At 49.1% G+C, this 57671-nt stretch carries 45 protein-coding genes (1 of these 45 running past the window's edge); 6 read left to right on the top strand and 39 right to left on the bottom strand.

The features are described from left to right. Window positions 1–451: 451 nt before the first annotated feature. The 5 genes from ACTNEN_RS06975 to ACTNEN_RS06955 all read right to left on the bottom strand — a co-directional run bounded on the left by ACTNEN_RS06975 (window position 452) and on the right by ACTNEN_RS06955 (window position 7036). The gene (locus ACTNEN_RS06975) at window positions 452–2398 is read right to left on the bottom strand and encodes an ABC transporter ATP-binding protein (protein ID WP_441205384.1); all 1947 of its coding nucleotides are present in this window, start codon (window positions 2396–2398) and stop codon (window positions 452–454) included. Continuing rightward, entirely contained in the window at window positions 2391–4139 is a 1749-nt protein-coding gene (locus ACTNEN_RS06970) for an ABC transporter ATP-binding protein (RefSeq protein WP_441205383.1), read from the bottom strand. The genes ACTNEN_RS06975 and ACTNEN_RS06970 overlap by 8 nt, the downstream gene beginning before the upstream one ends. Before the next feature lie 196 nt (window positions 4140–4335). Further along, on the bottom strand, window positions 4336–4938 hold the full coding sequence (locus ACTNEN_RS06965) for an AAA family ATPase (protein ID WP_441205382.1): 603 nt from the start codon (window positions 4936–4938) through the stop codon (window positions 4336–4338). Window positions 4939–5177: 239 nt separating this feature from the next. Beyond that, complete coding sequence (locus ACTNEN_RS06960) at window positions 5178–6422, bottom strand: cation:proton antiporter (RefSeq protein WP_441205381.1); 1245 nt, start codon at window positions 6420–6422, stop codon at window positions 5178–5180. A gap of 5 nt (window positions 6423–6427) precedes the next feature. Continuing rightward, window positions 6428–7036: a TetR/AcrR family transcriptional regulator gene (locus ACTNEN_RS06955; RefSeq protein WP_441205380.1), complete on the bottom strand. Its 609-nt coding sequence runs from the start codon at window positions 7034–7036 to the stop codon at window positions 6428–6430. A 210-nt stretch (window positions 7037–7246) separates the two neighbouring features. Between ACTNEN_RS06955 and ACTNEN_RS06950 the strand changes: the two genes are divergently transcribed. Beyond that, complete coding sequence (locus ACTNEN_RS06950; protein WP_441205379.1) at window positions 7247–8392, top strand: prolyl oligopeptidase family serine peptidase; 1146 nt, start codon at window positions 7247–7249, stop codon at window positions 8390–8392. A gap of 275 nt (window positions 8393–8667) precedes the next feature. Then, the gene (locus tag ACTNEN_RS06945; protein WP_441205377.1) at window positions 8668–8919 is read left to right on the top strand and encodes a type II toxin-antitoxin system Phd/YefM family antitoxin; all 252 of its coding nucleotides are present in this window, start codon (window positions 8668–8670) and stop codon (window positions 8917–8919) included. On the opposite strand, the gene ACTNEN_RS06940 is transcribed toward ACTNEN_RS06945, so the two are convergent. The 8 genes from ACTNEN_RS06940 to ruvA form a co-directional block, all read right to left on the bottom strand. Continuing rightward, window positions 8900–9487 (bottom strand): phosphatase PAP2 family protein, encoded by a 588-nt coding sequence (locus ACTNEN_RS06940; RefSeq protein ID WP_441205375.1) that lies wholly within the window; start codon window positions 9485–9487, stop codon window positions 8900–8902. The two genes, ACTNEN_RS06945 and ACTNEN_RS06940, sit on opposite strands and share 20 nt — an antisense overlap. Window positions 9488–9714: 227 nt before the next feature. Next, window positions 9715–11211, bottom strand: a complete 1497-nt coding sequence (locus ACTNEN_RS06935; RefSeq protein WP_441205373.1) for a peptidoglycan D,D-transpeptidase FtsI family protein — start codon at window positions 11209–11211, stop codon at window positions 9715–9717. Between the two features lie 95 nt (window positions 11212–11306). Further along, window positions 11307–12803, bottom strand: coding sequence for an FtsW/RodA/SpoVE family cell cycle protein (locus tag ACTNEN_RS06930; protein ID WP_441205371.1), 1497 nt, complete (start codon window positions 12801–12803; stop codon window positions 11307–11309). Then, the gene (locus ACTNEN_RS06925) at window positions 12804–13676 is read right to left on the bottom strand and encodes a U32 family peptidase (protein ID WP_441205370.1); all 873 of its coding nucleotides are present in this window, start codon (window positions 13674–13676) and stop codon (window positions 12804–12806) included. Window positions 13677–13692: 16 nt separating this feature from the next. Further along, on the bottom strand, window positions 13693–15057 hold the full coding sequence (locus ACTNEN_RS06920; RefSeq protein WP_441205368.1) for a peptidase U32 family protein: 1365 nt from the start codon (window positions 15055–15057) through the stop codon (window positions 13693–13695). Next, the gene (locus tag ACTNEN_RS06915) at window positions 15002–15487 is read right to left on the bottom strand and encodes a cell division protein ZapA (protein ID WP_441205366.1); all 486 of its coding nucleotides are present in this window, start codon (window positions 15485–15487) and stop codon (window positions 15002–15004) included. Before ACTNEN_RS06915 ends, ACTNEN_RS06920 begins: the two co-directional genes overlap by 56 nt. A gap of 200 nt (window positions 15488–15687) precedes the next feature. Continuing rightward, window positions 15688–16701, bottom strand: coding sequence for a Holliday junction branch migration DNA helicase RuvB (gene ruvB / locus ACTNEN_RS06910; protein ID WP_441205364.1), 1014 nt, complete (start codon window positions 16699–16701; stop codon window positions 15688–15690). Between the two features lie 91 nt (window positions 16702–16792). Next, window positions 16793–17422 carry a Holliday junction branch migration protein RuvA gene (ruvA, locus tag ACTNEN_RS06905; RefSeq protein ID WP_441205362.1) on the bottom strand — a complete coding sequence of 210 codons (630 nt, stop codon included), beginning with the start codon at window positions 17420–17422 and terminating at the stop codon, window positions 16793–16795. 219 nt (window positions 17423–17641) lie between these two features. Here ruvA and ACTNEN_RS06900 point away from each other — a divergent pair, with 219 nt between their 5' ends. Beyond that, complete coding sequence (locus ACTNEN_RS06900) at window positions 17642–18760, top strand: ribonuclease H-like domain-containing protein (protein ID WP_441205360.1); 1119 nt, start codon at window positions 17642–17644, stop codon at window positions 18758–18760. A 215-nt stretch (window positions 18761–18975) separates the two neighbouring features. Here the strand turns inward: ACTNEN_RS06900 and ACTNEN_RS06895 are convergent, their stop codons facing one another. Both ACTNEN_RS06895 and leuC read right to left on the bottom strand, forming a co-directional pair. Next, on the bottom strand, window positions 18976–19467 hold the full coding sequence (locus ACTNEN_RS06895) for a 3-isopropylmalate dehydratase small subunit (RefSeq protein ID WP_441205358.1): 492 nt from the start codon (window positions 19465–19467) through the stop codon (window positions 18976–18978). 9 nt (window positions 19468–19476) lie between these two features. Then, window positions 19477–20742 (bottom strand): 3-isopropylmalate dehydratase large subunit, encoded by a 1266-nt coding sequence (gene leuC, locus ACTNEN_RS06890; RefSeq protein ID WP_441205356.1) that lies wholly within the window; start codon window positions 20740–20742, stop codon window positions 19477–19479. Between the two features lie 324 nt (window positions 20743–21066). On the opposite strand from leuC, the gene ACTNEN_RS06885 reads away from it, so the two are divergent. Both ACTNEN_RS06885 and ACTNEN_RS06880 read left to right on the top strand, forming a co-directional pair. Then, complete coding sequence (locus ACTNEN_RS06885; RefSeq protein WP_441205354.1) at window positions 21067–21948, top strand: LysR family transcriptional regulator; 882 nt, start codon at window positions 21067–21069, stop codon at window positions 21946–21948. Between the two features lie 262 nt (window positions 21949–22210). Then, window positions 22211–23068: a P-loop NTPase gene (locus ACTNEN_RS06880; RefSeq protein WP_441205352.1), complete on the top strand. Its 858-nt coding sequence runs from the start codon at window positions 22211–22213 to the stop codon at window positions 23066–23068. 250 nt (window positions 23069–23318) lie between these two features. Here the strand turns inward: ACTNEN_RS06880 and ACTNEN_RS06875 are convergent, their stop codons facing one another. From ACTNEN_RS06875 to ACTNEN_RS06780, 20 genes are all read right to left on the bottom strand, one after another. After that, window positions 23319–23615, bottom strand: coding sequence for an HPr family phosphocarrier protein (locus ACTNEN_RS06875; RefSeq protein ID WP_441205350.1), 297 nt, complete (start codon window positions 23613–23615; stop codon window positions 23319–23321). Window positions 23616–23649: 34 nt separating this feature from the next. Beyond that, window positions 23650–24390: an epoxyqueuosine reductase QueH gene (locus ACTNEN_RS06870; RefSeq protein ID WP_441205349.1), complete on the bottom strand. Its 741-nt coding sequence runs from the start codon at window positions 24388–24390 to the stop codon at window positions 23650–23652. 138 nt (window positions 24391–24528) lie between these two features. Further along, a complete protein-coding gene (rpoD, locus tag ACTNEN_RS06865; RefSeq protein ID WP_441205347.1) occupies window positions 24529–25683 on the bottom strand; it encodes an RNA polymerase sigma factor RpoD in 1155 nt (384 codons plus the stop codon). 63 nt (window positions 25684–25746) lie between these two features. Further along, complete coding sequence (locus ACTNEN_RS06860; protein WP_441205345.1) at window positions 25747–26046, bottom strand: DUF6637 family protein; 300 nt, start codon at window positions 26044–26046, stop codon at window positions 25747–25749. Continuing rightward, window positions 26046–27059 (bottom strand): ornithine carbamoyltransferase, encoded by a 1014-nt coding sequence (argF, locus tag ACTNEN_RS06855; RefSeq protein ID WP_441205343.1) that lies wholly within the window; start codon window positions 27057–27059, stop codon window positions 26046–26048. The genes ACTNEN_RS06860 and argF overlap by 1 nt, the downstream gene beginning before the upstream one ends. Before the next feature lie 43 nt (window positions 27060–27102). Then, entirely contained in the window at window positions 27103–27873 is a 771-nt protein-coding gene (locus ACTNEN_RS06850; RefSeq protein WP_441205341.1) for a TrmH family RNA methyltransferase, read from the bottom strand. Window positions 27874–28125: 252 nt separating this feature from the next. Beyond that, entirely contained in the window at window positions 28126–30201 is a 2076-nt protein-coding gene (locus ACTNEN_RS06845) for an NAD(+) synthase (RefSeq protein ID WP_441205339.1), read from the bottom strand. 135 nt (window positions 30202–30336) lie between these two features. Beyond that, window positions 30337–31803 carry an IMP dehydrogenase gene (guaB, locus tag ACTNEN_RS06840; protein ID WP_441205337.1) on the bottom strand — a complete coding sequence of 489 codons (1467 nt, stop codon included), beginning with the start codon at window positions 31801–31803 and terminating at the stop codon, window positions 30337–30339. A gap of 289 nt (window positions 31804–32092) precedes the next feature. Continuing rightward, window positions 32093–33712, bottom strand: a complete 1620-nt coding sequence (groL, locus tag ACTNEN_RS06835) for a chaperonin GroEL (RefSeq protein WP_441205335.1) — start codon at window positions 33710–33712, stop codon at window positions 32093–32095. Between the two features lie 73 nt (window positions 33713–33785). Next, window positions 33786–34073, bottom strand: coding sequence for a co-chaperone GroES (locus ACTNEN_RS06830; protein WP_441205334.1), 288 nt, complete (start codon window positions 34071–34073; stop codon window positions 33786–33788). Between the two features lie 338 nt (window positions 34074–34411). Beyond that, window positions 34412–36547 carry a putative bifunctional diguanylate cyclase/phosphodiesterase gene (locus ACTNEN_RS06825; RefSeq protein WP_441205333.1) on the bottom strand — a complete coding sequence of 712 codons (2136 nt, stop codon included), beginning with the start codon at window positions 36545–36547 and terminating at the stop codon, window positions 34412–34414. A 223-nt stretch (window positions 36548–36770) separates the two neighbouring features. Beyond that, entirely contained in the window at window positions 36771–38102 is a 1332-nt protein-coding gene (locus ACTNEN_RS06820; RefSeq protein WP_441205332.1) for a cysteine desulfurase family protein, read from the bottom strand. Between the two features lie 96 nt (window positions 38103–38198). Further along, on the bottom strand, window positions 38199–39221 hold the full coding sequence (locus ACTNEN_RS06815; RefSeq protein WP_441205331.1) for an RsiV family protein: 1023 nt from the start codon (window positions 39219–39221) through the stop codon (window positions 38199–38201). Between the two features lie 47 nt (window positions 39222–39268). Continuing rightward, on the bottom strand, window positions 39269–39853 hold the full coding sequence (locus ACTNEN_RS06810; RefSeq protein WP_441205329.1) for an RNA polymerase sigma factor: 585 nt from the start codon (window positions 39851–39853) through the stop codon (window positions 39269–39271). Window positions 39854–40122: 269 nt separating this feature from the next. Next, complete coding sequence (locus ACTNEN_RS06805; protein WP_441205328.1) at window positions 40123–41472, bottom strand: enolase C-terminal domain-like protein; 1350 nt, start codon at window positions 41470–41472, stop codon at window positions 40123–40125. A gap of 183 nt (window positions 41473–41655) precedes the next feature. Then, a complete protein-coding gene (locus ACTNEN_RS06800; RefSeq protein ID WP_441205327.1) occupies window positions 41656–42987 on the bottom strand; it encodes an enolase C-terminal domain-like protein in 1332 nt (443 codons plus the stop codon). 203 nt (window positions 42988–43190) lie between these two features. Beyond that, a complete protein-coding gene (locus ACTNEN_RS06795) occupies window positions 43191–44087 on the bottom strand; it encodes a hypothetical protein (RefSeq protein WP_441205325.1) in 897 nt (298 codons plus the stop codon). A 488-nt stretch (window positions 44088–44575) separates the two neighbouring features. Further along, on the bottom strand, window positions 44576–45709 hold the full coding sequence (locus tag ACTNEN_RS06790; RefSeq protein WP_441205323.1) for a tripartite tricarboxylate transporter substrate binding protein: 1134 nt from the start codon (window positions 45707–45709) through the stop codon (window positions 44576–44578). A gap of 90 nt (window positions 45710–45799) precedes the next feature. Then, window positions 45800–47302 (bottom strand): tripartite tricarboxylate transporter permease, encoded by a 1503-nt coding sequence (locus ACTNEN_RS06785; RefSeq protein ID WP_441205321.1) that lies wholly within the window; start codon window positions 47300–47302, stop codon window positions 45800–45802. 15 nt (window positions 47303–47317) lie between these two features. Continuing rightward, the gene (locus ACTNEN_RS06780; RefSeq protein ID WP_441205320.1) at window positions 47318–47812 is read right to left on the bottom strand and encodes a tripartite tricarboxylate transporter TctB family protein; all 495 of its coding nucleotides are present in this window, start codon (window positions 47810–47812) and stop codon (window positions 47318–47320) included. A gap of 576 nt (window positions 47813–48388) precedes the next feature. Here ACTNEN_RS06780 and ACTNEN_RS06775 point away from each other — a divergent pair. Next, window positions 48389–49318, top strand: a complete 930-nt coding sequence (locus ACTNEN_RS06775; protein ID WP_441205319.1) for a LysR family transcriptional regulator — start codon at window positions 48389–48391, stop codon at window positions 49316–49318. A 20-nt stretch (window positions 49319–49338) separates the two neighbouring features. On the opposite strand, the gene ACTNEN_RS06770 is transcribed toward ACTNEN_RS06775, so the two are convergent. The 4 genes from ACTNEN_RS06770 to ACTNEN_RS06755 all read right to left on the bottom strand — a co-directional run. After that, window positions 49339–50667, bottom strand: coding sequence for an MATE family efflux transporter (locus tag ACTNEN_RS06770; RefSeq protein ID WP_441205317.1), 1329 nt, complete (start codon window positions 50665–50667; stop codon window positions 49339–49341). A gap of 185 nt (window positions 50668–50852) precedes the next feature. Continuing rightward, entirely contained in the window at window positions 50853–52382 is a 1530-nt protein-coding gene (locus tag ACTNEN_RS06765; protein WP_441205315.1) for a glutamate synthase subunit beta, read from the bottom strand. A gap of 12 nt (window positions 52383–52394) precedes the next feature. Next, window positions 52395–56927, bottom strand: a complete 4533-nt coding sequence (gltB, locus tag ACTNEN_RS06760) for a glutamate synthase large subunit (RefSeq protein WP_441205440.1) — start codon at window positions 56925–56927, stop codon at window positions 52395–52397. Window positions 56928–57105: 178 nt separating this feature from the next. Further along, window positions 57106–57671: the 3' portion of a glutamine synthetase III family protein gene (locus tag ACTNEN_RS06755; protein WP_441205313.1), read on the bottom strand. The gene runs 1537 nt beyond the window's last position; 566 of the gene's 2103 nt are visible here — the last part of the coding sequence; the start codon falls outside the window, past its right edge; its stop codon occupies window positions 57106–57108.

The raw sequence follows: 57671 nt of genomic DNA, 5'->3' as shown, positions 1-57671 counted from the left end.
TCCGACGAATTATGGCGTAAAGCGTCTGTAAATTGCAAAAAAGAGCCGAAGCTTCCAACATCTCCCCAATCAGATTTTAATTTGATTGGGGAGATGCCGCAATCTCGGCTCAGCGTAATGATTGCCGCCACGTTTTCGGCCTGGAAACAACAATTCAAACAAATATACCCGAATCAAAGCGGAAAATCCGGCAAAACTATCCGTCGCAAGATAGTTAATGGAGCGTTTTCGGCCTATATCAATAAAAAAAAATAAAAGTACCCGAATTTTGAACTCTTTTTCGGGTACTTTTTCAAAATATTCTCATATAGGCCGAAAGTCCGCCGCTGAGGCGTCTTTCCTAGCCCTTCTTATCCGCTGATTCGGGTATATTTTATAAAAAATATCACTATAGGCCGATAGCTCACATTAAGAAGGGCTGCGAGAAGCCCTTGCTTTAAATTCCGGTCTGTCACTCCAGCTCAAAGGCTCCGGTGTACAGCTGATAATAGCTTCCGTGCGCCTTGATCAGGTCCTCATGCGAGCCCCGCTCGATGATTCTGCCGTGATCCAGTACCATGATGACATCCGAGTTCTGAACCGTAGACAGGCGATGCGCAATAACAAATACCGTACGACCCGCCATCAACGCATCCATACCCTTCTGGACAATTGCTTCCGTACGGGTATCAATGGAAGAGGTTGCCTCATCCATGATCATAACCGGCGGGTCCGCAACTGCTGCTCTCGCAATGGCAAGCAGCTGTCTCTGTCCCTGCGAGAGGTTTGCGCCGTTGGCAAGCAGCTCCGTATTGTAGCCCTCCGGCAGTCTCCTTACAAAATCATCCGCACCGGCAAGTCTCGCTGCCGCAATGCACTCCTCATCTGTTGCATCCAGCTTTCCATAACGGATGTTCTCCATAACCGTTCCGGTAAAGAGCACCGTATCCTGCAGAATAATGCCCAGTGACTTACGAAGGTCATTTTTCCGGATATGACTGATGTCAATGCCGTCATAGGTGATCGAACCCTTCTGAATATCATAGAAGCGGTTGATCAGATTGGTGATCGTGGTTTTACCGGCTCCGGTGGCGCCAACAAAGGCGACCTTCTGACCAGGTCTTGCAAAAACATTCACATCATGCAGCACAACCTTCCTGCCGTCATAGGAGAAATCCACATCCTTGAGCTCGACATCTCCCTGCAGTCTCCGGTATTCCACGGTTCCGTCATGCAATACATTTTTCCATGCCCACTGCTCGGTACGCTCATCGGTCTCGACAATTTTACCGTCCTTTTCCTTGCATTGTACCAGTGTGACAAAGCCATGATCCTCCTCCGGCTTTTCATCCAGAAGCGCAAAAATCCGCCGTGCACCGGCAAGTCCCATGACAATCGCATTGATCTGGTTGGAAATTGCACCAATCTGACCCGCAAACTGCTTCTCCATGTTAAGGAAGGGGACAAAAACCGAGATGGAAAACGCAAGCCCGGAAAGGCTTACATTTGGAACATGCAATGCCAGCAGTAATCCTCCGACAATGGCAAGCACCACATACAGGATATTTCCGATATTTCCGAGGATCGGCATAAGGGTATTGGCATATCTGTTGGCGCGCTCCGAAACCCGGAACAGCTCATCATTGATAGCGTCAAAATCGGCCTCCGCTGCCTTTTCATGGTTAAAGACCTTGATGACCTTCTCGCCGTTCATCATCTCCTCGATAAAGCCCTCGGTCTTAGCCACCTGTGCCTGCTGCTTGATGAAATAGCGGGAAGAACCGCCGCCGACCTTCATAATCACCCTGCGCATGATCACCACACCGCCAACCACTACGAGTGTCATCCAGAAACTATAGTACAGCATCAGAATAAACACTGTAAGCAGGGAAACCGCAGACAGCAGAAGCTGTGGTACCGACACGGAAATCATCTGGCGCAGCGTATCCACATCATTGGTATAGTAGCTCATGATATCGCCATGGTTATGGGTATCAAAGTACTTGATCGGCAGATCCTGCATCCCGTCAAACATCTTGATACGGAATTTGGCAAGCGAGCCCTGCGTGATCACCGCCATGCACTGATTATAAATGACACCTGCCAAAAGCGAGATCACATAAAGTCCTGCCAGCAGAAGTACAAGGGGAATGATTTTGCCCTCGGCTGCTTCCCAGTTCCCGGTTTTCCAGTTCTGCTCGATCACCGCAATCACCTGCTGCTGGAACAATGCCGGAATCGCACTGACGACTGCATTGATCAGTATGCAGATCAAGGTAAACGGCAGGAGCTTTGGATAAAAGGAAAAAAGTGTACGGATGAGTCTTGTGAGAGTGCCATCCTTTATTCCACTCAGACGATCCGTCTTCTGCTGACCCTTCGGGTTTGCCTTATCTGCTGAAATCTGCTGCTCACGCATGATCTTCACCTCCCTTGTTCTGGGAAGTATACACTTCCTTATAAATACGGCTGCGGCTGAGAAGCTCCTCATGGGTACCAATATCGGAGATCCGTCCGCCATCCATAATAATGATACGGTCTGCATCCTGCACGGAGGATACTCGCTGAGCAATGATGATCTTAGTGGTCTCCGGAATATACTCCTTTAAGCCCTTACGGATCAGCGCATCCGTCCTGGTATCGACAGCGGATGTCGAATCATCCAGGATCAATACCTTAGGATGCTTCAGTAACGCCCGCGCAATACAGAGTCTCTGCTTCTGACCACCGGAAACGTTGGAACCGCCCTGCTCAATATAGGTATCATACTTATCCGGGAACTGCTGGATAAATTCATCCGCCTGTGCAAGCTCGCACGCATGCTTCATTTCCTCATCAGTTGCGTCTGGATCCCCCCAGCGAAGGTTCTCCTTGATGCTTCCGGAAAACAGCACATTTTTCTGGAGAACGACTGCCACCTGATCGCGCAGCGTGACAAGATCATAGTCTTTTACATTCACATGACCTACAAGAACCTCGCCTTCTGTCGCGTCATAGAGACGGGAAATCATCTGGATCAATGAAGACTTGGAGGTACCGGTGCCGCCCATGATACCGATCGTTTCACCGGAACGGATATGCAGATCGATGTCGGAAAGCACATTTCTCTCCGCGTTTTTAGAGTACTTGAAGTTTACATGGTTAAAATCAATGGAACCATCCGCAACATCCATCACAGGCTCCGCCGGATTTTTGAGGGTACTCTCCTCCTTCAATACTTCGCCGATACGCTCTGCAGACTCTGCCGACATAGTCACCATAACAAAAATCATGGACAGCATCATAAGACTCATAAGGATCTGGAAGCTATAGGTGAGCAGTGCGGAAAACTGTCCGACATCCAGTGCAAGTCCGCGCGTAGTAATGATGGTATAGGATCCGTAGGAAAGTACAAAAAGCGTGACCGCATAGAGACAAAGCTGCATCAGCGGATTGTTAAACGCAAGAATCCGCTCTGCCTTGGTAAAATCATGCTGCAGCTCTCCTGCTGCTGCGTTGAATTTTTCTTTTTCAAAATCCTCACGCACATAGGACTTTACCACCCGCATGCCGGTGATGTTTTCCTGCACAGAGTCATTTAAACGATCATATTTCTTAAACACTGCACGGAACAGCGGCATAACTGCACGCATAACCAGGCCGAGCCCTATGCCCAGGACGGGGATAACGATGACAAAAATAATCGCCATTCTGCCGCCCATGATAAATGCCGTAACAAAAGAAAAAATCAGCATCAGCGGACTGCGCGCGCCGAGACGGATGAGCATCATAAATGCAAACTGCACATTTTGAATGTCTGTCGTCATACGTGTCACAAGAGATGCGGTCTGGAAACGATCGATGTTCTCAAAGGAAAAGTCCTGAACCTTATAGAACATATCCTTTCGGAGGTTTCTGGCAAAGCCGCTGGAAGCAGTCGCGCTGGCGTACCCGGCTGTAATACCAAAGTACAGCGAGAGCATAGCCATGATTACAAGGACGGCACCATAGCGCAGAATCACATCCATGCCGCAGCCTGCCTTGATTTTATTGATCAGAGATGCTGTAACAAATGGGATGATCGTCTCCATCAGGGATTCCAGTAATACAAAAAACGGTGCCCTCATGGCAGCCGTTTTATATTCCCTGAGAGACTTCATAAGCGTTTTAACAACGTTCATCCAATCTCCTTTCTGTAAAAAATATACCATATATAGTGTGTCATTTGGGTAACTTAGCTATTCTAATGAGTTTTTTTTAAATAGTCAATGAAGAAGATGAAAAAATCCGGATATGAAAAGAACCGCAGCATTTATACTGCAGTTCTTTTCTGTGATTTACTCTAAAGGGAATCCAGCCCCTTTTCTGCCATAGGTTTTATTTATCCAAATTCTTTTTAGCAACCTCCGCAATGATGTCCACGCACTGGTCGATGCCCAGCGTACCCGCATCCAGCGTGATGTCATAGTTCTGGGACTTGCCCCAGGTCTGCTCTGTATAATACTTATAATTAAAGGATCTCTTTTTATCGATATCCTTTAACATCTTTTCCGTATGCTCCGGCTCCTTGTAGACCTCACAGATCCGCTTGATCCGCTTGTCATAATCCGCATGGATAAAGACATTAAGCACATCATTACGATCCCTCAGAATATAGTCCGCGCAGCGTCCGACGATGACACACGGTCCCTTCTTGACCAGGTCCAGGATAACCTCTCTCTGCTTGGACCAGAGATAATCCTCCGGACTCATGCCATAGCTGTTGTTTCTTGCAGAGAAGGAATACTCAAACCAGTTTCTCGCAGATGCATACTCGCCCTGTTTCTTGACATACTCCTCAGCAAATCCGGTCTTGTATGCGGTTTCCGCAATAATCTCTTTATCATAGAACGGAATACCAAGCTTTGCTGCAAGCTTCTGACCGATCTCACGACCGCCGGAACCAAACTCTCTTGAAATTGTAATAATGTTTGCCTTCATAATGTTCACCTTCCCGTTCTTAAATTATCCGCTCGGAGAAAGAGCTTCCTTATGTATTTATTTTAACATCACAAAGACCCGGATTCAACAATTTCCGGAAAATAAATTTACCGTATTTCAGTTATAGGAAATAAATATTCATATCAATTATAAGCACCTTGTTCTGCCGCTCTACCGCTCTTTGCGTCTTTTTACTGCCCTGACATTGATATGTTTCTATCCTATTTCCAGTTATTGTTCTAGCTCTCTCCCGGAGACATTTGTCTGCCAATCTCACCTGAGAATTGGAAGCCCTTTTTGGCAGCAATCACGGCTATGATTTCATTGATCACCGCCGCTGCTGCGATCGTGCCCTTAACCACTGCTGCCAGCTCCGGTCTTGACGCAGCAATGACAGCACAGAGGATCCCGGTAAATACAAGCGATACGCCAGAGTGTGGCAACAGGGTAAGCCCCAGATATTTCTGCACGGTTAGCGGCATATGCGTTGCCTTTGCACCAAATCGTGCGCCGAAATATTTACCACATGCTCGCGATACGATGTAAATAAACGTATAGAGTCCGGCGCCGATCATCAGGTGATAGTCCAGCGGCGCACCGAGATCCACGATGGATATCAGCAGGCTCACATTCAAAACAGGATTAAACCAGTAGGTGGTGTAATCGAGCTGTCTCGGCGGAATCATATTGGAAAATACTGCGGAGAAGGATACTCCCATCAGCATGTAATTAAGTGTAATCCCCTTTACAACAAAGCTATTAAAAAACAGTCCAATGACTGCGGTAGCCGTAATGCCGCTCAGCAGCACCGCGATGGTTTTGCCTTTGACCGGTTTCTTTTTAAGGACATATCCTGCCGGGAGCCCTGTGAGAACACCGATGGCAATCGGCAAAAAAATCATGACTGGAATCATATACAGCGGAACAGCGCCGCCGGAAACCTTGCTTGCGATAAAGGAATCAACGCTGAAAAGCACGACAATGCCTACAACATCATCCAGTACCGCCATCGGCAGCAAGGTTTCTGTTACCGGACCATCCGTATGAAACTCGCGTACAATCGAGAGCGCCGGGGCCGGAGCTGTTGCAAGTGCGATACTGCCAAAGGCAAGCGCCAGCCATATGGGGTAGCCAGCCATCATCATCGGGATGGCAAAGGCACAGGATACAATTAGAAATGTACCAAGCGACTGTGTTAACGTGGTGATGATGAGAGCCCACCCGTATTGATGAATTCTCGACCAGACAAGCTCTGTCCCCAGCATCAAGCCAAATGCGCACTGCATCCAGGTAATGATGATTTTATAGACCGGGTTATCCAGTACATTCTGCGGCAGCATTCCAAATCCAAAGGGTCCAAAAAGCATCCCTGCAATCAGCCAGCCGAGGATCGCAGGCATCTTGATTCTGGACATTAGTTTTCCAAAGTAAAACGCAGCCACAAGCACCGCGCACCATCTCAGGCTTAAAAGACATATTTCCATGGCTCTCATCTCCTTGCAATAATTCCATACATAAATATATTGATTACATTTCGGACATTCTGCTCATGCCGCTCAACGTCTGCGAATGTATTTTCTCCGAAATGTTCGCCTGCATTAAGGTAGTCCTGCATTCTCCTGAAAGCCTGCAGGATATCCTCAATGGACAAATCCTGCCTGAGATCGCTCAGCTTCAGGAATTGGAGGATATATGCGTCATTGGTCTCGTCGAAATCTTTTCTCAGCATAAGTATTTTTTCTTTCAGATGCTCCGGTGGAAAAAAAGCCGCATTACAAAAAAGCCTTGCATCCGTTTCGTGCGCCCGGAAATATTTAAGTCTTAGATCAAAATAATAGTTAAGCATCTGATCGCGGGATACCTCCTGCGACAGTCCCTCCCGCATATATGCATTGAGCCGCTGCAGGCAGTTTTCCAGGCATGCAAGATATAAATCATCCTTGGACTTAAAATAATGATAGATAATTCCCTTGGAAAGATTTCCGTTTTGGCAGACGGTATTTAGAGATGCAGCCTCATACCCATGTCCGGCAAACTCAATTTTTGCATGATCCAGTATTTTAGACCGTGTCAGTTGATTTTTTTCTTCTCGTTTCATAATAGGCCTCGAAATAATTATTGACCAACTGGTCGAAATAAAAATATAGCACTTATAGACCATGTGGTCAATAAGTGCTATATTTTTATTTAACTTTTTTTGTTTCAGCTTCTTTTCAGGATTCTATGCTAGAACATAACTCGTGATTCAATAATTCATACTTCATCGTGCAGCCGTAAGGCATAAGTCCGGATGAGAAAGGTAAACAAGATGAAAAACAACGTATTTGCAGCATTACTTACCTTGGGTGTCCTTGCATCAGCAACTGCCTGCGGAGCATCTAAGACGACAACAAGCACTTTAGAAGCTTCAGAAGCTTCCGTTTCTCAAGCTTCAGAAGCAGAAAGCACGACCGGATCAGACACTGAAAGCAGCTTAGCCGCGGAAGAAACTTCCTCGAAAGCAGGTGATTCTGCTTCCAAGGATGATCATCCAGCAGGCGGCGGAAACGGTGTTGTTGCCGGTCAGGTTGGCGGAGGTTATGGCGGACTTGACAAGTCCTCGGATACAGAGCTACAGAGCATGATCTCCGAGCTCACAGATAAATTTACTGTAGAAACCTACACTGATGAAGCCAGCGGTCTGAGCGTGGACTATAACATTTTCCTGCCGGCAGACTATGATGCATCAAAATCCTATCCAATGGTTGTGTTTATCGGTGACTCCTCCACAACCGGTGATGATCCTTCTGTTTCCCTCACACAAGGCTGGGGCGGTCTGATCTGGGCATCCGATGAGGAACAGGCAAAGCACGAGTGCATTGTTCTGGTTCCGTCCTTCCCGGTAACCATCCTTGACGATAATAATGGCGGATTTACCACAACGAAATATGTAGATATCGTGCCGGATATCATAGCTTCCGTAGAAGAAAAGTATTCCGTAGATTCCAACCGCATTTATGCTACCGGACAGTCCATGGGCTGCATGACAATGCTGATCACCGCTTCGGCCAATCCGGATCTGTTTGCGGCAGAGCTTTTTGTGGATGGACAGTGGGATATCACCAAGCTTTCCGGTCTTGAGTCTCAGAAATTTTTCTATGTTGTTGCCGAGGGTGATGATAAGGCCTATGAAGGGCAGACAGAGGTTAAGGACTTGCTGACCACAGATAGTCTCAGCTATGCCGAGGCAACCGATGTCAATGCCAAGGGTACCGAGGATGAGGTCAATGCGGCAATTGAAAAAGTCATCAGCCAGGGCTCCGATTATAACTTTATCAGCTGGACCAAAGGAACCGTCCTTCCGGAAAACTCAGATACCTCTGGAAAAGGCACAAGCGAGCATATGGCAGCGTTCGATTATGCCTATAAATTCAGTGCCATCCGTGACTGGCTGTTTGCCCAGAGCAAGGCTTGATGGATCGCAATATCCGATCCTGTGAAGAACTATCTCAAATCTTGCCATATATACCGTTCGCGGCTCCTTGCGGACGGTATTTTTTTACGCTGCTTTAGTTGTCACTGATCTTTTTCAGGTCGATCCTAACGGTATACGGCCCCGTCGTTAAAATATTTTTATCATAGCAGATAAGAGAAGCTTTAATATGATGAGAAAACGATTTGTGTTGACTGCGGATTAGCTGCGATGTTCAATATATTGTACAATATATTGAACAGTGTGGAGGTAATGATATGTTAGTTGTTAATTATACAACTATGCGAAACAACTTAAAGGATTATTGCGATTTGGTTTCGGATGATGGAGAAACAATTATTGTAACCAGAAAATCAAACCGTAATATTGTTGTTCTTAGTTTGGATCAATATAATGCTATGGAAAAAGAGCTCAGAAATATCAAATACCTAAAAAAAATAGATCGTGCTTTTGATCAACTTTATTCTGGACATGGTAAAGTTCATCAACTTATAGAAACAGAGGATTAATACCTCGCCAAACAAAATCAAGCACAAGGCTCAGGAGGATGCCAAGAGCGACGTCCACAACGGAATGCTGCTTGATAAACATCGTTGCAAGAATGATCAATAGTGCAACAATTCTCTCCCCGATTTTTACAGAACGACTCAGTTTCTGGCAGTCCTGCACCGTAATGTCGATTGCCACCGTGCTGGAAACATGCATGCTGGGGCAGACATTCTGCGGCGGATCGATCGAGCGGAGCAGACGGATACACCAGCTGAAAAAATCATGTCCCGGAAGCGGCTGTCGGATTTCAATGCCATTTGGCCACACAGTATACACGATCAGGCACACTGTATAACCGCCAAACAAAATAAAACAAAGCCGCAGAAACTCTTTCTTACTGCCGGAAAACAGAAAAAAGACAAGCGCGCCCGGAAACAGAATCCACCAGAGAGCATACGGCAGAAAAAACACAGGGATGGTCGGTATCAATGCATCGAGCGGACAATGGATGATATGATAATTCTCATGCGGAAACAGCTCAAGGATGCCAAAATACAATAAATAGCACGGAATATACAAAAGCACCATCGCGTACCGGTGGCTCTTAAAAAACTCCTTTATCCGTATTTTAATTTCAGAAAATTCTATTTTAGATAATTTTGATTCAAACAATTTCATTTTCAGACAATTTCATCTCAGGCAGTTTCATCTCAGGCAGTTTCATTTAAAAGCTTTTGTCTTAAGGCTTTACCTTACCCATTCAAGCCCCATGACTCCAAAGTCCTGGAACTCATGTTCAGAAGCCCCAATCCCTATCAGGATCGTTCCGTGATCCAATAGTCAAAGACCGCTCTTGCAATCGGTGCCGCAGTGCGTCCTCCGGTCTCTCCGTCCTCAACTACAACACAAACGGCGATTTCCGGATGATCATAGGGTGCAAAACCGGTGAACCACGCGTCGGTCTTGGTTTTTCCGCCCTCTGTATACTCCGCGGAACCCGTCTTGCCGGCAGCCGCATAGGCATCGGTACGGAGCTTGGATGCGGTACCAACGGTGACAACCTTACGCATAAAGCCGCCAATCGTAGACGCCTCCTCCGCGCTCATCAGCTTCTGCTCTGCGCCATCGCCGAAAGTCTGAATTGTTTTTCCATCCACAGACTCCACCCGGTCCAGCATCACCGGCTCCTTCAAAACACCGCCATTGGCAATCGCCGCGGTGATCAGCAGATTATGAAGCGGGCTCATCATCGTGGTTCCCTGTCCGATCGCCGACTGCATCATGGTCCAGGTGTCCGAGCTGCTGTCCACATTAAAGCGGCTTTTACTGCTGGAAATCGCAATCGGCAGGTCCTGATTAAACATCAGCGCCTCCGCAAGCTCGCGAAGCTTCGTTTTATTGATTTCCGTTCCGATTTTGGCAAAGGCAGAGTTACAGGAATTTGCGAATGCAGTCTCCAGCGTTTCTGCCCCGTGCACCTCACCATCAAAGCAGTGCACTACATATTTTTTATTTTCCGGATCCACATACTCACCATCGCAGTCAAACTGGAAATTCTGCCAGTCTCCCGGATGCTCCCGCATGTATTCGAGCGCCATGACAATCTTAAAGGTACTTCCGGGCGGATACAGTCCCTGGGTTGCACGGTTCACAAGATTTCCTCCGGTATTGGACTCTGCAGTCAAAGCACTCCAGTCCTCTACCACCGTATTGGGATCATAGGTCGGATTGGAAACCATAGCGAGGATCCGCCCGGTCGAGGGCTCCATCGCGATTACTGCGCCATTCCGGTCACCCAGCGCCTTGGCAGCCACCTGCTGCAGTCCCAGATTAAGTGTAGACACCACATTGTCCCCCTGGCTTTTGGTTTCGGTCAGCTCATTGTAAACCTGAAACAGCGGATTCTGGTTGGACTTCATAAGATAAAAGTTTGCCGCGGACTCAAGACCGGTCTTTCCCTTGGTGGAGTACCCGATCGCATGTGCAAACAGTGTGCCATACGGATAGACTCTGGTCTCCTTGCCGTCTGCATCAACATCAGTCCTTGCAAGAATCTGCCCATCCGCAGAGAGGATACTGCCACGGACATAGCGGTCATTAAACACATCCATACGCGCATTATAAGGATTGCCCATCAGTCCTTCCGCCTGAAAGCCGATAAAATAAACCATATATCCGATCATGCCAAAAAAGAGAAAGGCAAACACATAAATCATGCCAAGGATTCTGCGGTTGGATTTCTTGTTACTTGATGCACTGGATTTTATGTTTCTGTCCGGCTGTTCGGATTGCTTATTTTTGCGTATTGCCATAGCTTCTGTTGTCCTCCGGCTCATGTATCATCTGCGTCTTACACGGAAATATCTACAAAGCAATGTGTTTTACCAACACCACTCATATAACGTCTTTATCGTCTGCGTCTCCTACGAGAGCCTCTTCCCTGGTCCGGTTCCGGATCCTCGTATTCCTCGGGTATATCATCGAGGACTGCATTCGCATCATAATCCTCATCCAGATACTCCTCCGAGGGTTCGTCCGCTTCTCCGTAAAGCTCCCGCTCCGCTTCGTCCTCTGCCATCTCGTTGATCTCCGTCTCTGCCTCATCCTCATTGCCCTGGATGATGTAGAGTGCCTGAATGATGGCAAACACGATGAAGCTCGAAACCAGCGAGGAGCCTCCATAGCTTACAAAGGGCAGAGTTACACCGGTAGATGGGATAAACTTCACGGCACCGCCGATGGTGAGGAATACCTGCACAATGTATTCGATCGCGAGCCCGACAGAAACATATTTATAAAAGCCTGACTGCATATAGGTTGCGATAATCATCATCTGCATAAAGCAGCCGAGGCAGATCAGGGTAAGACAGATCGCGGTAAGTCCACCCATCTCCTCAGAAATGGCACTTATGATAAAATCCTTCTCCACAATCGGGATCTTGTTGGGCATGCCCTGATACAATCCGAGTCCGGCAAAGCCTCCCGTACCGATCGCAAAAAGGGACTGGGTGATCTGATAGCCTTTATTGTCAATATCCGCCCAAGGGTCAAGCCATGCAAAGACACGGGTCCGGACGTGGCTGAACAGGAAATAGCTGAGCACACCGGCTCCGCATGCTGCAACATTTCCAAAGAAAAGGTACAGCTTCTGTCCGGTGGCGACGTACAGCATGACAAGGTACGCAAGGAAAAAGATCAGCGCCGAACCGAGGTCCCTGCACATCACGAGGATCAGCATATGCGCCCCTGCGATGAGGGATGTTATGACGATATCCCGGAAGCTCTCCGCCTTACTCAGCATCCCGGCGGTGCATAGCACAAAGGTGATTTTGACAAGCTCCGATGCCTGGAAACTGAAGCCGCCGATGGAAATGCTCATCTTGGCGCCATAGCTGGTCGCGCCGATCACAAAGACCATGCCGAGCAGCGCAATGCCTATTGCGGCAAAGATATATCGCCAGCCAACCATGTCCCAGATCTTGTCGATCAGATACGGGATGACCATAGATACTGCCGCGGAAATCACAATAATCGCAAACTGTTTCTCCGCCTTATTGACGCTGAGACGTTCCAGCATGATAAGGCCATAGCAGATAAAAAGACAGGTATTGTTTAAAAGAAGCCTGTTAACGTTCCGGTAAACCGCCCGAGACAGAAAGACAAAAGCGATAAAAAAGGCAAGCTGCAACAGGTAAAACAGGACGGTAAGTGTTTCGCCGGTTTTAAGATACAGGATCACGTTGCAGAGGAAATGAATCAGAAGAATCATGCGGAACTGCCAGCCGCAGAGTGCATTGGCATCCTCCTGATCCGGAATGGAAAGATATCTGAAATTACAGTACGTATAAAGTACAATCAGCAGAAGGCAGATGTACTTACTTGCAGTCGTAAAGATCGTAATCACTTAATCTACCCCATGAGTAAAATGTGCGCGGGTAAGCTTTTCCGGCAGGTACCCTGCGAGGATCCGGTGTACCTCTGCGCTTCTCTCTACAGAAAAATCGTAACGGATACTGTCCTTTGGAAGGAGCGGGAGCCTGCTGCCAAGGTCGTACAGCACCATTGGTTCCTCATTAAAAATCTGATTATAGCAGTATTTACAGTAGCAGCGAACCGGCATATCCTTCTGCATCCGGTCCCGAAGCTTCAGGATCCGGTTGGCATGATCGCAACCGGCGCTTGTTTTCCTAATGCAGTTGGCGCTCACCATCATCGGCAGGTGTCCATATACCACAAGCTCATATGTTGGTGCCTTGCCTGTACCCGGAATACGAAGCTCCTCTGCGCTCCGGCGAAGTGCTCTCAGCTCATGGGCATTGAGCTCGATCGGAGCTGTCAAACGCTCTGCGCCAAGGTCCAAAAGCATCTTCACAGCTTCAAGGTTGTAGCCATAAACCGTATAGTCATATACTATTTCCGGCTTTGGCATCTCCCTTTGGCTTAGATTCTCTATAAACTCCCGGACAATCTCCACCTCATCCATCGAGCGGATCAGCAGCGTATCCGGACGGTAAGGTTCCGGCGCCTCCCAGATCTTCTGAAGCAGATCCCCCGAGCTTAGACCTCCATCGGTGCTTCTTTCAACTCTCCGAAGCCGAAGTCCTGCCTGTTTTCCTGCTGCATGGATCTTCCGGAACCCGTCCGCAAAGGCATCATCCAGGAAACATGCTTCGTCAAGATAGACGAGTGTCACTCTCGGCTCGGAAAGCACTGTGCGAAGCTGCTCTTCGGACTCCACAGCGGCGCGGACATCTGCAACAGACAGTGGCTCTGCCATTTTGATCTGCTTATTTTTACTCTGCTTTTGTCGGTTTCTGTTTCCGGCGTGTTGTTTCAAGCTTTGCCTCCGTATATTGTTCCAGCGCGGCTCTCCGCAGCTGGTTGATTTTAGATAATGGGATAAACACCTCGCCGTTAAGCTCCACGCGGGTATCTTTGATTGCGAATGCGGTCCCGCCGGTTTTTCCGATCTGCGCTGCGAGCTCTCTCACGCTCATCGGCCGGGAGCTTGCAGCCTCCACCGGTGCTTCCGTTTCGCATGTAACGGAAAGACCGTCCGCATCCTTTAGTACCAGCTTTGCAGGCAGCCCCGGTGTAAGAAACATCTCGGCATTCAGCGGAATCGTACGGTTCTGATCCAGATATTTCCTCCGGATCTCCCCGGTTACCGCTTCATTCACCGCACGGAACGGCTTCTCCTTCACCGCGATCATCCCGGCACCGTTATGCTGTTTAAAATACGAGGTTGTACCTCCCCGGTCATAGATTTCCCTGAGAACCGCAAGATCCGCCGGATCCACCTTATAATGCTCCGGATCCTTCATTGCAAGATCCAGGTACTTCCGGTATACCGATACCACACCTGCCGTATACAGCGGCGATTTCATCCGCCCCTCGATCTTCATAGAATATGCACCGGCAGCAATCAGCTCCGGCAGCATTTCGATCGTCTGCATGTCCTTCATGCTGAGATAGTAGCCCTTTTTACCTGCAGTCTCATAGCAGAGCCGGCAGGTACCGGCACATCTGCCCCGGTTTCCGGAGCGTCCGCCCAGGAGTGAGGACATAAAGCAGGCACCGGAGTAGCTGTAGCACATTGCGCCATGGATAAAGACCTCAAGCTCAATGCCTGCCTCAACATGCACCTTTTTGATTTCCGCAAGGCTCAGCTCCCGGGATAGAACTGCGCGGCACATCCCCATGCTTTTGATCAGCTTTGCTCCCGGCACTCCTGTCAGTGTAAGCTGTGTGCTCCCATGAATTTCAAGATCGGGAAACCAGGCATGAAGCAGGCGCGCGGCTCCAAGATCCTGCACGATCAGACCATCAACTCCTGCCTTGTAATAAGGCTCCATATAGGCGCGAAGCTCCGGCAGCTCTGTATCTTTAAAGAGGATGTTGATCGTCATATAAAGGCGTACACCAAAAAGATGGCAGTACCGGATCGCCTCGAGCACCATGTCCTCATCCTCTGCCATCGCAGATTCCGCAAATGCCCTCGCACCGAATTTCCTTCCGCCCATGTAGATGGCATCCGCGCCTGCATTCACCGCAGCAATCACAGAGGCAAGGGATCCGGCAGGTGCCAGAAGCTCTGTCCGCTTATTTCTTACCGGCATGATCTTTGTTTCCTTCCGGAGTCTTGCTGCTTCCCGCATCCTCCTTAACCTCCAGCCGCGCCTCATGTAACGCCTGCTCCCGGGCTTCCTCAGCACGTTTCCCTGCCTCCAGCTCCGCAAGCTTTTTCTGCGTCTCCTCAAGCTGCTTCAGCGTTGCTTCCAGCTTCATCTGGACATTGATGAGGTCATGCTTTGCGGCATATGCCTCCCGCTCCTGCTCCTCCATCTCGCGCTGCGCCTTGCGGGTCTTTTCCTGCTGCAAAAACAGATCATCGCAGATATTGATCTGCATCAGAAGTCCCTTGATCTCGTCATCCATCTTGCTGTAATTCCGGAACTCCCTCTTAAACGCAACAATCTTGGCATTGAGATATCCCGCCACCTCATGGAGATAGCTCTCGGACTCTACCCCACTGAGCTCATAGATTTTGCCGTCAATCACGACTTCCACTGTATTTTTATTAGCCATATCGGTCTCCTGTATCTTCCCTATGTTTCCCCGGTCTCAACCAGTAAGCTTTTGCAACCGGCGAGATTTTATGTCTTTACTATTTTACTCCGGGATGTACTGCATCATTTTCCATGCTTTTCATCGTATGCGCTTGGATGTCTATGCCTTCTATACATCTCTCTTTAACTTGCATCATGGTCGCAAAACTCAAATCGCCGCTAAATTCCCTCCAGGGTTCCCTGATAGGGAAGCCCCAGATGCTTGTAAGCATTGAGCGTTGCCACTCTCCCTCGCGAAGTGCGGTTGATGAGACCATTCATAAGCAGATACGGCTCATACACATCCTCCAGCGTACCGGAATCCTCTCCCAGCGCGGCTGCAAGCGTTTCCAGCCCCACCGGACCACCGTTAAATTTCTCAATGATGGTAAGCAGATACGCCCGGTCATTCTGATCGAGCCCCAGCTTATCCACATCCAGGATATCCATGGCATAATCCGCTACCTCCCGGGTGATGACACCGTCATACTTGATGTCTGCAAAATCCCGGACCCGCTTCAGAAGCCGGTTGGCAAGTCTGGGTGTCCCACGCGAACGTAACGCGATCCGCTCTGCTCCCTCGTCCTCGATTTTAACATCTAAAACCCGTGCAGAACGCAGCACGATGTCTTTTAATTCCTCCGTATTATAAAATTCAAGCTTGGCAATGATACCAAAACGATCCCGAAGCGGTGCGGACAAGAGTCCTGCCCGGGTGGTCGCCCCGATCAACGTAAAATGTGGAAGCTCCAGCCGGATCGACCGGGCGCTTGCATCCTTCCCCAGCATGATATCAATGGCAAAATCCTCCATCGCCGGATACAGCACTTCTTCTACCTGCCGGTTCAGACGGTGAATCTCATCGACAAACAGCACATCGCCCTCCGAGAGATTGTTTAAAATCGCAGCCATCTCTCCCGGCTTCTCAATTGCCGGTCCCGAGGTCACCTTGATATTGACACCCAGCTCGTTAGCAATGATGTTGGAAATGGTCGTCTTGCCAAGTCCGGGCGGTCCATAAAACAGGCAGTGATCCAGCGACTGTCCCCGTTGTTTTGCTGCGGCAATATAGACCTTGAGCATTTCCTTCAGCTTACTCTGTCCGATATAGTCCTCCAGCTTCTGGGGACGGATCTTGGGATCCAGCTTCCGGTCCTCAACCGTTTCATCTGTATTGATAACTCGACGTTCCATTCCACTCCCTTATTGTAACACATCGGATCTATGCGTAATCCAAAAAGCTACATTTATACCATAAACAATACTTTACGTTTTTCTAAATTTATTATAGGAAGGCAAGATGTCTCAGACTCTGCTTCAGCACATCGTCCGCCGTCATCCCGCCGGTAATCTCCACCTTTTTGACCGCACTGACCGCCTCCTGGTTGCTGTATCCCAGCGCCACCAGCGCTTCGATTGCTTCCTTTGCCGCTGAATGCAGGCTGTCCGCATCTGCCGCAGTACCGGTCTTGTCTCCGCCATGCGTGAGGAGATCCTGATAGACCTCTGAAGCATTCATCTTATCCTTAAGATCCAGGATGACCCGCTCTGCCGTCCGTTTACCAATCCCCGGTGCCATGCAGATGGACTTGGCATCTCCGGATACGATCGCAAGTCTCAGTTCATCCGGCTTCAGCACCGAGAGGATCCCCTGCGCGCCTTTGGGTCCCACGCCGCTGACAGAAAGAAGCTGTACAAACATCTCCCGGTCCTCGGGCGCCAGGAAGCCATAAAGATCCATACTGCCATCCTGCGAGACCTTAAAATACGTATATAGTTTTACATCCTCTCCAATGGACGGGAGCTCTCCAAGCACAGAGCGGGGAACGTGAATCCCGTAGCCGATTCCATTGGCCTCTACAACCACCAGCGCGTCCTCCACCTCCCGGAGAATCCCATGTACAAATCTTATCATAAATTGCTCTCCAATCTGAAAAATTCTACCACATCTAGTATCAATAGGCAACTCGCCATGGCAGATCTTTACCGTGCACGCAGGTTGTGAAATCGAGTGCAATGGATGCCGTATCGAGACTCATGCTGCAGTTCATCTTTACGGTCGCTTATTTTTGCGATAAACTGAAGGATACACATGCGTCACAGAAACATTCTAAAAGCATAGGAAAGGATGTCCATGATACGGATCAGCAAAGCTCTCTCCCTGACAACGGATTTTGATTTCGGCATCATCGGCACAAGCGCCGAGGATGTCCTCTTTTTTGATATCGAGACAACAGGTCTCAGCGCCTATAAATCCAACCTCTATCTGATCGGATACCTCACATTTGAGCGAGGCGAATGGACACTGACGCAGCTTTTTGCGGAATCCATGGAGGATGAGGTGCCGATGCTGAAGGCATTTTGTGAGATGCTCCAGCATAAAAAACGGCTGATCAGCTTTAACGGCGAGGGCTTTGACATCCCGTTTCTTACGACCATGATCCGTCAGTACGGACTCAGTCTCTCGCTGGACGGCATCGAGAGCCTTGATATTTTTAAGCAGCTCCGCCCTGCAAAGGGTCTGCTATCGCTTCCAAATTATAAGCTCAAAACCTGTGAAAAATTTCTGGGGATTGACCGGGAGGATATCTATTCCGGCGGGGAACTCATTTACGTATATTTTGAGTATCTGAAAACCCGGGATCCTGAGAAGCTTAAGCTTCTGCTGCTTCATAACGCAGAGGATCTTGCCAATCTGCCTGCCGTACTCTCGATTCTTAATTACAGCTATCTTGCGTCCTCTCCTTCCTATATAAAGCATCAGGAAACGGTACATCTCGATTCCTCGCAGCTCGGTCCCGGCGGGGAAACGGTGCTGAGTCTTGTGTATAGCATGGATCTTTCCGTGCCAAAGTCTGTCAGCTATGAACGGGAACGCTTTACCCTGAATGTCACCGGAAACGAGGTAAATCTCTGCGTGACGCTTTTTGATGGTGAGCTTAAGCTCTTTTACCCGGATTATAAAAACTATTATTACCTGCCAATGGAAGATCAGGCGATTCATAAATCTGTGGGAGAATTTGTGGATCCGAAGTTCCGTAAACGCGCAACCGCCAAAACCTGCTATACCCGGTGGTCCGGTTTGTTTCTCCCGGAACTTAGCCCGGTCTTTGCTCCGGTCTTTTACAAGGACTACAAGGGGAAAGTCCTGTACGCAGAGTATGCACCTGCATTGTTTAACGACCAGATCAAGGCACAGGCATATTTGAGAAGCTTCTTTGGATTGATTTCCGGAAAGAAGCCTTTAAGCTGAAGCCTTTCGTTCATTTCATGCCGGAAACACACGCAAACGGATTTTTCCGGATCATTTCGGTCAGGAAACGCGTGTGCTGACTCTTCCGGATCATTCCTTACAGCAAGTATATACGTCAGGATCTGGTTAATACCGGAGAATATAAAAAAATCATCCGAATACCGCAAAATCACAGGTAATCGGATGACCATCGTTTGACCGTATCTCGTCAAACGTCACATTTTTTCATTCACATAATTCACAAGACCGCCGACCTCAATCATCTTCTGGAGGAATGGTGGAAATGGAGCCGCCTCATACGTCTTGCCTGTAGTCTCATCGGTAATGACGCCCGCATCAAAATCAACCTTCACTCTGTCCCCATCCTTGATTTCCTGAGCTGCATCCGGAGCTTCCACAATCGGAAGACCAATGTTAAGGGCGTTGCGATAAAAAATCCTGGCAAAGCTCTCGGCGATGACACAACCGACACCACTGGTCTGAAGCACCTGAGGTGCATGTTCACGAGAGGATCCGCAGCCGAAATTCTTGCCGCCTACAACAATATCTCCTGCCATAAGCTTGCTCCGGAACTCCGGATCAATATCCTCCATGGCATGGCTGGCAAGCTCCTCCTTGTCCTGGATTGCCAGATATCTTGCCGGGATAATGACATCCGTATCTACATTATCCCCATATTTTAAAACCTTTCCCTCTGCTGCCTGCATATTTCCTCCTTATAATCCAAGCTCTGCCGGACCGGAAATTCTGCCGGTCACTGCCGAAGCAGCTGCTACTGCCGGAGACGCAAGATAAACTTCAGATGTCGTATCACCCATTCTGCCGACAAAGTTGCGATTGGTTGTCGAAACGCATCTCTCATGCGGTGCGAGAATGCCCATGTATCCGCCAAGGCACGGTCCGCAGGTCGGTGTGGAAACGACTGCACCCGCCTCGATAAATACTCTGGCAAGATCCTCCTTCAGCATCTCAAGATAGATTTCCTGTGTTGCCGGAATCACGATACAGCGTACATTCGGCGCGACCTTCCTGCCACGCAGAATCTCTGCCGCTTCACGAATATCCTGGATCCGTCCGTTGGTACAGGAGCCGATCACGGACTGATCAATCTTGATCTCTCCAAAGCTACCGATCTCATGCGTATTTTCCGGAAGATGCGGGAAGGAAACTGTGGATTTAAGACTTCCAAGATCAATGGTGATCTCCCGTGCATACTCCGCATCCGGATCCGCCTCGTATACTGTGTATGGCTTCGTGGCATGAGCATTGATATAATCAATCGTCTTATCATCCACAGGGAAAATGCCGTTTTTGGCACCCGCCTCAATCGCCATATTGCAGATCGTAAAGCGGTCATCCATGCTGAGCTCACCAACCCCCGGACCGGTAAATTCCAGCGACTGATACAGCGCGCCATCCACTCCGATCTCTCCGATCAGATGCAGGATCACATCCTTGCCGCTGATCCACTTCTGCTTTTTACCTACAAGATTGACCTTGATTGCCGCCGGAACCTTGAACCAGAGCTCGCCCGTAGCCATTGCCGCCGCCATATCCGTAGAGCCGACTCCCGTGGAAAACGCCCCGAGCGCGCCATACGTGCAGGTATGCGAATCCGCGCCGACAGAAAGCTCTCCGGCTACAATCAACCCTTGCTCCGGAATCAGTGCATGCTCAATGCCCATCTTGCCAACATCAAAATAATTTTTGAGCCCCTGCTCGGTGGCAAAATTCCGGCACATTTGCGTGCATTTGGCAGAAGTGATATCCTTGTTCGGCACAAAATGGTCCATGACAAACACGACCTTGTCCTTATCAAACACCGTCTCCTGCTTCATTTTTTTCATTTCACGGATCGCGACCGGCGTCGTAATATCATTTCCGTGCACCAGGTCCACCTTAGCCATGATGAGCTGACCTGCCTTCACCTCATCCAGTCCCGCATGCTTTGCCAGAATCTTCTGGCTCATTGTCATTGCCATACAGCACTCCCTTATTTCAATCCTTTAAATATACTTTATTATTTGAATGCTTCTGCCGCGTCACATTCCTAATATATGAATGTTTCCGCTGCACTACATTCTCATGGTTTTAATGCCTCTGCCGCACTACACTCCTATAGTATCATACTTTTTAATGCCCGCGGCTATAAAACTATTTACATCCTAGCAACAACTCTGCTATAATTCCAATACATAATTAAAATGATTATCATAAATCATGGTTATCATGCATGATAGTTATCAGACATTTTCATGCATCCTGTCTATCATGGTTATGCATGAAAGTATGAAAGAAGGGCTCCTATGGATCAGAATCTTTCCGGTTACAAGATTTTTTATGAGGTAGCAACCAGCGGCAATATTTCCAAGGCCGCTAAAAAACTCTACATTTCCCAGCCTGCCATCTCCAAGTCCATCGTCAAGCTGGAGGACAGCCTGGAAACGAAGCTCTTTAAACGAAATTCCAGGGGCGTCACTCTTACCGAAGAAGGAGAAGTTCTGTACAAATATGTACGTGACGCCTTTGAGTCCATCAACAGCGCGGAAACCGAGCTGAAGCGCATGAAGGACTTTAACATCGGGCACCTGCAGATCGGCGTCAGCACGACTCTCTGCCGCTATGTCCTGCTTCCGTATCTGCAGAAATTTCTGGAGCAGTTTCCCAACATACGGATTTCCATCAACACGCAGTCCAGCTCCCAGACCTTAAATCTGCTGGAACAGCGCAAAGTAGACATCGGTCTTGTGGCAGAACCCAAAACCCGGAAATCCGAACTGCGTTCCGTGCATAGCCAGCAGATCCATGATGTATTTGTAGCAAGCCCCCAGTATCTCAAAAACCTGGAATCCATCTGCGGTCCTGACTATGATGTTTTTGAGGAAGCCAACATTATGCTGCTGGATGAGAGCAATGTCACCCGCCGGCACGTAGACGAATACTTCAAGTCCATGAACATCGAGCCGGCACAGATTCTGGAGGTCACCACCATGGACCTTCTGATTGAATTTGCCAAAATCGGCATCGGCGTTTCCTGTGTTATACGTGAGCTTGTAAAGGATGATCTTGCAGCCGGTCGCCTTGTGGAGCTTCCTGTGAAGCTTCCCATCCCCTCCCGCAGTATTGCTTTTATGTATAATGCGGGAAATACCGGGAAATCCCTGGATTCCTTCTTAAGCATTCTGTGAGCCCCACAGATTCCTTAAGAGTCTGCCGCTGTAATTTCTGGAAAGGTAAACCTATATATCCTATGTATGCATGCTTTGTCCACGATGATCGTGGGCAATCAATACCTTTTCTGTATGTCTGTATGACAGATATATAGTCAGAAAAAGGCCAAAATATCTGCACTGTAAATAATACAATGCATATTTCCCAGTCCTGTGCTAGAATATCTTCTAGCGCAGGTTTTTTCTGCGCCTCTTTAAAAATTTGAAAGGAGTTATCCTTATGGCTACAGAAAATCAGAATCCGTCAAGCTGTAATTCCAACTGCAGCTCCTGCGGCTCCGACTGTCCATCCCGTAAGGGCGGTGCCCCGGATTTTAAGGCACATCTTGCCGAGGGCTGCAGTGTTAAAAAAGTCATCGGCATCGTTTCCGGCAAGGGCGGTGTCGGCAAGTCCATGGTCACATCTCTGCTTGCATCCGGCACCAATAAAGACGGTTATCATACCGCGATCATTGATGCAGATATCACCGGACCCTCTATCCCCAAGGCCTTTGGTCTTGCCAATGACGGTATCGGCATTTCCGAGAACGGCAAGCTTATGATCCCGGCCAAAAGCGCCAACGGTATTGATATTATTTCCACCAACCTTCTTTTGGAAAATGAAACTGATCCGATCATCTGGAGAGGCTCATTGATTGCTCAGGCTGTAAAGCAGTTCTGGGAGGAGGTCGAGTGGAAAGACGTTGACTACATGTTTGTAGACATGCCGCCGGGAACCGGTGATGTACCACTGACCGTTTTTCAGTCTCTGCCGGTAGATGGTATCGTCATTGTTACCTCTCCGCAGGACCTTGTTTCCATGATCGTTGCCAAAGCCGTAAATATGGCGGACAAAATGAACATTCCGATTATCGGTCTCGTAGAAAACATGTCCTATCTTGTCTGCCCGCACTGCGGCGAAAAGATCAATGTCTTTGGCGAGAGCCACATTGATGAAATTGCCGAGACGCATAAGCTTAAGGTTCTTGCAAAGCTTCCTCTGGATCCCAAGAACGCGCAGTATGTGGACGGCGGCGCCGTAGAGGCGATCGACCTCACCGCAATGCAGGACGCCATTAAGGCGGTAGAAGCATTATAATTACAAAAAACAAAAGCATCGCCCGCATAGCGGGTGAATGAAGTCTCTCGCGCTTCGTTGTTTTTCAGAACAGAAAAAGCCAGAAACAGCGGGAGACGTAGTCACAAACGAAATTTAAATGCCGTCGGAGGCTTTTGTCCCCGACGGCATTTTGTGTGTTATGCAGTAGAAGCTGAACTCCATCTAACCCCTGCTGCATCTTCTGATCATGGTTTGGACTTCCTGCATTTCATAGAGATGACATCTGATTTCAGAACAGGCGGTCTCCGGAATTATACTCTGTGCCCTCGCCGAGTCCGGAAGAAATGGCTTTAACCACTGCCTCCAATGCTTCCTTTTCATCCGGTCCATCACACTCCACAATCACCTTGGCGCCTTTTTTAACTCCAGCCGCCATTACATTAAGGACAGATTTCGCTACAATGTTCCTCTGTCCATAATGCAGGATGATATTACTTTTATATTTAATGCAGGTCTGTGTCAGAACTCCCGCAGGTCTTAAATGCAGACCCGATTCATTTACAACTTCTACTTCCTGACTTACCATATTCTTCTCCCCCAGTTCTCATGTTATGTAAATTTTAATTCCCGTCGGTTTCTTTGTCAAGAAACGCCGCTCTCATTACTTTTTCTTTGCTTTGCTCTCTTGCCCGTCTCTCGCGTTCGGAGGCTGCCTTGGAAAATTCGCAGCCGCAGAAATCCTGGCGGTACAGCTGATACTGCCGGGAAAGCTCAATGGATTTCTGGTAGCCGCCCCGCTTTTTGAAATCTGACGGCAGAAACTTAAGCGCATGCTGCGATGCAATTTCCGAGCCAATTTCATTCAGAATCTCCGCACTTTTCATAGGTGAAATTGTGAGGGTTGTGCAGAAGTAGTCATAGGGCTCTCCCGCGGCTTTGGCACGATCCATCTCCTCGGCGGTTCTCTCAAGGCGCTCGCGATAGCAGCGGTGGCAGCGTTCGCCTCGCTCCGGATCTTTTTCATGTCCTCTGGCAATCTCCAGAAACTCCTTGTGGTCGTATGGCGGCACCAGGATGCTTACCCCCTTCTCTACGAGATGCATCTCACGGATCAGACGCTGAAGCTCCGATACGCGATGCTGAAATTCGGCTTCTGTAGAGATATTGGGATTATAATAAAACAGAGTAATCTGAAAATATTTGCTGAGATAATCGAGAACTGCACTGGAGCACGGCGCGCAGCAGCTATGCAGGAGGAGCCTTGGGCGGCATCCGGCATTCTCCTCAATAATTGTATCAAGCAGCTTCTGATAATTCTGTTTGTTTGGTTCCGGCTTGATGTATGCCTCTGTCTCCACCATATGCTGTGTCTCCTTATAAAGAAAAAATAAAGAAAAAAGTCATCCGATAGCCGCAAATCGCGGGAAATCGGATGACTGGTATCCGTCTCTCATTACTGCAGGAAATCATAGATCAGCACTGCAGGAAATCACAGATCCTTACTGCAGGAAATCGCGAATCCTCTTGGAGCGGACTGGATTTCTCAGCTTGCGGAGTGCCTTTGCCTCGATCTGGCGTATACGCTCACGGGTTACATTAAATTCCTTACCGACTTCCTCCAGTGTCCTCGGATGTCCATCCTCAAGGCCAAAGCGGAGTACGATGACCTGCCGTTCTCTCTCTTTGAGATCCCCGAGCAGAGTGTCGATATGCTCCCGCAGCATGACAGACTCCACATTTCCTTCTGGCGTCACTACATTAGAGTCCGCCACAAAATCTCCGAGATTGGAGTCATCCTCTTCACCAATCGGGGTTTCCAGAGAAGCCGGCTCCCGCGCAATCTGCATGATTTCCTGCACCTTTTCCTCGGACATGTCCAGATGCTCTGCAAGTTCCTTCACAGATGGCTCATAGCCAAGCTCCAGTGTCAGCTTCCGCTGCATCTTGGACATCTTGTTGATCGTCTCGACCATATGCACCGGCACGCGGATGGTACGTGCCTGATCTGCCAGTGCACGCGTAACAGACTGGCGGATCCACCAGGTTGCGTAAGTGGAGAGCTTAAAGCCCTTGGCTGGGTCAAACTTTTCTACGCCCTTGATCAGTCCAAGATTTCCCTCCTGTACAAGGTCCAGGAAGCTCATGCCTCGTCCGGTATAACGCTTGGCGATGGAAACCACAAGCCGCAGGTTTGCTTCAATGAGACGCTGTTTTGCATTCTCATCACCCTGCTGCTTTTTGACAGCCAGCTCGTACTCCTCCTCATTGGACAGGAGCGGTACCGTACCAATCTCTTTAAGATACATGCGGACCGGATCCTCGGTTCCGATTCCCTCCAGGAGATCTACGGCATTTAAGTCAATGTCCTCTTCCTCCCCGTCCTTAGGGAAATCATCCTCGTCCAGTGTATCAATCTCGTCCTCATCAATCTTGCTGCCGTCCTTTTCCATCTTGGCAATTTCTGCTTCATCCACATCCGGATTGATCTCAATGCCACGGTTTTCTATCAGGCGGTTTATACTGTCCATCTGCTCATCCGTCAGCTTATCCTCTTTAAAAGCATCGGAAATCGCCTTCTGGTCGATGGAATTTTTATTGCTCTTGGCGGTCTTGCAAAGTGCCTCTATCTTTTTGAGTAACTCTTCTTTATCCAAAGTAAGTCTCCCTCTCTCGTTATGATGATAAAGTTCTTTTTACGATAAAGCTCATGGTAAAGCTCAGAACCAGATCGAGACCATGGAAGCTATCCCTACCAGCAGAATCAATAACCCAAGCACAAGCTGGGCGATCCCCTGGGACAATATCTTCCGGTCATGATCCGCACTGCGCATCAGAAACACGGCGCTGATAATCCTGATCGCCGCAGCCGTATAAAAGATCAGCGGAAAAAGAACCATATTTTCCCCGGGATTAATGAATGCAAAGATCGCCATTACGACCAGTACAATCCCAAGTACAATATGGATAAAATCCAGCTTACGGCTGCTGCTTCTGGCACCGGTATGTCCCTGATACATTACTTTCCTCCAAGAGTGGTATACACAACAGCCTTAATTGTGTGCATACGATTCTCCGCCTCGTCAAATACCTTGGACTGTGCGGACTCAAAGACCTCGTCCGTAACTTCCATCTCTGTGATTCCGTACTTTTCCGCAATTTCCTTACCAACCTGGGTCTGTGTATTATGGAAGGAAGGCAGGCAATGCAGGAAAATCGCTGTCGGCTTGGCATAAGACATTGCCTCACGATTTACCTGATACGGCTTAAGATCATGGATCCGCTGCTCCCAGACCTCCTCCGGCTCTCCCATGGATACCCAGACATCTGTGCAGACCACATCCGCGTCCTTGCAGCCCTCTGCTACATTCTCTGTGAGTGTGATGGAGCCGCCGGTTTCCGCCGCAATCGCCTTACATGTCTCCACCAGCTCCGGAGTCGGGAAATACGCGCTCGGGCAGCAGGCGGTATAGTGCATGCCAAGCTTTGCGCAGACCACCATATAGGAATTTCCCATGTTATAGCGGGCATCTCCCATGTAGGTAAGCTTCAGCCCCTTAAGGCTTCCGAAATTCTCCTCTATCGTCAGCATATCCGCGAGCATCTGCGTCGGATGGAACTCGTTGGTTAAACCATTCCATACAGGCACATCGGCATATTTGGCAAGCTCCTCCACAAGTTCCTGTCCAAAGCCGCGGTACTCAATACCGTCATACATGCGGCTCAGCACCCGGGCTGTATCCTCAATGCTCTCTTTGGTTCCGATCTGGGATCCTGTCGGCCCAAGATAGGTGGAACCCATACCAAGGTCACTTGCAGCCACCTCAAAGGAGCAGCTTGTTCTGGTAGAATTTTTTTCAAAAATCAGGGCAATGTTTTTCCCTGTAAAGCTTCCCTTGTGAAGCGGCGCACCATTTACAGAGCCCGCTTTTTTCTCCCTTTTGAGCCTTGCACTCATATCAAGCAGATATTGGATTTCCTCTGATGTGTAATCCAGGAGTTTCAGAAAATCTCGTCCAGTTAAATCTACCATATGTCCTCCTTCTACTTCCGTCATCCGAAGCACTTGCCTTATTTCATGTCCGGTATCTCTGGCGTGCGGTCTCATACATGAGCACTGTGGCAGCCACTGCTGCATTAAGCGATTCTATGCGTCCCTGCATCGGGATCCGGAGATACTCCGTCGCTTCCTTAGCGAGCTCCTCGCTGAGACCATTGCCCTCATTACCGATCAGAAATGCCGTTTTGCCCTTGAAGTCACACTCAAAGTGATTATGGATCCCGCGTAGATGCGCCGCATACACCGTAAAGCCCTGCGTGCGAAGCGCCCGGACCTCCTCTTTCAGATCCGGCACAACCCGGAACGGCATACGGAACAGCGACCCCATCGTCGACCTTACGACCTTGGGCGAGTATACATCCACGCACTCCCGGTTCATGACAATCCCATCAACCCCCGCTGCCTCCGCAGTCCGGAAGATTGTGCCAAGATTCCCCGGGTCCTGGATCGTCTCCAGCAGCATAAAGAAGTCACCTTCCAGCCTCTCATACCGCCGCTCGCGGACTACCGCAAGGATCCCCTGCCCATGCATTGTATCCGACATCTGCCGCATAAGCTCAGATGGAACCTGATATACTCTCATGTCTCCAGCCGCAAGTCCCTCCGGCATCCGTCCCTGATAGCCATCCTCCACAAAGAGCCTTACAATTTCTCTCTCCGGAATCTCCGCACAGAGCCGTTGTCCTTCCGCGACAAAAAGGCCAGCCTCCCGCCGCGCTTTTGCTTTGCGGTTAAGTTCTCTGACCTCTTTAACATATTGATTTGCAGCTGAGGTGATCTTGTTCAATCTGCCTCCTCCGGCACGGTATTGCTGCTCATTTATAGCAGTAAACCGTTCCATAACTTTGCATATACTTAGAGCAAGTATATATTATAGCAGAATTACGAATTTTTGATAAGACCCTCAATTATAAAAGATTTGTAAAGTAATGTATACTCATTTGTATGTCCCGAAACGTCTTGTACTACTCTACTGGTAACAGCCGTGGGAACTCAGGTTTAAACATCCTCATGCTGCCGGAGTGAAATTACAGAAGCATTACGCCTTAATTGTTTCCAGCTCCCGGATCCAGCAGTTCACCACCGCGTCACTCGGCATACGCAGATCACCTCTCGGAGACACCGCAACCGATCCCACCTTAGGGCCGTCCGGGAGGCAGCTCCGCTTAAACTGCTGCGAAAAAAATCTCCAGTAAAACTTCTTAAGCCACTTTAAAATCGTTTCACTGTCGTAGATATTATAATGAAGCGATGCGTCCTTCTGATCACCCTCAGAGAGCGCCGCGCGGTCATTGGCGACAGCTGCATTCGCATCGGAAAACGCATGCAGAGCCATCTCGTAGACCTTTAGCGGACGGAAGCCAAAGCGGAGAATCTGATAAAGGAAAAAGTCGTGAAGCTCATACGGTCCTACAAGATCCTCAGTTTTCTGCGAAATGGTACCCCCTGCTGTCGGCGGCAGAAGCTCCGGACTCACCGGTGTATCCAGTACATCATAAAGGCATGCCGCAAGTTCCGCATCCTCCGCTGTATCCGCGCTGTATTTTACAAGATGCCGCACGAGCGTTTTGGGAACGCCGGCATTCACCGCATACATCGACATATGGTCGCCATTGTAGGTCGCCCATCCAAGCGCAAGCTCGCTGAGATCGCCGGTGCCGACCACGATGCCATTTAACTGGTTGGCAACATCCATAAGGATCTGGGTCCGTTCGCGCGCCTGGGAGTTTTCATAGGTCACGGAATGATCCTCCGGGTCATGCCCGATGTCATGGAAATGCTGCATAACCGCGGCCTTGATATTGATCTCCCGGAGTGTCGCATGCAGGCGTTCTGTCAATGTCACGGCATTATGATACGTCCGGTCCGTGGTGCCAAAGGCCGGCATAGTGACGCTGATGATATGGTCCCGCGGGATCCCGAGCATGTCAAACGCCCGCGCCGTCACAAGCAGCGCAAGTGTGGAATCCAGCCCGCCGCTGATGCCGATCACCGCATAGCTTGTGCCGATGTGCTGTAGCCGCTTTTTAAGCCCCATCGCCTGAATCATAAAGATTTCATCGCAGCGTCTCGCGCGTTCCTCCGCGTTGCCCGGCACAAACGGATGCGGATCCAGAAATCTCTCAAGCGTACCGGCTTCCTGCTGCAGTCTTCCGAGACTCCCTTCGGCTTCCGCTGTCTTCCCCGCTATTTCCTTTATGCGAATGCAAATGCAGCGGTAGCCTTCGCACTCCTCAGTTTCCTCTACTGCCGGGTAGGTCGTAAGTCTTGCGCGCTCCTGGGAAATCTTTTCCAGATCCACATCGCCGAAATACAAACCGGTCCGGAATCTTTGGCTTTCTGTAACCACAGTGCCGTTTTCACATATCAGATCCTGCCCGCCAAAAACAAGATCCTGAGAAGACTCGCCCTCGCCGGCATTCGCATAGACATAAACTGCCGCAAGACGCGCCGAGGTGGACGCAATCAGCTCGCGTCGGTAACTGTCCTTACCGACGGTTTCATCCGAAGCGGAGCAGTTGGCAATGATGGTTGCTCCGGCAAGCGCATGCTGCGTGGAGGGTGGGCACGGCACCCAGACGTCCTCGCAGAGCTCACAGGCAAGCCGGAATTCCGGGACATCCGACGCGGTAATCAGGATATTCATGCCAAACGGCACTTCGTAGCTCTCTCGGGTTCTGGTATCCTCATACAGGATATCTCTCACGCGGGGACTGCCGGGAGTAAACCATCGCCGCTCGTAAAACTCCGAGTAATTGGGAAGGTGGCGTTTTGGTATCAGCGCAAGAAGTCGACCACCTTTAAGTACCGCGGCCACATTGTAAAGTTTTCCTTCATTAAAGAAAGGCATGCCGACCACGCTCACGATCGGAAGCTCGCGGGTCTCCTCCATTACTCTGTCCAGTGCCGCATGAGTGCTCCGAATCAGTGCCATCTGATGAAAGAGATCCGCCGCGGTATACGCCGTAAGCACCAGCTCCGGAAATACAATCAGCGCCGCCTGACGCTCTGCTGCCTTGCGAATGTCGTTGATAACCGCGCTGGCATTATACTCTGTGTCCGCCACCTTGATTTCCGGTGTTGCTGCCGCGACACGCATATATCCTTCTATCATAAACTGCTTCCTCCCACTATAACCCCGGCTGCCCGGATGGATAAATATGCTGACATTATAGCACAAAAAAGCTGCGGCTGACGATACCCTGATCGCCTGCCGCAGCAGATGTATTTATAGATTTATGTTGTGAAATTACAGGTTATCCTCAACCGAATAGTTCGGAGCTTCCTTGGTGATATGGATATCATGCGGGTGGGACTCCTTGAGAGATGCACTGGTGATCTTTACAAACTGTGCGGTTTTCTGCAGTGTCTCGATATTTGGTGCGCCGCAGTAGCCCATACCAGCGCGGAGACCGCCGACAAACTGGAAAATGGTATCTTCCACCTTGCCCTTGTAGGCAACCCGACCCTCAACACCTTCCGGAACCAGCTTCTTGGCGCCGGACTGGAAGTAACGATCGGCAGAGCCATTCGCCTGCTTCATCGCACCGAGAGATCCCATGCCACGGTAAACCTTGTACTTTCTGCCCTGATACAGCTCAAACTCACCCGGAGCCTCATCACAGCCGGCAAAAACAGAACCCATCATAACGGTGGAACCGCCGGCAGCAATTGCCTTGACAACATCACCGGAATACTGGATACCGCCATCTGCAATCAGCGGAATATTGTACTTGTCTGCAACCTCAAAGGCATCCATAACAGCGGTGATCTGCGGTACACCAATACCTGCAACCACACGGGTGGTACAGATGGATCCCGGTCCGATACCGATCTTGACGCAGTCAGCACCTGCCTTGATCAGCGCCTCGGTAGCTGCGCCGGTTGCCACATTTCCGGCAATGATCTGCAGATCCGGGAACTTCTCTTTAAGCATGGAGACGCAGCGGAGCACGTTAGCAGAGTGTCCGTGTGCGGAATCCAGAACAACAACATCTACATGCGCATTGATGAGCTCCTGCGCTCTCTCGAGGACATTCGCTGTAATACCAAGCGCAGCGCCACAGAGGAGTCTGCCCTGAGAATCCTTGGCAGCATTAGGATATTTCATCTGCTTCTCAATATCCTTAATCGTAATCAGTCCCTTGAGGTTGCCATCTGCATCTACGATCGGAAGCTTCTCAACCTTGGCCTTGGCAAGGATTGCCTTGGCCTCCTCCAGCGTGGTACCCTCTCTTGCTGTCACGAGATTCTCGGAGGTCATGCATTCCTTGATCTTTTTCTGGAAATCCTCCTCAAAGACAAGATCACGGTTGGTAATGATACCTACGAGCTTTTTACCCTCTGTAATCGGAACACCGGAGATTCTGAACTTGGCCATAAGATCATTAGCATCTTTTAAGGTGTGCTCCGGAGAAAGATAAAACGGATCTGTGATAACACCGTTCTCGGAACGTTTTACCATATCCACTTCTTCCGCCTGCTGCTCAATCGTCATGTTTTTATGTACAATGCCGATTCCTCCGCATCTTGCCATAGCAATCGCCATCTGATGCTCAGTTACGGTATCCATACCGGCAGACAAAAACGGGATGTTTAATTTGATCGAATTGGTAAGCCTTGTGGAAATATCAATCTGATTTGGAACAACCTCGGAATACTGCGGTACAAGAAGCACATCATCGAATGTAATACCCTCTCCAATGATTCTGGCCATTATAAGAATCTCCTTTCAATGCTAAAGAAAAATGCAACATTAAATTTAAGATACTATAGCAAAAGCCGGTCTAAATTTCAAGCTTCTATTGCGCCGATTCGTGTATGTTTCCAAGGAAATATCATCATAGACCGAAACCATGATCCGGGAAGCCAATACCATCGCAGGAAAAAATAAGTGCAGTCAGAGTTCATTGCTCTCCAACTGCACTTTTATGGTGCTAAAAAGCCTCCCGGTTTCCCGGAAGGCTTTTCCCTTGCGATATATATCAATATTTAACAGCTTTAAATTAGTAGCCCATGCCTGGCTGTGCCGGAGCCTGTGCTGGAGCCGGTTCCTTGATATCAGCGACAACAGACTCAGTGGTGAGCAGTGTAGAAGCAACGGAAGCTGCGTTCTGCAGAGCAGTTCTTGTAACCTTAGCAGGATCCAGGATACCGGCCTCAAGCATATCAACATACTTCTCGTTGTATGCATCAAAGCCCTGACCTTCCTTGGACTCCTTAACGTTGTTAACTACAACAGCACCCTCAAGACCTGCATTCTGTGCGATGGTGTAAAGCGGAGCCTCCAGTGCCTTAAGCACGATTCTTGCGCCGGTCTTTTCATCACCATCCAGAGTATCTACAACCTTCTGTACAGCGTCCTGTGCGTGAATGTAAGCGGATCCACCGCCTGCGATAACGCCCTCTTCCACGGCTGCACGAGTTGCATTAAGAGCATCCTCCATACGGAGCTTCTCTTCCTTCATCTCAGTCTCGGTAGCAGCACCGACACGGATAACTGCAACACCGCCTGCAAGCTTAGCAAGTCTCTCCTGCAGCTTCTCACGATCAAAGTCAGAGGTAGTATCTGCGATCTGTGCCTTGATCTGTGAAATACGATCATCAATATCGGACTTGTTGCCCTCGCCATCTACGATCGTTGTCTTATCCTTGGTAACCTTAACCGACTTAGCGCGGCCAAGCTGCTCCATGGTAGTATCCTTAAGCTCCAGACCAATCTCGGAGGAGATTACCTGACCACCGGTAAGGATTGCGATATCCTTGAGCATTTCCTTACGTCTGTCGCCATAGCCCGGTGCCTTAACAGCAACAACATTAAATGTGCCTCTCAGCTTGTTGACAATCAGAGTTGTCAGAGCCTCGCCCTCAACATCCTCAGCGATGATCAGAAGCTTAGCACCCATCTTAACGATGTTCTCAAGCAGTGGCAGGATATCCTGAATGTTGGAAATCTTCTTATCTGTAATCAGGATATACGGATCATCCAGAGTAGCTTCCATCTTATCCATATCTGTGCACATGTAAGCGGAAACATATCCTCTGTCAAATTCCATACCTTCTACAAGATCCAGCTCGTTCTGCATGGTCTTGGACTCCTCAACAGTGATAACACCATCCTTGGATACCTTTTCCATTGCATCTGCTACCATCTCGCCGACCTTCTCGTCACCAGCGGAAATTGCTGCAACCTTTGCGATCTGGTCCTTGCCCTTAACCTTGGATGACTGCGCCTTGATGGACTCAACAGCAGCATCTACAGCCTTGCGGATACCCTTTCTCAGGATAATCGGGTTAGCACCTGCCTCAAGGTTTTTCATACCCTCCGATACAATTGCCTGTGCAAGAACCGTAGCGGTTGTAGTACCATCACCGGCAACATCGTTGGTCTTGGAAGCAACCTCACGTACAAGCTGTGCACCCATGTTCTCATACGGATCCTTGAGCTCGATTTCCTTTGCAATGGAAACACCATCGTTTGTGATCAGCGGTGCACCGTAGCTCTTATCAAGAACTACATTTCTGCCCTTAGGTCCAAGTGTTACCTTAACTGTATTTGCAACAGCATCTACACCAGCTTCCAGAGCCTTTCTGGCTTCAACGCCATACTTAATTTCCTTAGCCATGATTCAATCCTCCTGATTTATCTATATGCTAATCTGATCTTTTATCTTGATCTCAATCGGTCAATCTTATTATTTATTCCACAACAGCAAGAATATCATTCTGCTTTACAACCGTATACTTGTGACCGTCGATCTCAACCTCGGAACCGGCATACTTGGAGAAAATAACATGCTGACCTTCCTTGACCTGCATCTTGATCTCCTTGCCGTCAACTACTCCGCCCGGACCTACGGCAACAACAACTGCCTGACCCGGCTTCTCCTTATCATCCTGACCTGGCAGCACGATACCGCTGGCTGTAGTCTCCTCCATCTTTTCCTTCTCCAGAACGACTCTGTCAAATAATGGAACTAACTTCATGATTGAGAACCTCCTCAAACTATTTTCTTATGAAATAAAGCTCTTAAGGGTCATGCATGAGAGGCTTGACAGAAATTCAAATATAATCTCCTGCTGCCATCTCGTACCCTGAAGCTTGCTTTTTTCCGAACAGTTTGTATTATAGCGCGGGCTATTAGCAACGTCAAGCGTTGAGTGCTAACTATTTATAAAATTCACATATTCTTCACAAATCCAGGATTTTAATTTGCACCAAAAAATTCATCCGAAACGAAGCATGGTCGATCCGCTTCGGATGAATTTCTTATCCAGCTTTTTTTGCTGTCCTGAATGTCAAGGAAGGAAATGCCAAAGAAAGATTACACCGCGAGGACACTTGCGCAGAGATATGCCTTCCGGTTCTGCCACTCGGCGACCTTCCGGAACTGAAGCCGCCCGCGGATGCCTGCATTCACAAAATCACAGATAGAGGCTTTGTCTGCGTCCGCCTTATAGATGGCATCCCGGACCATCCCGTAATAGCTGCTCTTTTTATCATTGTGAATGCCGTCGAGTTCCGATAAATCCCCGATGCCGATGCTATGGAGATAGCTTCGGAACGCATCATTGGCATAGATCGTATGCTGATGTCCATCTACATATTCAAAGATGGCGATTGGAATGTTACTTTCCGCCTTGACAGAAGTAAACTCCATCGGATGTGCGGAGAGGAAATTAACGCGGCCGATCTGGTCATAAAAGATCCGGTCACCGGTACTTTCCAGGATGAAGCCCTTCTGCTGTAACGTATCATAACACTCCTCAAACGGCAGAGGCTTTGAGAGTAAATAGCCTTGCACTCTTTCGCAGCCAATGGTACGGAGGAAATCATACTGTTCTCTGGTTTCCACACCCTCCGCAAGCGTACTGATCCCCAGATTTTTAGCCATATTGACGATGGATGCGAGAATCATCGGCGTTTTTGCATTCTCCTTATGTAAAAACTGCATATCCATCTTCAGCACATCAAAGTCAAAGGTCTGCAAGGTATTAAGCGAACTATAGCCGCTTCCAAAATCATCCATCCAGACATGATACCCATCCCGATGAAATCTTGCGATATGCTCACGCATCTCCTCTTCACTGCCAAACAACACAGACTCGGTAATCTCAATATGGATAAGCTCATGTGGGATACCGTATCGCGCAAGGATGGCGTTGATCTTGTCATGGAGATTCTCTACCTCAAAATCCAGTCTTGAGAGATTACAGGATACAGGAAACAGCTTTGCTCCGCACTGCTGCCGCTCGCTCAGCATCCGGCAAATGCTGTCGAGCATATGCATATCCAGCTCATGGATCAGATGATTCTCTTCCAGCACCGGGATAAATGCTGCCGGTGTCATAAAACCATAGGTCGGATCCTCCCAGCGGGCGAGTGCCTCAAAGCCGATGATTTTGCCGCTCAAAGTCCTCCCAATCGGCTGATACCAGGTTCGGATCCAGCCTTTTTGGATTGCTTCATTGATATGTGCGCAGAGATACGAGGACAGGGAGAGCTCTGCTTCCATGCTTTTTGTAAAGCTCCTATAGTATCTATGGAAATCTCCCGATGCCTTCTCTCCGGCAATCTTGGCGCGGTCGCAGACAATCACCGGTTTGGCATCCTCGTGATGGACATGATAGATGCCCGCACAGATTTCCACCTGCATGTTCTCTCGTAAATAGTCGTGCAGTCTTCTGATCCCGGAAACTGTGTCCTCCGGACTGGAAATCACATAAAACTGATCCGCGCTGAAACGGCTTGCATACTGTCCTGGAAATACCTTATGAATTTCCTTTGCCATAGACCTGAGAAATGCGTCTCCCGCAGTATGTCCATGGTCACGGTTATAAAGCTTGAAATTTACAACATCGATATAGATGAGATCAAAGCCGGCATCTGACTTCCAGCTTTTTTCACCTTCCGTCAGACGTCCGAGCGTCGTAAGAAACCGTTTCATGCCAAAAAGTCCGGTCAGTCGGTCAATATTGCGGCTTGCGTCCCGAATCTTGACATCCATAATGTAAACTGCAAAAATCTCTCCGAGCTCCGGGTCCACAATGTAGCGTCCATGGTCCTCGATTTTACGTACATGCCCCCGTGCGGTCACAATATGGTACTCCAGCATGTCAAAATGATCCGATCCGCTGTTGATCTGCTCCCATATCTGCGTCTCACTCTCCTGAAGCTCCTCCGGATCCACCATGTACCGGAAACTTCCACGGACATACCTTTTAAACTCCGCATAGCTGTCACACTCATAAATGGCAAGCATCTGACGGTTTGCAAAAAGGATCTCCTCATCTCCCCGAGCTCGGTAAATAAAAAAGCCTCCCGGAATCCAGTCAGCAAGCTTCTGATATTTAAGTAATGCCTGCTGTTCCTGTTCCGTCAGGCTATCTGCAATATACTGATCACGGATGATCTCTCCCGCGATCCGGGCATGCTCTGTCTTCATTTCCCTTGGTGCCATGTTTACTTCCTTCTGCCTATGCCATACCCAGTGTGCGCTAACCAAATGGATCCTCACTGAACTGATCTATGCGTTTTTCAGTCCATAGGCCTTATTATATGGCAGAGACAGAATTAGTTCAAATCCTTTTACAAATTAAGGAGACATTGTAAGCTATATTTAAGATTTTTCTTCCGACATCCTTGACATCCACTGATTTCCGGTTTATCCATGAAACCGGAAATCAGTGCAGAGCGCCTCCTGCATCTTCGGTATCTACGGCATCAGCTGCGCCGGCCGCCTTCGCCTCCGGCTCCTCGGCATCTGTTTCCGGAAGCTCGCCAATCGCCTCGAGATACCTTGAGGACTGCCGTCTCAATCTTTCGATCATCGGCTTCAGCGTATCCACAAGATAATCTGCATCCTCAATGCTCAGATCCGGATCAATCGAGAGCCGGATACTGCCCAGCGCATCCTCCCTGGAAACTCCCAGCGCCAGCAGCACATGGCTTGGCTCCAGCGACCCGCTTGCACAGGCAGAGCCCGCGCTTGCATAAATCTTTTTTTCATTCATAAGCAGAAGCAACGTCTCCGCCTCAATATACTGAAACGTAATATTGATGTTGTTGGAAAGCCGGTCCACAGGATCGCCATTGAGCCAGGCAAACTTTACTCCTCTCGTAAGCCGCGCGATAAGATGGTCCCGCACCTGCTGCTCGCGAATGTTTCTTGCCCGCAGAGATGCGCACGCGGTCTCGGCGGCTTTTGCAAAGCCTACGATGCCGGCAACATTTTCCGTACCTGCACGGAAGCCCCGCTCTTGCGCGCCACCATGCATAAAGCTTTTTAAATTGACACCCCGCCGCATATAGAGGAAGCCCACGCCCTTGGGACCATTCAGCTTATGCGCACTGGCGGACATTAAGTCAATGTTCATCTCACTCACCTGGATCGGGATATGTCCATACGCCTGCACCGCATCTGTATGAAACAGGATACCATGATCATGTGCGACTCTGCCGATCTCCGTCACCGGCTCCAGCGTCCCGATCTCATTGTTTGCCATCATCACACTGATCAGGATCGTGTCCGGGCGGATCGCGGCTTCCACATCCCGTGGATCGACATGTCCCTTGCTGTCCACATCCAGATACGTGATGTCAAAGCCAAGGCTCTCGAGATATTTGCACGTCTGGAGAATTGCATGATGCTCAATCTTATCGGTAATCAGATGCCCATTTACAATCGCGTCAGGATCCCTCTGGATCGCTTCATGCAGAAGCCGCTGCCTTCCGCTCACCATTGCACTGACCAGCGCCCAGTTATCTGACTCCGTACCTCCACTTGTAAAATAGATCTCCTGCGGTTTCGCTCCAATGGTTTCTGCAATCGTCCGACGGCTTTCCTCCAACGCCTGTTTGGCTCTCTGTCCCAAGGTATAGATCGTGGATGCATTGCCAAAATCCTCTGTGAGGTACGGTATCATCGCCTCCAGCGCTTCCTTTGAGAGCGGTGTGGTCGCCGCATGATCAAGATAATAATATGCCTTCTTTTGATATACTTTTCTCGTTAACATGCCGATCCTCTCCGGGCTCTGCTGCCCTTCTTATACACCTCTGCATTTTGCCTATTATAGTTAATTTCCCGGAGCAAGGCAACAACCACGCTATACTTACAGTGCCTCCGCCAGTATATCCTTAATATCCTCCGCCGGAATCACAAATTCCTGCGTACCCATATACATCGGTGCTACCTCACCCTCCTGGAATACAATCACAAGGTGATTATCTTTATTGATGTAGAACTGCTGGTCCGCCTTGATCTCCTGGAAGTTGGCATCCGGGATGTCCGGGTCATTAATAAAATAGCTCTTGCTGTCGTCCTGCTCCATCTGCTCCTTCATCTGACGGATAATCTCTGCACTGATCACCTGCTGATAATCCGCACCATCTTTAAAAAGATCCTTGAGCATCACCTTCTCCCCATCTCTCTTACGGATGACATAATACCGGTTCTCCTGATACCCATCTGCCTGAGAAACGAAGGCTGAGAGACGGATCGCATACCAGCGTTCACTATCTGTAACAACATCCGTGGATACCGTAAGATCGCCATAGCCATCCTGTTGAAGGGATGCCTTAAAATCGGTGATCAGCTGATCGGTTGTACTCTGAATCTGCTGGTTGATCTCCCCTGCACTCTTTGCCGCCTGGGACTGAATCGCCGCATCCGTAACTGCCGGATCTACCAAAATACCGGACACCTTGACATCCGCGCTGTGTCTGGCATCCTCATACTGATAATTACGGAAGGTAACCAGCCGGAAATATGCTCCCAGCACCGGAAGCTTCTGCATGGCATATGCTGCCTCCGGGGATACATTCGGGATGAGAATGCTTACCGCAATCACTGCTGCCGCAACCTTGCCAAGCATGGATCCAAAGCGGTGGCTATGCCTGCGGCTCTCCAGCGAAATGGTTTCCGCTTTTGATTCACCGGCTCCGCTCCGTCTTGCAGTTATTGCTTCTCTCGCGGCAGCGGCATTTGCAAGATAATCCGGTCTGATCCCCTCCATGGCATCCAGCAGCTGGTCCTCCGGGGAGTGTGGCGCCAAGTGCTGTGCATTTTGCTTAGCTCCAAAGGATCCAGTCGTTTCTTCTATATTATGGTTTCTCTGATCTGAAATGTTTTTCATAATGTTCTCCTTTATATAAACGGTATCTCTAATCTTTACGTACGTTCTCAATCCTTAAACAGGTCCTCTTTGATCAGCCGCTCCTTAAGCTTCAGCCTTAAACGGTACAATGTAACCTTGACCTTTGCCCGACTGATCCCCTCACGCCGCGCAATCTCCTCTTCGGAGTCCAGGAAAAAGTACCGGTAAATAAACAGGTTGCGCTGCGCCTCGGATAACGTCCCCAGGAAGGCATTGATGGCATCCTGAAGCGCTGCTGCATTGACCGCCTCTCCAACGTTGTCTTTTGCGAATGCCGCGGAATCCGAAAGCTCCTCGAGCGCCATACGCACATTGTCTCCGCCACGCTTCTCCGCATGGTTTGCGCGGTAACGGCTGATAGAAATATTCCGGGTAAGACAGCCAAGATATATTTTAAGATTGTCCGGACGCTTCGGCGGTATGGTATTCCAGGCACGAAGCCATGTGTCATTGATGCTTTCCTCCACATCCTCCGGATTATGCAGGATGTTCCGGGCAATGGAACCAAGATATGTTGTATATTGACGCTGCAAGCTCTGGATGACCGATTCCTTACGGTCAAAAAGATCCTGCAGGATCGTTTCCTGTGTTTCCTGTGTATATTCAGGCATAATTTTTGCTCCTCGTCTTTCTTAATGTTGCAGATCTGCAAGAGGCATAGGCTATGGCAAGCTCTCGCCCGCCTCTATTATAATAGACGCAGTAAATACGGATCCGGTTACATAAATAAGAAACTTAAAGTTGCTTATTTTATTGTTAACAGGAGGTATCCAAATGGATGTAAACATTGCTGACGCAAAAACCGAGCCGCCCAACTGAAATCAGCTGAGCGGCTCGGCTCTTTACTACATAAGATTATAATATGAACATTAACAATTGATCATCTCACAAGGCATGGCTTCTTATGATCATACGTCCAGCCGGGGATCAGATACTGCATTGCCTTTGCGTCATCACGGTCATGGGATGGCAGACTCTGATACAGCTTGTTTGCCTCCATGACTCTCTCCATATTGAGATGCACACCCAGACCCGGTGCATCCGGTACCTGCAGCTTACCATTGACAATCTGCGGTGTATCATACAGAAGATTCTGTCCATCCTGCCAGATCCAGTGTGTATCCAGCGGTGCCGGAGTGCCGACAGCAGCAGCGCCGACCTGTGCAAACGCAGCGAGCGTAATATCAAAGTGATTGTTGGAATGCACACCCCAGGTAAGACCCCAGGAAGTGAGAAGCTGTGACATCCGGATTGCTCCGTCAAAGCCCCAGAAATGCGGATCCGCAAGGATGATATCGCAGGCATTGAGGCTAATCGTATGATAGAACTGTCTCCAATCGGTAGCAATCATGTTGGTGGCTACCTGGAACTGCGTTGCATTCTTGAACTCACGCATGATTTCACGTCCGGAATATCCTGCCTCCGGACCGCACGGATCCTCCATATAGGTGATCACATCATGCATGTCCTTGCAAAGATCAATGGCTTCCTTCAAGCTCCATGCGCCATTCGGGTCAATGTTGATTCTTGCATCCGGGAAACGCTTCTTGAGCGCACGCAGCGCATCCATCTCATCACTTCCGGCAAGGACGCCACCCTTAAGCTTAAAGTTCTTAAAGCCATATTTCTCTGTAAGAGCTTCTGCTTCCTCAACAATCCGCTCCGGAGTCAGAATCTCCTCCCGTCTCAGACGGAACCATGGATCGGTGCTCTTACTCTCATCAAGGTACTGCATCTCTCCCGCCGGAACCTTATTCTTATCCGAAACATAGAAAAGATATCCCAGAACCTCAACTTCCTTCCGCTGCTGTCCCTCACCCAGCAGATCACACATCGGTACATTCAGGAACTGACCCATAAGGTCCAGCATGGCACACTCGATTGCCCACTCACTCTTTACGACAAACTTAAGCTTGGAGATGTCCAGCGTCTGAATGCCCTCTCCATCATCGCCTGCCGCAGGGCTCGAGAGCTTGTGGATTTTCTGCAGAATCTGACGATATTTCGAAATCGGCTGCCCCTCCACGAGCGGCTTTACGGCATTCAGACATGCACAGGTATAGTCTCCGCCATGGATTTCTCCGATGCCCTGGTGTCCTGCACTGTCCTCCAGCACAACCAGGTTTCTGGTAAACGCCGGTGCATGGCATCCGGAAAGTGTCATAAGCATACTGTCATATCCGGCAACCGGAATGACAGTCATTTTGGTAATTACAGGTGTGTCTGCCATGATTTTGTACCTCTCCCCCTGGATCGTTAGATCCTGATCTATGTAATATATGGCAAAAAGCGAACCGCAGACCGTCCCGCCTGCGGCTCGCCACTGTTTCAGTAAGTACTCGCAATACGCAAGCTTAATATAAAATATAAATGAATAAGTAATGTAGATAAAAAGCTATACAAGCAAAGCAGATTAACGAACCATGCAAGGACGCTTGTTATCAAACTTCCATCCCGGAATCAGGTACTGCATACCGATGGCATCATCACGGGCACCAAGGCAGTTCTCTACATAAAGCTTGTTAGCCTTGAGTACCTGCTCACGGTCAACCTCAACACCAAGACCGACCATCTTGTCGATGTCGTTAATGCAGCCGCCTACGATCTGCATCGGATTCTTGGTAAGACGGTTTCTGCCCTCCTGCCAGATCCAGTGGGTATCAATACCATTCATTCTGCCCGGGATTGCTGCAGCGCACTGTGCAACCATCGCAAGAGAAATATCAAAGTGGTTGTTGGAGTGGCAGCCCCACATAAGACCGAAATCATTGCAAAGCTGACCAACTCTTACAGAACCTTCCATCGTCCAGAAGTGCGGATCTGCCAGAGGAATATCTACAGCCTTAAGCTCGATGCAGTGACGCATCTGTCTCCAGTCTGTATCAATCATATTGGTTGCGGTAAACATACCGGACTCCTGACGGAACTCAGCCATAACCTCACGACCGGAGAAGCCGTTTTCCGCGCCACACGGATCCTCAACATACGCAAGGATCTCCTTGAGCTTCGGAGCAATCTCCAAAGACTTCTTAAGAGACCAGCAGCCATTCGGATCCAGGTCAACTCTTGCATTCGGGAATGCCTTCTTGATGGCAGCAACCGCCTTCACTTCCTCTTCCGGCTCCAGCACGCCGCCCTTAAGCTTAAAGTCCTCGAAGCCATACTTCTCGTGAGTTGCCTTGGCAAGTGCAACGATATGCTCCGGATCCATAGCCTCCTCATTACGAAGTCTGTACCACTCGTCGTCGGAATCCGACTCATCCATGTACGGAAGATCTGTCTTCTTGCGGTCTCCTACATAGAAAAGATAGGACAGGAATCTTACGGAATTTCTCTGAAGTCCGTCACCCATGAGAGATGCAGCCGGAACCTCCAGGAACTTACCCATAAGGTCAAGCAGCGGAGCCTCAATGGCAGTAACAACATGCACACCGGTACGGAGATCAAAGGTCTGGAGACCTCTCACATCATCCTTTACATTTTCATTGAGCCACTCTCTTACTCTGTTCAGTGTATTTTTGTAATCAGAAATCCTGGTTCCGATAACAAGCGGCTTTACTGACTCCAGTGCGGAAGTGATCTTCTGTCCTCCCGGCACCTCACCAACACCCTCAACACCATTGGAATCCGTCAGGATCACGATATTTCTGGTAAAGTATGGCGCATGCGCACCGGAAAGGTTAAGCTCCATGGAATCATAACCGGCAACTGGGAATACTTCCATCTTTTCTACTACTGGAATCATTGTATTATCTCCTTTTCTGAAATGTCCGGACAAGCGATCCTGATGTAAGCACCACTCTTCCGTAGTAAATAAAACCTTATGATTTATAAAATCAGCGCCAAACCTGTAGCTGAAATTAACATATGAAGAAAAATGAATTAATAAACAATATAGGTAAAAATCAAAAACAGAAATAAAAATCTGGTCGCAAGCTGCAAACACAATTATCCAAGCAGAAACTCCGTGAGCTCCAGTACATGTCCAAGCTCCGGATAAGGATTGGCGAGCAGCCGGTTCCGGTCCACCTGATCCCGTACGGAAAACGCGCTTCCCAGGAAACGGTTGCGAATGTAAACATCCATAACATCTCCCCGGACGCTGATTCCAAGCTTTCCCGGTGTATACTCATTAAGAGTCTGTACCTTACGGAAAAATGCAGTAGACGGAAGCTTTGCGGTATCTCCGGCATTTAAAGCATTCATAGTATCGCCGGAAGTTGTATAGATATGCAGTGTATCCGGGAAATGATCCGGACCGGCAGTCTCGATAAGCTTCTGTCCGTCATAAAAGCCTGCTCTCAGAGACTCCGGAAAGAGCTGATCCTCCGAGATTCTGAAATTATATCCGGTAGATTTGGGAAGCTTTACGTGGATCCAGTTTCCGGTATTGACCTCTGCGGCAACTCCGCTCTCAGCCTTATGCTCCACAAGCGAAATATCTCCGGAAACAACCTGCATTTTATCTTTGGTTCCCGAAATGGTCTTAAAAACACTGATGGTTTTATCGACGGATGGGATGAGACCTGCTGCCAGAACTTCTTTCTTATCAAGAGAAGTGCCCTTTTCCTCGATATGATCCGCGGAAATCTGCGGCATAACCGTAAGCTCGAGATTGACATCCTCGCATTCCCGTAGATAGCGCTTCTGCGCCTTACGCAGGATAAAAATCTGGTACAGGATTGCAATGAGCAGAAGCACTGTAACCAGCATGAATTTTTTGGTAAACGTTGCAGCAAGTACAAGCACCAGCAGCGCGATCATGATGTATGCCATAAGGTGCAGCTTTTTGTTTTCCTGCTGTAGCTCTGTCACATATGCATCTGCAGTCTTCCGCTTTGCCACTTTCTTTACCCCTTTCTGCTCAAGGCTTTCATTCTGTATACAATTCTTATAAATTCTTATAGATAAGTACCATATATATTCATTTTATATAGGTTTTTAAAGATGAACCCTAAAAGGATCATAGATCGCGGTATGACATATGCATAGAGTGCATTGTCCTCACTTTAAATTAAGACCGTGCTTCAATGCATGAGGAGGATACATCATCCCTTGTCTCTATGCGCGAGGGGGATAAAATATGTCATGCCGTCATCTCTGACTCTTTTTTTCTTTACTAAATCATATCCGCCTACGTAAGCTATGGATCTTCCATGCCGGTCCGGAGCTTGATCTCCGGACCCCTGTGCATGTTGTGCTTCATGGAAAGATCCTGCATGTGAATGCTTCGTGCCCGTTGCGGCTCCCTGCATTCACATGCGTTTAAAGCTTTGGTTTTGTATAATGATATGAAATGTGGATAACGTCTTAAATGTATCGATTACTTCTCATTACTGCTCAACAGAAGAAGCAATTTCCTCAAAGGTTGCAAGATATCCCTTATCATTTTCTACAGAATCAGCTGCGGAAAGATAGTACGGATTGATCTCCATGTTCTTAAGGTCTTCCTGGCACTTCTCGTTGGAAAGCACAGCCTTGGTTGTATTCTCATACCATGCAATGATGGAATCATCGGTATCCTTCGGGAAATAGAAGGAGTAGTCCAGATCCGGGAATACCATATCAATGCCCTGCTCCTTAAGAGTTGGAACATCCGGCATAAGCTTGGATCTCTCAGCAGTCGGGATACCTACGCAGAGGAACTGACCTGCATCAATGTAATCCTTGGTATTTACAAATGCGCCCGGCATCATGTCAACCTGACCGGAAAGCATTGCGGTAACCTTATCGGAGTTGGAGCCTACATCTACGAGGTCAAGATCAATACCGGCAAGCTTCTCAAACTCAAGGAACTCATAGTAGGTATATGCACCAACCTCTGTACATGCCTTAAGCTTGCCAGGATTCTCCTTAGCTGCTTTGATAAATGCATCCAGGCTGTCATACTTGTCCGGATTTACATAAAGGCCCTGTGCATCGTTCTTGGCAAATGTTGGTCCAAGGGTAAATGCAGTGTAATCATAATCTGTGATACCGGCAACCTTTGCAACGTTGACCAGGTTGTGACCATACAGTACGGTCTGTCCGTCATTGGCTGCGGAAAGTACCTGGTTAGCAGCAACAGATCCGGATGCACCGTTAGCGTTTACAACAACAAAGTCAACACCGGTTGCTTCCTTGGCATACTGTGCAAAGATACGTGCGGAAAGGTCGGTATCTCCGCCTGCGCCTGCCGGAAGTACGAGGGATACAGGTCCTGATGGCTTCCAGTCGGTTGCAGTTGTCTCGGAAATATCATCTCCGCCGACTGCGCCTGAAGCTTCGGAAGCTCCCTTGCTCTCTGCTGCTGCAGTGCTCTCTGCCTTGGCTTGGGCACTGGTCTCCTCTTTAGCTGCTGCGGTTGTCTCGGCTGCTGCTGAGCTTCCGGCAGCTGCTGTCGTGCTCGTTGTGCTGGAGGATCCGCATGCTGCAAGGCTTAATGCCATGCCTCCGGCAAGGACTGCTGATAAGATCTGCTTTTTCATAATTCTTTCTCCTTTTATACGGGCAATGCCCGGATGAAGGCAGAGATTCACTCTCCGCCGGTTTCATATTGTTGGAAATTTCATTTCATCTTACTCATCGACTTTCTTACCGCCGTGCTTGATCTCCTTAACTGCAGACCATACAAGCACTGCACATGCGATGAAGAAGAATACGTCAAAGATCGGATGTGTAAAGAATGCGCCGAAGCTCTTGTAGCTCATGATACCACGACGCAGATACGTCTCTGTCATGGAGCCAACCAGGAAGCAAAGTACAAACGGAGTAGTCGGCAGGTTAAACTTATGATAAACGTATCCGACAACACCAAAGACGATGATGGACTGTACATCAAATACCCGGTTGTTGGTTGCATACGCACCAACAGCACAAAGTACAAGGATCAGAGGCATCAGGATATGCTTTGGAACCTTCAGTACCTGTACAAAGCCCTTGATACAGGTCCACTCAACAATCAGCATGATCAGGTCGCAGACCATACATGCGGCAAAGATACCGTAAACGACATCTGCATTTTTTACAAAGAGCAGTGGTCCTGCGGAGAGTCCGTGGATCAGGAAGCCTCCAAGCATCATAGCGGTAACACCGTCGCCCGGGATACCAAGTACCAGAAGAGGAATCATGGCACCACCAATGGTCGCGTTATTGGCTGTCTCTGTCGCAACGATACCTTCCGGATCACCCTTACCAAAGGTTTCCGGATGCTTTGACATGTTCTTGGCAGTTACATAGGCAAGCATACCGGATGTAGATCCGCCGATACCTGGCAGGATACCGATACCGGTTCCGATCAGAGCCGCTCTCAGTGCGCCTGGAAGCCAGGAAACAAATTCCTTCATGGTGAAGCCGAAGCCCTTAACCTTGCTTACCGGGATCGTCTTGGCGCCTTTGGCATTCATCTCCTCTGCTGACTTAAGGATATCCGCAACGGCAAAAATTCCGATCAGTGTTGTCAGCTGATTAAACCCGGCAAGGAGCTGCTGGTTTCCAAAGGTAAATCTCGGGGTACCATCAATCGGAGCCATACCGACAAAGCAGAACACCAGTCCAAAAAGTCCGGCAAGGAGACCCTTGATCATATTTCCTGAGGAAAGGATTGCCACCATGGTAAGCGCAAAGAAGCAGATACCAAAGTTCTCAACCGGCGTAAACTTAAGGGCAATGTCCGCAAGCATCGGCGCAAAGAATGACAGGATAAAGAAGGAAAACAGGGAGCCAAGGAACGAGAACACAATACCGGTTCCCAAAGCCTTCATGGCCTCACCCTTCTGTGCCATCGGATAACCATCAAAGGTTGTCGCAATGGAGGATGCCGTACCAGGCATATTGAGCAGGATTGCGGAAATCAGTCCTCCGGAAATACCACCGATATATACAGCAACAAGAGTGTTCATACCGAGGGAGGCATCCATACTGAATGTCAACGGCAGCATCAGTGCCACAGCCATGGAAGCGGAAAGTCCCGGGATAGATCCAAATACGATACCGATCGCAACACCTGCTACCATAAAGAGCAGAGACATCGGCTGGCATACGGAAATAAATCCGGCGCCTAACTGAGATAATGCGTTCATTTATTTCCTCCTTATTTATAGTGCAAAGATTCCTGCCGGAAGTACGATCTTAAAGCCATAACGGAACAGGAAATATACAACAATGGTAAACACGACATCGATAATGAGATATGAAACAATGTCTTTTTTTGTCCGGTTGGCATCCGGTGCCAGAATATAGATCTGCACAATCAGGTAGACCAGTGTACTAATGATAAATCCGACCGGCTCCAGGATATTGACATAGATAATTGCCGCCAGCAGGCTTCCAAGTACTCTCTTATAATCGGATGTGTCCTTGTAACCGGAGGCATCAACCTCTGCTGCATGCTTCTTAAAATTCTTGACTGTCCAGAACAGAAGCAAAAGTGCCAGCACCAGAATAACGGTTCCGACAACTCTCGGCATGAAATCCGGTCCGATCTCCATAACCTTGGATTTTGGAAGCATGCCTGCGCCGACAATCAGAGCAATGCCCAGTGCCGCGTAAAAAATGCCGACCACCAGGTCGCCATATTTCTTAAAGAACATACCGTTCCCCCTTTCTTGTCCGGTTTCTCCGGACGCCCTGCCCTCTTACAGGAAATCTATTTCATAAGGTATCCTCAGACCTTATAAAACACAAAAAATTATTACATGAAGCCTGCAGCTCAAGATGAAACGCGCTGCGTTTATATATAATGTATAATCACTTTGCAGAATCAAGTGAATATATATCTGAATTCACAATAGGAATGGATCATTTATTGCCAGTAGGTGAATATATATTAAAAAATTTCGTCAATTTCCTATCAACTGAAGTAAGTATAACGGTGTAAAGATTTGAAGTAAAGCGCATAAAGTTAATGGAATCATAAGCAAAACTTATTGTACAGTGGTACTTTGATAAGCTTTTCTGTTAGTTTTACTTATGCATACATTAGCAAAACTAATGATATATTTTTGACGTAAAGAATTTTATGATTTTCAGCAGAATCAAACGATGCAGCGAGTGCTATGATGATGGTAAAACGATCTGGATCATGAGGTAGTCTTATACAAATATCCCAAACATGTAAGGATGCCTCAAATACATTCATCAGGCACAGCAATTCTCCGGAGGGTAATATGGATTTTAAGCAATGTGAATATATGGTTGAGATTGCCAAGGAAAACAACATTACAAGAGCTGCCAAAAATCTCTTTATCTCGCAGTCTGCTCTGAATCAGCAGCTGCTCAAGCTGGAAAAAGAGCTTGGCACACAGCTTTTTGTGCGATCTCGTACCGACTGGCATCCTACGGAGGCAGGCGAAATCTATCTGGAAGGCGCACGGAAGGCGCTTCTCATCCGGCAGGATACATATAAGCGGATCTACAATATCACGCATTCCGGAAAATCGGAGCTCAAAATCGGGCTTACTGCCGGCAGAGGCATTCGCATGTTTACAGAGATCTATCCCGCCTTGCATGAGAAGTTTGCCGATCTCAAGATCTGCCCATTTGAAATGGGTGTAAAAAGTCTGCAGAAGGCTTTAACGAGTGGGGAAATCGACCTGGGATTTGTGACACTGCGGGAGGATCAGCGGACGAGTGACGACTATCGTAAAATCGGTTCCGAGGAGATGTGCGTGCTGGTGCCAAGGCTCTACCCTTTGTGCGCAAAATATAAGATGGATGGGGATCAGCTTCCGGTCCTCAATCTTAAAGATCTGCAGTATGAGCCTTTTGTACTGCTCTCTGCCGCCTCCACAAACCGGCAGATTATTGATGATATTTTTGCCGGAGCAGGCTTTGAACCGAATATTCTGATGGAAACCAACACCACTGGCAGTATCCCGCCGCTGGTTGCCGCAAATCTCTGCTGCGCGATTGTCCCGAGGTATTATGCGGATATATCAAACCCCAGGATTGCCACCTATGTTCTGCCAAATCATCCGTACTGGGATCTCTGCATCACCAGCCGTAAGGGTGCCTATATTACGGATGCCGGCATGGAGTTTATCCGTCTGGTACAGGATTACTGGGATAGAAATCTCATCAAGATCCAGACAAATTAATTCTGCGTGGGAGTGAAGCCTCAAACCTTCCCTTGTTTCCGGAGCCAGCGGTAAAAGATCATGCAAAGCACTGCCGAGAGCAGAGAGCCGGCGGGCGCCGCGAGTCCCATGGCGTAGAGTGTTGCCGGAAACATCACTGTCGCAAGATATGCACCCGGGATACGGATCAGCAATACGGAACATACATTATGGACAAAGGACAGAATCGAAACGCCAGCTGCGCTGAAAAATCCGCTGAACGGGAAGTGCACGCCTGCCACGATACAGTCAAGTACATACGTCCGCATATACTGCACCGCAAGCTCCCGCACAACTTCGTCACTGGTGAACATCGTGAAAAACGGCGCGGAAATGAACTGAAACAATATGGCAAAAAAGACTCCGATGCTCACAGCAATGCCGATTCCATATTTCAACGCCTCCCTTGCTCTCACAGGATTTCCGGCTCCGATGCTTTGAGAAGCAATGGTTGACACGGTGGAAAGCATCGTTGAGGGAACAAGGAAGAGAAAACTGATGGTTTTTTCCACAATACCGACCGCTGCGGAAATATCTACGCCCCGGCGGTTGGCAATTACGGTGATGATCAAAAAAGAAATCTGGATAAAGCCATCCTGACAGGCAATCGGCGTACCAATGCCTAAAATCTGCCGCATCACCGGTCGCGCCGGCTTGAGATCTGCCCTGGATATTTTTATCAGCTTCTTTTTTATGATGGAGACAAGGGCAAAGCCCACCGAGCACGCCTGCGCAAGGACGGTACCCCACGCTGCACCGGCGGCGCCCATCTTAAGCGGACCCATGAAAACAACATCAAGGATAATATTCACAAAACATGCAACGGCAATAAATGTCATCGGGCTCTGGGAATCCCCCATGCCTCGGAAAATCGAGCTTAAGATATTATAGGCAACGATAAACGGGATGCCGGCAAAGCATATGGTAAGGTATGCCGATGCTCCGGGTACTGCCTCCGCAGGTGTGGACATGATCCTGATCATCGGCTGCACCAGCATAAGGGGTACGACCGTAAGCACTGCCGCCACTCCGAGAAAAAGCGTCACCGTATTACCAACGGCACGGGAAATCCCGTTTTCATCCTCTGCTCCGACAAACCTGCCAATCATAACTGTAGATCCCATGGCAAGTCCCACGATCATAACCGTCAGCATGTGCATGATCTGCGATCCGATGGAAACTGCGGAAATCACATCTGCCCCGTTAAACTGTCCTGCGATAAACAGATCCGCAAGACCATATAGTGTCTGTAAAAAGTAGGATAAAAAATATGGCAGAGAAAACATGGTGATGTTCTTTAAAAGATTTCCCTGAGATAAATTACGCTGCATGTCCTGCTTCCTCCAATATATATTGCATATATTAGCGCTTTAAATTTATAAAGTCAAATGCTTCAAAAAATCCCGGAGGGGATCCGCCCCTCCGGGATGAACCATCTACCAGCATCCATTACGATCTACCAGCAGCTATCGTTATCTGCCAATATTTTAGGCTTTAAGCCGTTATGCGCCAGGATTTACCGCATGGTCGAGTATCCCATCAGGTATTCGTCAACCTCACGGGCGCACTCTCGCCCCTCTTCAATCGCCCATACCACAAGGGACTGACCTCTGTGCATATCTCCTGCTGCAAAAACCTTATCCGAAATCTTACCGTCCGCACTGACCGCACGGTACTCTCCGCCATTGACGCCACCAGTGAGGATCGTGTTCCGCTGCGTAAGCTTAAGCCCAAAGGCATCCGCCACGTAATTCTCACAGCCGAGGAAGCCCGCCGCAATCAACAATAGCTCGCACGGAAGTTTCTGCTCTGTTCCCTCCAGCATCACCATCTTGCGGTTCTCAAACTTCACCTTTACGGTCGTCACAGACTTAAGGTTTCCCTTTTTGTCTGTTTCTACACTCTTTACCGTTGTCTCATAGACACGCGGATCTTTACCAAAAACCTCTAAAGACTCCACCTGACCATAGTCCACCTTGAGTGTCCTGGGCCACTCCGGCCACGGATTGGAGGCTGTCCGCTCCACCGGGGGCTTGGGCATCATTTCGATTGAAGTGACGCTCTTGCACCCTTGACGGATCACCGTGCCAGTGCAGTCATTTCCTGTATCACCCCCACCGATAATGACGACATTTTTGCCCTTGGCAGAGTACTCTGCCGGCAAGGTCCCTGCTTTTTCAATTTCGACTTCCACTGCACTTCCGGCACGCTCCAGCGCCTTGGTCTGCTGGGTCAGGAAATCCACAGCAAAGTAAACGCCCTTCGCCTTGTCGATGCCCTCTGCCGCAAGCGGACGCGCCTTTTTAGCGCCGCAGGTCAGCACCACCGCGTCAAAGTCATGTCTCAGCTCCTCTGCAGTCACATCCACACCGACATTGACCCCGGTACGGAAGGTCACCCCCTCCGCTTCCATCAAGGCGTGGCGCCGCCGGATCACGGACTTCTCCAGCTTCATATTGGGGATGCCGTACATCAGGAGTCCGCCGATTTCATCCTCCCGCTCCAGTACAGTCACGAGATGTCCACGGTGATTGAGCTGATCCGCCACCGCAAGTCCGGACGGACCGGCACCGATGACCGCCACTTTCTTACCGGAACGAACTGCCGGAATTCTTGGCTTCATAAGACCGGATGCGAATGCACTCTCAATGATATAAAGCTCGTTTTCATGCGTGGTAACAGGCTTATCATTAATACCCTCAAGACAAGCCTTTTCACAAAGCGCCGGGCAGACTCTGCCGGTGAACTCTGGAAAATTGCTGGTCTTTAACAGCCTTGACAACGCATGCCCGAGATGTCCGTGATAAACCTCATCATTCCACTCTGGAATCAGATTGTGCAGCGGACAGCCCGTGTACATACCACTCAGCTTCATACCGGACTGGCACATCGGCACACCGCAGTTCATGCAGCGTGCGCCCTGCCTTTCCCGCTCCTCCTCACTCATCGGGACGTGAAACTCCTTAAAATTTTTGATCCGCTCCTGCACCGGGAGCTCTTTATTATCTACTCTCTGATAATCGAGAAATCCTGTCGCCTTTCCCATTTTACTCCCTCCTTACGCAAACAGACTGCGGAATGCTTCCATCTCGGCATTTTCATGGGAAATGCCGGTCTCCTCAAAATGACTCACCGCCACCAGCACCTTCTGGTAATCCTTAGGCAGGATCTTTTTAAAGTACGGCAGGAAACCCTGGAAGTTGTCAAGGATTTCATGGCCTTTCTCCGAGTCTGTCTCCTTGACATAATCCGTAAGGATGCCCTTCAGCTCCTGAATGTCGTATTTCTCCGTTACCTCATACAGCGAAACCATACCCTTATTCATCTTGCGGTACAGCGAATGATCCATATCCAGCACATACGCGATGCCGCCGGACATGCCAGCCGCAAAGTTCTTTCCGGTCGGTCCCAGAATTAAAGCTCTGCCGCCGGTCATATATTCAAGACCATGATCGCCGCAGCCTTCCGCCACCGCAGTGGCACCGGAATTACGGACGCAGAAACGTTCGCCTGCAATGCCCTCAACATAGCACTTACCTGCCGTTGCGCCGTACAGTGCCGCATTTCCGATAATGATGTTTTCCGACGGGCGGAATGAAGCCTTACGGGATGGTGTCACAACGAGCTTACCTCCGGACAGTCCCTTGCCAAAGCCGTCATTGGCGTCTCCTGTGAGATGAATCGTAAGACCTCTCGGGATAAAGGCACCGAAACTCTGTCCGCCGCCACCGATAGCATTGACCTTATACGTATCCTCCGGAAGTGATCCGTCAAAACGGGCCGTGATTTCCGAGCCGAGGATAGCGCCGAAGCTCCGGTTGGTGCTGGTGACCTCGACCGTTTCCTCGTGCGGCTCTGCCTTGGCAAACGCAGCTGCAAATTTTGGAACCAGCGTGCCGAGATCCAGTGTCTTTTCCAGATGGAAATCATATACTGCCTTTGGATCAAAGTGATGACTCTCCTCCGGACCGGCAACGTCTCTCGGATCCAGGATGTCAGAGAGGTTGACCTTTGAAGCACGTGCCGTTACCTGATGGTCACGTGTCTTTAAGCAGTCTACCCGGCCGATCATCTCGTTCACCGTACGGAATCCAAGGCTTGCCATAATTTCGCGGAGCTCCTCAGCAATATAGCGCATGAAGGTCTCCACATACTCAGGCTTACCCTTGAAGCGCTTCCGGAGCGTTTCATTCTGCGTGGCAATACCAAACGGACAGGTGTCCTTGGAGCAGACACGCATCATCATGCAGCCCATGGTGACCAGCACCGCAGTGGCAAAACCATACTCCTCTGCGCCAAGCAGCGCGGCGATCGCGACATCTCTGCCGCTCATAAGCTTGCCATCGGTTTCCAGGATCACACGATTTCTTAAGCCATTTTCCACAAGTGCCTTATGCGCCTCTGTAATGCCGAGCTCCCACGGAAGTCCTGCGTGGTGAATGGAACTAAGCGGAGCTGCTCCCGTGCCTCCGTCATAACCGGAAATCAAGATGACCTGCGCTCCCGCCTTGGCAACACCGGAAGCGATGGTACCGACACCCGCCTCGGAAACAAGCTTCACAGAGATCCTTGCATGACGGTTTACATTTTTAAGATCATAAATCAGCTGCGCCAGATCCTCGATCGAGTAGATATCGTGGTGTGGCGGTGGCGAGATCAGAGATACTCCCGGAGTTGAGAAACGGGTCTTGGCAACCCATGGGTAAACCTTCTTACCCGGCAGATTTCCGCCCTCGCCCGGCTTTGCGCCCTGTGCCATCTTGATCTGGATTTCCTTTGCGGAATTTAGATAGGCAGAGGTCACACCAAAGCGTCCGGAAGCCACCTGCTTGATGGCAGAGTTCCGCTCGGTACCATACCGATTTGGATTTTCACCACCCTCACCGGTATTGGACTTACCGCCCAGACGGTTCATGGCAATTGCCATACATTCATGCGCTTCCTGTGAAATGGAGCCATAGGACATGGCACCGGTCTTAAAGCGCTTGACAATCTCCTCGACCGGCTCAACTTCACTGATGTCAATCGGCTTGTTTTTAGGTGCAAATTCCATCAGACCGCGCAGTGTATGCGGACGAGTCTCATCATCCACCATAGCACTGTACTGCTTAAATTTGTCATAGTCCGAGTTCCAGACCGCCTGCTGCAGCATAAGGATGGTCTCCGGATTATACATGTGGTCCTCGCTGTTTTTACCAGAGCGGAGGTTGTGGAATCCAGTGGAGTCAAGGGTTGTATCCACGCCAAGTCCCATCGGGTCAAAGGCATGATCATGCCGATAGGTCACACCCTCGGCAATTTCCTCGATGCCGATGCCGCCGACTCTGCTTACGGTTCCGGTAAAGTACTTGTCCACAAAGTCCTTGCTGAGTCCGATGGCCTCAAAAATCTTGGCCGACTGGTAAGACTGAATCGTGGAGATCCCCATCTTGGCGGCGATCTTTACGATGCCATTGAGAATCGCCTTATCATAGTCCTCGATCGCGGTATGATAATCCTTATCCAGGATACCAAGATCAATCAGCTCTGCGATGCATTCATGTGCAAGATACGGGTTGATGGCACGGGCACCGAAGCCTAAGATGGTCGCAAACTGATGCACATCTCTCGGCTCGCCGGACTCGAGGATCAGGGAAACCTGTGTCCGCTTTTTGGTCCGTACCAGATGCTGCTCTACAGAAGACACTGCAAGCAGAGATGGAATCGGCACATGATTCTCATCCACGCCGCGGTCTGATAGGATGATAATGTTGTAGCCCTCGGCGTAGGCACGATCTACCGCGATATTGAGCTGATCCAGCGCCTTTTCCATGGATGTGTTCTTATAATAAAGTAAGGAAATCACTTTAGTGCGGAAGCCCGGGCGGTTCAGCTGTTTGATTTTCATGATCTCCACACCGGTAAGGATCGGATTGTCCACCTCCAGCATCTTACAGTTGTCGCTCTGCTCCTCCAGGAGATTGCCATCCGAGCCGATATAGACTGTGGTATCGGTTACGATTTTTTCACGCAGTGAGTCAATAGGCGGGTTGGTAACCTGCGCAAAGAGCTGCTTGAAATAATAAAACAGCGGCTGGTGACTTCTGGACAGTACCGCAAGAGGGATGTCATGTCCCATGGAAGCAGTAATTTCCACACCATTCATGGCCATGTTCAGGATCGAGGTCTTGACATCCTCATAGGTATAACCAAAGACCTTATAGAGACGGTCCCGCATTTCCTGCGTATGTACCGGAATCTTTTTATTGGGGATTTCCAGGTCCTCAAGGTGCACAAGGTTCCGGTCCAGCCACTCGCCATAGGGCTGACGGCTCGCGTAGAAGCCCTTGCATTCCTCATCGGAAATGATCCGCTGCTGGCGTGTATCCACAAGCAGCATACGTCCCGGCTGGAGTCTCGATTTCCTGACAATATGCTCCGGCGCAATATCCAGCACGCCTACCTCGGAGGACAGGATCAGGCGGTTATCATCGGTAATATAGTAGCGGGAAGGTCTCAGACCATTACGGTCGAGGGTTGCACCCACAAGATCTCCGTCAGAAAAGAGAATTGCAGCAGGTCCGTCCCACGGCTCCATCATGGTTGCATAATAATGATAGAAATCCTTGCGGGACTCCTCCATAAAGCGATTATGCTTCCATGGCTCCGGGATGATTGCCATCATGGCAAGCGGCAGATCCATGCCATTCATATAGAGAAACTCCAAGGTATTATCCAGCATTGCGGAGTCCGAAGCCGCCTTGGGAATGACCGGGAAGATCTTCTCGACCTCCTGCTCCAAAAGCGGACTGTGCATCGTCTCCTCACGAGCCAGCATTCGATCAATATTTCCGCGGATGGTGTTGATCTCGCCGTTATGCGCGATCATGCGGTACGGATGCGCACGCTCCCAGGAAGGTGTGGTGTTGGTAGAGAAACGGGAATGCACGATGGCGATTGCCGTCTTATACAGCGGGCTCTGCAGATCGTCATAGAACTTCCGGAGCTGCTTTACCAGAAACATGCCCTTATAAACAATGGTTCTGGAGGAAAGGCTGCAGATATAGGTGTCCTCGGAACTCTGCTCAAACTCACGGCGGCAGACATAAAGCTTCCGGTCAAAGTCAATCCCCTGCGCTGCATCCTTTGGGCGCTCGATATAGCACTGCGCGATATATGGCATGCAGTTTCTCGCCATATCGCCAAGGATCTCCGGATGCACCGGCACCTTTCTCCAGCCAAGGAAATGCAGTCCGTTTTTCTCCGCAATGACCTCAAACATCCTTTTGGCGAAGGTCCGCTTCAGCTGATCCTCCGGAAAAAAGAACATGCCGACACCATAATCCCGAGCATCCCCTAAGGTAATCCCGGCATCCAGTGCCGCCTTTTTAAAGAACTCATGTGAAATCTGCAGCAGAATGCCTACGCCATCGCCGACCTTACCAGACGCATCCTTACCAGCACGATGCTCCAGCTTCTCAACAATATGCAGTGCGTCATCCAGCACCTTGGTGTCCTGATGACCATCGATATTTACAATTACGCCGATACCGCAGGCATCCTTCTCCTTATTGAGCGGAGCAAGATACTGTCGATATGCACTTTCTGTCATTTCCCTGTTCCTGTTCATAGTAACTCCCTTATTTCCTTTATATTTGTATATATAACTTTTTCCGCGAGCTTCGCGCAAATTTTCATCCGATCCCGTCATATAGCAAAATTCCGGATGATGCGAATGCTTCCGAACCGAAACATTCGTCATCCGGAATATATACTTATATTTTCCGCTCTTATCTCAGCGAGAACAGAAGCTCATCATAGGTCGGATACGGGATGTAATCACCCGGAATCATGGACTCCGCCTTGTCAACCGGCTTCCGGAGCTCGTCCATATCCGTAAGCACCTCATCATGATAGAAGCTTGCGAGCTTCAGCTGATCGGACTCTGCTTCCGCAGTCTTTACATCCTTCTCCAGCTTCTCTACAGCCTTACCAATTGCCTCGGAGCAGTCATCCAGTGTATCGAGAATTCCGGTCTCCAGTCTGCACTTGGCATCCGGCAGAAGCTTCCGCTTACTGAGGGCTTCCTTGGTAACATCGGTCTGATACTTCACAAGAGCATCCGTGAAATCCTTCTTAACCATATCGAGCATGGTAAGTGCTTCGATGTGGATGGTCTTGGAGTAGTTCTCAAGGAAGATCTCGTATCTGGAACGGATTTCTGCCTCTGTAAAGATATGGTACTTCTCAAAAAGCTCAACGTTCTTTTTCTTGATGAAGTACGGCATAGCCTCCGGCAGAGATCTCAGATTCAGGAGACCTCTCTTCTCCGCCTCGCTAACCCACTCATCACTGT

Source organism: Oribacterium sp. HCP28S3_H8, assembly GCF_052064775.1.
GTDB lineage: Bacteria > Bacillota > Clostridia > Lachnospirales > Lachnospiraceae > Oribacterium.
The sequence above is the reverse complement of the archived record's forward strand: the minus strand, read 5'-3'. Positions and strand labels throughout refer to the sequence as shown.

What these genes read in the sequence shown, in the direction of transcription:
- ACTNEN_RS06975 (WP_441205384.1), bottom strand. Translation starts at nt 2,398, where the DNA reads ATGCGTGAGCAGCAGATTTCAGCAGATAAGGCAAACCCGAAGGGTCAG.
- ACTNEN_RS06970 (WP_441205383.1), bottom strand. Translation starts at nt 4,139, where the DNA reads ATGAACGTTGTTAAAACGCTTATGAAGTCTCTCAGGGAATATAAAACG.
- ACTNEN_RS06965 (WP_441205382.1), bottom strand. Translation starts at nt 4,938, where the DNA reads ATGAAGGCAAACATTATTACAATTTCAAGAGAGTTTGGTTCCGGCGGT.
- ACTNEN_RS06960 (WP_441205381.1), bottom strand. Translation starts at nt 6,422, where the DNA reads ATGGAAATATGTCTTTTAAGCCTGAGATGGTGCGCGGTGCTTGTGGCT.
- ACTNEN_RS06955 (WP_441205380.1), bottom strand. Translation starts at nt 7,036, where the DNA reads ATGAAACGAGAAGAAAAAAATCAACTGACACGGTCTAAAATACTGGAT.
- ACTNEN_RS06950 (WP_441205379.1), top strand. Translation starts at nt 7,247, where the DNA reads ATGAAAAACAACGTATTTGCAGCATTACTTACCTTGGGTGTCCTTGCA.
- ACTNEN_RS06945 (WP_441205377.1), top strand. Translation starts at nt 8,668, where the DNA reads ATGTTAGTTGTTAATTATACAACTATGCGAAACAACTTAAAGGATTAT.
- ACTNEN_RS06940 (WP_441205375.1), bottom strand. Translation starts at nt 9,487, where the DNA reads ATGGTGCTTTTGTATATTCCGTGCTATTTATTGTATTTTGGCATCCTT.
- ACTNEN_RS06935 (WP_441205373.1), bottom strand. Translation starts at nt 11,211, where the DNA reads ATGGCAATACGCAAAAATAAGCAATCCGAACAGCCGGACAGAAACATA.
- ACTNEN_RS06925 (WP_441205370.1), bottom strand. Translation starts at nt 13,676, where the DNA reads ATGGCAGAGCCACTGTCTGTTGCAGATGTCCGCGCCGCTGTGGAGTCC.
- ACTNEN_RS06920 (WP_441205368.1), bottom strand. Translation starts at nt 15,057, where the DNA reads ATGCGGGAAGCAGCAAGACTCCGGAAGGAAACAAAGATCATGCCGGTA.
- ACTNEN_RS06915 (WP_441205366.1), bottom strand. Translation starts at nt 15,487, where the DNA reads ATGGCTAATAAAAATACAGTGGAAGTCGTGATTGACGGCAAAATCTAT.
- ruvB (WP_441205364.1), bottom strand. Translation starts at nt 16,701, where the DNA reads ATGGAACGTCGAGTTATCAATACAGATGAAACGGTTGAGGACCGGAAG.
- ruvA (WP_441205362.1), bottom strand. Translation starts at nt 17,422, where the DNA reads ATGATAAGATTTGTACATGGGATTCTCCGGGAGGTGGAGGACGCGCTG.
- ACTNEN_RS06900 (WP_441205360.1), top strand. Translation starts at nt 17,642, where the DNA reads ATGATACGGATCAGCAAAGCTCTCTCCCTGACAACGGATTTTGATTTC.
- ACTNEN_RS06895 (WP_441205358.1), bottom strand. Translation starts at nt 19,467, where the DNA reads ATGCAGGCAGCAGAGGGAAAGGTTTTAAAATATGGGGATAATGTAGAT.
- leuC (WP_441205356.1), bottom strand. Translation starts at nt 20,742, where the DNA reads ATGGCAATGACAATGAGCCAGAAGATTCTGGCAAAGCATGCGGGACTG.
- ACTNEN_RS06885 (WP_441205354.1), top strand. Translation starts at nt 21,067, where the DNA reads ATGGATCAGAATCTTTCCGGTTACAAGATTTTTTATGAGGTAGCAACC.
- ACTNEN_RS06880 (WP_441205352.1), top strand. Translation starts at nt 22,211, where the DNA reads ATGGCTACAGAAAATCAGAATCCGTCAAGCTGTAATTCCAACTGCAGC.
- ACTNEN_RS06875 (WP_441205350.1), bottom strand. Translation starts at nt 23,615, where the DNA reads ATGGTAAGTCAGGAAGTAGAAGTTGTAAATGAATCGGGTCTGCATTTA.
- ACTNEN_RS06870 (WP_441205349.1), bottom strand. Translation starts at nt 24,390, where the DNA reads ATGGTGGAGACAGAGGCATACATCAAGCCGGAACCAAACAAACAGAAT.
- ACTNEN_RS06860 (WP_441205345.1), bottom strand. Translation starts at nt 26,046, where the DNA reads ATGTATCAGGGACATACCGGTGCCAGAAGCAGCAGCCGTAAGCTGGAT.
- argF (WP_441205343.1), bottom strand. Translation starts at nt 27,059, where the DNA reads ATGGTAGATTTAACTGGACGAGATTTTCTGAAACTCCTGGATTACACA.
- ACTNEN_RS06845 (WP_441205339.1), bottom strand. Translation starts at nt 30,201, where the DNA reads ATGATAGAAGGATATATGCGTGTCGCGGCAGCAACACCGGAAATCAAG.
- guaB (WP_441205337.1), bottom strand. Translation starts at nt 31,803, where the DNA reads ATGGCCAGAATCATTGGAGAGGGTATTACATTCGATGATGTGCTTCTT.
- groL (WP_441205335.1), bottom strand. Translation starts at nt 33,712, where the DNA reads ATGGCTAAGGAAATTAAGTATGGCGTTGAAGCCAGAAAGGCTCTGGAA.
- ACTNEN_RS06830 (WP_441205334.1), bottom strand. Translation starts at nt 34,073, where the DNA reads ATGAAGTTAGTTCCATTATTTGACAGAGTCGTTCTGGAGAAGGAAAAG.
- ACTNEN_RS06825 (WP_441205333.1), bottom strand. Translation starts at nt 36,547, where the DNA reads ATGGCACCAAGGGAAATGAAGACAGAGCATGCCCGGATCGCGGGAGAG.
- ACTNEN_RS06820 (WP_441205332.1), bottom strand. Translation starts at nt 38,102, where the DNA reads ATGTTAACGAGAAAAGTATATCAAAAGAAGGCATATTATTATCTTGAT.
- ACTNEN_RS06815 (WP_441205331.1), bottom strand. Translation starts at nt 39,221, where the DNA reads ATGAAAAACATTTCAGATCAGAGAAACCATAATATAGAAGAAACGACT.
- ACTNEN_RS06810 (WP_441205329.1), bottom strand. Translation starts at nt 39,853, where the DNA reads ATGCCTGAATATACACAGGAAACACAGGAAACGATCCTGCAGGATCTT.
- ACTNEN_RS06805 (WP_441205328.1), bottom strand. Translation starts at nt 41,472, where the DNA reads ATGGCAGACACACCTGTAATTACCAAAATGACTGTCATTCCGGTTGCC.
- ACTNEN_RS06800 (WP_441205327.1), bottom strand. Translation starts at nt 42,987, where the DNA reads ATGATTCCAGTAGTAGAAAAGATGGAAGTATTCCCAGTTGCCGGTTAT.
- ACTNEN_RS06790 (WP_441205323.1), bottom strand. Translation starts at nt 45,709, where the DNA reads ATGAAAAAGCAGATCTTATCAGCAGTCCTTGCCGGAGGCATGGCATTA.
- ACTNEN_RS06785 (WP_441205321.1), bottom strand. Translation starts at nt 47,302, where the DNA reads ATGAACGCATTATCTCAGTTAGGCGCCGGATTTATTTCCGTATGCCAG.
- ACTNEN_RS06780 (WP_441205320.1), bottom strand. Translation starts at nt 47,812, where the DNA reads ATGTTCTTTAAGAAATATGGCGACCTGGTGGTCGGCATTTTTTACGCG.
- ACTNEN_RS06775 (WP_441205319.1), top strand. Translation starts at nt 48,389, where the DNA reads ATGGATTTTAAGCAATGTGAATATATGGTTGAGATTGCCAAGGAAAAC.
- ACTNEN_RS06770 (WP_441205317.1), bottom strand. Translation starts at nt 50,667, where the DNA reads ATGCAGCGTAATTTATCTCAGGGAAATCTTTTAAAGAACATCACCATG.
- ACTNEN_RS06765 (WP_441205315.1), bottom strand. Translation starts at nt 52,382, where the DNA reads ATGGGAAAGGCGACAGGATTTCTCGATTATCAGAGAGTAGATAATAAA.
- gltB (WP_441205440.1), bottom strand. Translation starts at nt 56,927, where the DNA reads ATGACAGAAAGTGCATATCGACAGTATCTTGCTCCGCTCAATAAGGAG.